This is a genomic window from Cognaticolwellia beringensis (assembly GCF_002076895.1).
Classification (GTDB): Bacteria; Pseudomonadota; Gammaproteobacteria; order Enterobacterales; family Alteromonadaceae; genus Cognaticolwellia; species Cognaticolwellia beringensis.
Window position 1 is genome coordinate 4,383,035 of record NZ_CP020465.1, and the last position, 57,671, is coordinate 4,440,705.

Annotated in this window: 49 protein-coding genes and 8 tRNA genes (2 of these 57 running past the window's edge); 9 read left to right on the forward strand and 48 right to left on the reverse strand. The window is 38.2% G+C overall.

Annotated elements, in window-relative coordinates; genetic code table 11:
• The 7 genes from nhaC to B5D82_RS18445 form a co-directional block, all read right to left on the reverse strand.
• On the reverse strand, nt 1-83 hold the beginning of the coding sequence (nhaC, locus tag B5D82_RS18415) for a Na+/H+ antiporter NhaC (RefSeq protein ID WP_081153766.1). 1,375 nt of this gene lie to the left of the window's left edge; only the first 83 of its 1,458 coding nucleotides appear in the window; the start codon lies at nt 81-83; its stop codon lies off the left edge, out of view.
• Nucleotides 84-319: 236 nt separating this feature from the next.
• The gene (gene prc / locus B5D82_RS18420) at nt 320-2,356 is read right to left on the reverse strand and encodes a carboxy terminal-processing peptidase (protein ID WP_081153768.1); all 2,037 of its coding nucleotides are present in this window, start codon (nt 2,354-2,356) and stop codon (nt 320-322) included.
• Between the two features lie 15 nt (nt 2,357-2,371).
• Nucleotides 2,372-3,100 (reverse strand): RNA chaperone ProQ, encoded by a 729-nt coding sequence (gene proQ, locus B5D82_RS18425; RefSeq protein ID WP_081153770.1) that lies wholly within the window; start codon nt 3,098-3,100, stop codon nt 2,372-2,374.
• Between the two features lie 20 nt (nt 3,101-3,120).
• Nucleotides 3,121-3,408: a hypothetical protein gene (locus B5D82_RS18430; protein ID WP_081153772.1), complete on the reverse strand. Its 288-nt coding sequence runs from the start codon at nt 3,406-3,408 to the stop codon at nt 3,121-3,123.
• Entirely contained in the window at nt 3,408-3,884 is a 477-nt protein-coding gene (locus B5D82_RS18435; protein WP_081153774.1) for a GAF domain-containing protein, read from the reverse strand. The genes B5D82_RS18430 and B5D82_RS18435 overlap by 1 nt, the downstream gene beginning before the upstream one ends.
• A 610-nt stretch (nt 3,885-4,494) precedes the next feature.
• Nucleotides 4,495-4,911 carry a GFA family protein gene (locus B5D82_RS18440; protein WP_081154611.1) on the reverse strand — a complete coding sequence of 139 codons (417 nt, stop codon included), beginning with the start codon at nt 4,909-4,911 and terminating at the stop codon, nt 4,495-4,497.
• Nucleotides 4,912-5,135: 224 nt separating this feature from the next.
• Nucleotides 5,136-6,392: an NRAMP family divalent metal transporter gene (locus tag B5D82_RS18445; RefSeq protein ID WP_081153776.1), complete on the reverse strand. Its 1,257-nt coding sequence runs from the start codon at nt 6,390-6,392 to the stop codon at nt 5,136-5,138.
• Nucleotides 6,393-6,777: 385 nt separating this feature from the next.
• On the opposite strand from B5D82_RS18445, the gene B5D82_RS18450 reads away from it, so the two are divergent.
• Nucleotides 6,778-8,097: a M28 family peptidase gene (locus B5D82_RS18450; protein ID WP_425429895.1), complete on the forward strand. Its 1,320-nt coding sequence runs from the start codon at nt 6,778-6,780 to the stop codon at nt 8,095-8,097.
• 139 nt (nt 8,098-8,236) lie between these two features.
• Here the strand turns inward: B5D82_RS18450 and prpF are convergent, their stop codons facing one another.
• From prpF to tmk, 10 genes are all read right to left on the reverse strand, one after another.
• A complete protein-coding gene (gene prpF / locus B5D82_RS18455) occupies nt 8,237-9,445 on the reverse strand; it encodes a 2-methylaconitate cis-trans isomerase PrpF (RefSeq protein WP_081153778.1) in 1,209 nt (402 codons plus the stop codon).
• A 171-nt stretch (nt 9,446-9,616) separates the two neighbouring features.
• Nucleotides 9,617-12,235 carry a Fe/S-dependent 2-methylisocitrate dehydratase AcnD gene (gene acnD / locus B5D82_RS18460; protein ID WP_081153780.1) on the reverse strand — a complete coding sequence of 873 codons (2,619 nt, stop codon included), beginning with the start codon at nt 12,233-12,235 and terminating at the stop codon, nt 9,617-9,619.
• A gap of 113 nt (nt 12,236-12,348) precedes the next feature.
• Nucleotides 12,349-13,473 (reverse strand): bifunctional 2-methylcitrate synthase/citrate synthase, encoded by a 1,125-nt coding sequence (gene prpC / locus B5D82_RS18465; RefSeq protein WP_081153782.1) that lies wholly within the window; start codon nt 13,471-13,473, stop codon nt 12,349-12,351.
• A gap of 83 nt (nt 13,474-13,556) precedes the next feature.
• Complete coding sequence (gene prpB / locus B5D82_RS18470; protein WP_081153784.1) at nt 13,557-14,447, reverse strand: methylisocitrate lyase; 891 nt, start codon at nt 14,445-14,447, stop codon at nt 13,557-13,559.
• Nucleotides 14,448-14,506: 59 nt separating this feature from the next.
• Nucleotides 14,507-15,187, reverse strand: coding sequence for a GntR family transcriptional regulator (locus B5D82_RS18475; RefSeq protein WP_081153786.1), 681 nt, complete (start codon nt 15,185-15,187; stop codon nt 14,507-14,509).
• A gap of 263 nt (nt 15,188-15,450) precedes the next feature.
• Complete coding sequence (locus tag B5D82_RS18480) at nt 15,451-16,680, reverse strand: nucleoside recognition domain-containing protein (protein WP_081153788.1); 1,230 nt, start codon at nt 16,678-16,680, stop codon at nt 15,451-15,453.
• A gap of 438 nt (nt 16,681-17,118) precedes the next feature.
• The gene (locus tag B5D82_RS18485; RefSeq protein WP_081153790.1) at nt 17,119-17,892 is read right to left on the reverse strand and encodes a TatD family hydrolase; all 774 of its coding nucleotides are present in this window, start codon (nt 17,890-17,892) and stop codon (nt 17,119-17,121) included.
• A 145-nt stretch (nt 17,893-18,037) separates the two neighbouring features.
• The gene (locus tag B5D82_RS18490) at nt 18,038-18,364 is read right to left on the reverse strand and encodes a PilZ domain-containing protein (protein ID WP_245807516.1); all 327 of its coding nucleotides are present in this window, start codon (nt 18,362-18,364) and stop codon (nt 18,038-18,040) included.
• A gap of 2 nt (nt 18,365-18,366) precedes the next feature.
• Complete coding sequence (locus tag B5D82_RS18495) at nt 18,367-19,359, reverse strand: hypothetical protein (protein WP_081153794.1); 993 nt, start codon at nt 19,357-19,359, stop codon at nt 18,367-18,369.
• 268 nt (nt 19,360-19,627) lie between these two features.
• Nucleotides 19,628-20,263, reverse strand: a complete 636-nt coding sequence (gene tmk, locus B5D82_RS18500) for a dTMP kinase (protein ID WP_081153796.1) — start codon at nt 20,261-20,263, stop codon at nt 19,628-19,630.
• 506 nt (nt 20,264-20,769) lie between these two features.
• Between tmk and B5D82_RS18505 the strand changes: the two genes are divergently transcribed.
• Nucleotides 20,770-23,664, forward strand: a complete 2,895-nt coding sequence (locus tag B5D82_RS18505) for a bifunctional diguanylate cyclase/phosphodiesterase (protein ID WP_081153798.1) — start codon at nt 20,770-20,772, stop codon at nt 23,662-23,664.
• Nucleotides 23,645-24,262 (forward strand): biliverdin-producing heme oxygenase, encoded by a 618-nt coding sequence (locus tag B5D82_RS18510; RefSeq protein ID WP_081153800.1) that lies wholly within the window; start codon nt 23,645-23,647, stop codon nt 24,260-24,262. The genes B5D82_RS18505 and B5D82_RS18510 overlap by 20 nt, the downstream gene beginning before the upstream one ends.
• Nucleotides 24,263-24,449: 187 nt before the next feature.
• On the opposite strand, the gene mltG is transcribed toward B5D82_RS18510, so the two are convergent.
• The 9 genes from mltG to yceD all read right to left on the reverse strand — a co-directional run bounded on the left by mltG (nt 24,450) and on the right by yceD (nt 31,775).
• Entirely contained in the window at nt 24,450-25,481 is a 1,032-nt protein-coding gene (gene mltG, locus B5D82_RS18515; protein ID WP_081153802.1) for an endolytic transglycosylase MltG, read from the reverse strand.
• Between the two features lie 9 nt (nt 25,482-25,490).
• The gene (pabC, locus tag B5D82_RS18520) at nt 25,491-26,312 is read right to left on the reverse strand and encodes an aminodeoxychorismate lyase (protein ID WP_081153804.1); all 822 of its coding nucleotides are present in this window, start codon (nt 26,310-26,312) and stop codon (nt 25,491-25,493) included.
• A gap of 108 nt (nt 26,313-26,420) precedes the next feature.
• Complete coding sequence (fabF, locus tag B5D82_RS18525; RefSeq protein WP_081153806.1) at nt 26,421-27,653, reverse strand: beta-ketoacyl-ACP synthase II; 1,233 nt, start codon at nt 27,651-27,653, stop codon at nt 26,421-26,423.
• Nucleotides 27,654-27,815: 162 nt separating this feature from the next.
• Entirely contained in the window at nt 27,816-28,049 is a 234-nt protein-coding gene (gene acpP, locus B5D82_RS18530) for an acyl carrier protein (protein WP_077286054.1), read from the reverse strand.
• Nucleotides 28,050-28,213: 164 nt separating this feature from the next.
• Nucleotides 28,214-28,948 carry a 3-oxoacyl-ACP reductase FabG gene (fabG, locus tag B5D82_RS18535; RefSeq protein WP_081153808.1) on the reverse strand — a complete coding sequence of 245 codons (735 nt, stop codon included), beginning with the start codon at nt 28,946-28,948 and terminating at the stop codon, nt 28,214-28,216.
• A 6-nt stretch (nt 28,949-28,954) separates the two neighbouring features.
• A complete protein-coding gene (gene fabD / locus B5D82_RS18540; protein WP_081153810.1) occupies nt 28,955-29,890 on the reverse strand; it encodes an ACP S-malonyltransferase in 936 nt (311 codons plus the stop codon).
• A 124-nt stretch (nt 29,891-30,014) separates the two neighbouring features.
• The gene (gene plsX, locus B5D82_RS18545; RefSeq protein ID WP_425429870.1) at nt 30,015-31,040 is read right to left on the reverse strand and encodes a phosphate acyltransferase PlsX; all 1,026 of its coding nucleotides are present in this window, start codon (nt 31,038-31,040) and stop codon (nt 30,015-30,017) included.
• Nucleotides 31,041-31,055: 15 nt separating this feature from the next.
• Nucleotides 31,056-31,226 carry a 50S ribosomal protein L32 gene (rpmF, locus tag B5D82_RS18550; RefSeq protein WP_081153814.1) on the reverse strand — a complete coding sequence of 57 codons (171 nt, stop codon included), beginning with the start codon at nt 31,224-31,226 and terminating at the stop codon, nt 31,056-31,058.
• Between the two features lie 36 nt (nt 31,227-31,262).
• Complete coding sequence (yceD, locus tag B5D82_RS18555) at nt 31,263-31,775, reverse strand: 23S rRNA accumulation protein YceD (protein ID WP_081153816.1); 513 nt, start codon at nt 31,773-31,775, stop codon at nt 31,263-31,265.
• Nucleotides 31,776-31,894: 119 nt separating this feature from the next.
• Here yceD and B5D82_RS18560 point away from each other — a divergent pair, with 119 nt between their 5' ends.
• From B5D82_RS18560 to B5D82_RS18570, 3 genes are all read left to right on the forward strand, one after another.
• A complete protein-coding gene (locus B5D82_RS18560; RefSeq protein ID WP_081153818.1) occupies nt 31,895-32,503 on the forward strand; it encodes a Maf family protein in 609 nt (202 codons plus the stop codon).
• A 191-nt stretch (nt 32,504-32,694) separates the two neighbouring features.
• On the forward strand, nt 32,695-32,970 hold the full coding sequence (locus B5D82_RS18565; protein WP_081153820.1) for a hypothetical protein: 276 nt from the start codon (nt 32,695-32,697) through the stop codon (nt 32,968-32,970).
• 356 nt (nt 32,971-33,326) lie between these two features.
• Nucleotides 33,327-33,902, forward strand: coding sequence for a CBS domain-containing protein (locus B5D82_RS18570; protein WP_081153822.1), 576 nt, complete (start codon nt 33,327-33,329; stop codon nt 33,900-33,902).
• 144 nt (nt 33,903-34,046) lie between these two features.
• Here the strand turns inward: B5D82_RS18570 and rluC are convergent, their stop codons facing one another.
• Nucleotides 34,047-35,009 (reverse strand): 23S rRNA pseudouridine(955/2504/2580) synthase RluC, encoded by a 963-nt coding sequence (gene rluC, locus B5D82_RS18575; protein WP_081154613.1) that lies wholly within the window; start codon nt 35,007-35,009, stop codon nt 34,047-34,049.
• Nucleotides 35,010-35,649: 640 nt separating this feature from the next.
• Between rluC and rne the strand changes: the two genes are divergently transcribed.
• A complete protein-coding gene (gene rne / locus B5D82_RS18580) occupies nt 35,650-38,817 on the forward strand; it encodes a ribonuclease E (protein ID WP_172820658.1) in 3,168 nt (1,055 codons plus the stop codon).
• Nucleotides 38,818-39,394: 577 nt separating this feature from the next.
• Here rne and B5D82_RS18585 read toward each other — a convergent pair.
• Both B5D82_RS18585 and B5D82_RS18590 read right to left on the reverse strand, forming a co-directional pair.
• Nucleotides 39,395-39,874, reverse strand: coding sequence for a low molecular weight protein-tyrosine-phosphatase (locus tag B5D82_RS18585; RefSeq protein ID WP_281255934.1), 480 nt, complete (start codon nt 39,872-39,874; stop codon nt 39,395-39,397).
• A 96-nt stretch (nt 39,875-39,970) separates the two neighbouring features.
• Nucleotides 39,971-40,624 carry a cupin domain-containing protein gene (locus B5D82_RS18590; protein WP_081153824.1) on the reverse strand — a complete coding sequence of 218 codons (654 nt, stop codon included), beginning with the start codon at nt 40,622-40,624 and terminating at the stop codon, nt 39,971-39,973.
• Between the two features lie 433 nt (nt 40,625-41,057).
• Here B5D82_RS18590 and B5D82_RS18595 point away from each other — a divergent pair, with 433 nt between their 5' ends.
• Entirely contained in the window at nt 41,058-43,667 is a 2,610-nt protein-coding gene (locus B5D82_RS18595) for an EAL domain-containing protein (RefSeq protein ID WP_081153826.1), read from the forward strand.
• 15 nt (nt 43,668-43,682) lie between these two features.
• On the opposite strand, the gene B5D82_RS18600 is transcribed toward B5D82_RS18595, so the two are convergent.
• The 18 genes from B5D82_RS18600 to B5D82_RS18685 all read right to left on the reverse strand — a co-directional run bounded on the left by B5D82_RS18600 (nt 43,683) and on the right by B5D82_RS18685 (nt 56,037).
• Nucleotides 43,683-44,582: an ABC transporter ATP-binding protein gene (locus B5D82_RS18600; RefSeq protein ID WP_081153828.1), complete on the reverse strand. Its 900-nt coding sequence runs from the start codon at nt 44,580-44,582 to the stop codon at nt 43,683-43,685.
• Nucleotides 44,579-45,394, reverse strand: coding sequence for a hypothetical protein (locus tag B5D82_RS18605; RefSeq protein WP_081153830.1), 816 nt, complete (start codon nt 45,392-45,394; stop codon nt 44,579-44,581). Before B5D82_RS18605 ends, B5D82_RS18600 begins: the two co-directional genes overlap by 4 nt.
• A 184-nt stretch (nt 45,395-45,578) precedes the next feature.
• Nucleotides 45,579-48,206, reverse strand: a complete 2,628-nt coding sequence (locus B5D82_RS18610; protein WP_081153832.1) for a DUF748 domain-containing protein — start codon at nt 48,204-48,206, stop codon at nt 45,579-45,581.
• 143 nt (nt 48,207-48,349) lie between these two features.
• Complete coding sequence (locus B5D82_RS18615; RefSeq protein ID WP_081153834.1) at nt 48,350-49,021, reverse strand: DUF2959 domain-containing protein; 672 nt, start codon at nt 49,019-49,021, stop codon at nt 48,350-48,352.
• Nucleotides 49,018-49,248, reverse strand: a complete 231-nt coding sequence (locus B5D82_RS18620; RefSeq protein WP_081153837.1) for a hypothetical protein — start codon at nt 49,246-49,248, stop codon at nt 49,018-49,020. The genes B5D82_RS18615 and B5D82_RS18620 overlap by 4 nt, the downstream gene beginning before the upstream one ends.
• A 459-nt stretch (nt 49,249-49,707) precedes the next feature.
• Entirely contained in the window at nt 49,708-51,024 is a 1,317-nt protein-coding gene (locus tag B5D82_RS18625) for an outer membrane protein transport protein (protein ID WP_081153839.1), read from the reverse strand.
• 299 nt (nt 51,025-51,323) lie between these two features.
• Nucleotides 51,324-51,410, reverse strand: a tRNA-Leu gene (locus B5D82_RS18630).
• A gap of 61 nt (nt 51,411-51,471) precedes the next feature.
• Nucleotides 51,472-51,547: transfer RNA gene (locus tag B5D82_RS18635), tRNA-Gly, on the reverse strand.
• 41 nt (nt 51,548-51,588) lie between these two features.
• Nucleotides 51,589-51,675, reverse strand: a tRNA-Leu gene (locus tag B5D82_RS18640).
• Nucleotides 51,676-51,737: 62 nt separating this feature from the next.
• Nucleotides 51,738-51,813, reverse strand: a tRNA-Gly gene (locus tag B5D82_RS18645).
• A 52-nt stretch (nt 51,814-51,865) separates the two neighbouring features.
• Nucleotides 51,866-51,941, reverse strand: a tRNA-Gly gene (locus B5D82_RS18650).
• A 66-nt stretch (nt 51,942-52,007) separates the two neighbouring features.
• A tRNA-Leu gene (locus B5D82_RS18655) sits at nt 52,008-52,094 on the reverse strand.
• A gap of 4 nt (nt 52,095-52,098) precedes the next feature.
• A tRNA-Cys gene (locus tag B5D82_RS18660) sits at nt 52,099-52,172 on the reverse strand.
• Nucleotides 52,173-52,230: 58 nt separating this feature from the next.
• Nucleotides 52,231-52,306: transfer RNA gene (locus B5D82_RS18665), tRNA-Gly, on the reverse strand.
• Nucleotides 52,307-52,453: 147 nt separating this feature from the next.
• On the reverse strand, nt 52,454-53,032 hold the full coding sequence (gene pgsA, locus B5D82_RS18670; RefSeq protein ID WP_094122833.1) for a CDP-diacylglycerol--glycerol-3-phosphate 3-phosphatidyltransferase: 579 nt from the start codon (nt 53,030-53,032) through the stop codon (nt 52,454-52,456).
• A gap of 110 nt (nt 53,033-53,142) precedes the next feature.
• Complete coding sequence (uvrC, locus tag B5D82_RS18675; protein WP_281255935.1) at nt 53,143-54,996, reverse strand: excinuclease ABC subunit UvrC; 1,854 nt, start codon at nt 54,994-54,996, stop codon at nt 53,143-53,145.
• A gap of 2 nt (nt 54,997-54,998) precedes the next feature.
• Nucleotides 54,999-55,643: a UvrY/SirA/GacA family response regulator transcription factor gene (gene uvrY, locus B5D82_RS18680; protein ID WP_081153843.1), complete on the reverse strand. Its 645-nt coding sequence runs from the start codon at nt 55,641-55,643 to the stop codon at nt 54,999-55,001.
• Nucleotides 55,644-55,782: 139 nt separating this feature from the next.
• A complete protein-coding gene (locus B5D82_RS18685; RefSeq protein ID WP_172820659.1) occupies nt 55,783-56,037 on the reverse strand; it encodes an anticodon-binding domain-containing protein in 255 nt (84 codons plus the stop codon).
• Nucleotides 56,038-56,213: 176 nt separating this feature from the next.
• Between B5D82_RS18685 and fabA the strand changes: the two genes are divergently transcribed.
• Nucleotides 56,214-56,729, forward strand: a complete 516-nt coding sequence (gene fabA, locus B5D82_RS18690; RefSeq protein WP_081153845.1) for a bifunctional 3-hydroxydecanoyl-ACP dehydratase/trans-2-decenoyl-ACP isomerase — start codon at nt 56,214-56,216, stop codon at nt 56,727-56,729.
• 697 nt (nt 56,730-57,426) lie between these two features.
• On the opposite strand, the gene gltX is transcribed toward fabA, so the two are convergent.
• Nucleotides 57,427-57,671, reverse strand: partial view of a glutamate--tRNA ligase gene (gene gltX / locus B5D82_RS18695; protein ID WP_081153847.1) — the 3' portion only. The gene runs 1,168 nt beyond the window's last position; 245 of the gene's 1,413 nt are visible here — the last part of the coding sequence; its start codon lies beyond the right edge, outside the window; the stop codon is at nt 57,427-57,429.

Genomic DNA, 57,671 nt, shown 5'->3' on the forward strand with positions numbered 1-57,671 from the left:
GCGATTAATAAACAAATAAGGACAACGATTGGAATTAAAGAATCCAACATAGAAGGTTGTCGCATTGATTGAGGATCAGACATAGATAAATTTACACCTTATTATCTTAGTTATTATAGTGGTTAAATTATTTGTGTTAGTAAGATGCCGACTGTTCACAGAGAGTGCAAGTTTTTTCTGACAATTAGTTGTTAACTAGCCCTTTGTTTATAAGGATTTAAAGAATAATTATGCAGTTATTTCAGGTAAAAATTAACCATAGACTCTACTACTAAAAAGCCACCTAGTAGGTGGCTTTATTGTCGGGGCAGAAAAACAGTTATTTTTTCGCGACTTTACCCAATGACACTAAATCAAAAGTAATTTTTGCTGTTTCATCTAGAAATGGGTCTAGTGTTTCTAGATCTTCTGGTAAGTCATCTAAATCAGTAACTTTTTCTTTACCCATGCTGGTAAGTCGTTCGTTAGCACGCTTTAATTGCTTAGCTTTACGGCTTTCTCTTTTTTCTTTGCGTTTAGCTAAGTTTAGCGAAATAGTTTTATCATCTTTTTCTGCTTTATATTCTGCAATATCAGAAAGTAAGTAATTAAACTCTTGGTTTTGCGCTATGCGTGAACTATGCAATGAACTTAAGTAAGTTACATCTTGGCTGATGTCATTAAGTTGGTTATATCGTGCTTTCGGGATTTGGTCCCAAGGCAAAGCATTTTCTTCTTTACTTTCGCCCCAGTCAGCCGGGTCTATCGCCGACGGAAATTCAATATCAGGTAATACACCACGGTGTTGTGTACTACCACCATTAATACGATAAAACTTGGCAATGGTGAATTGAATGCTACCAAATGGATTCTCGTACAAATCATACACTCGGCCTAAGCCTCTATGCTGTTGCACAGTGCCTTTTCCGAACGTGTGTTCTCCAACAACAACGCCTCGTCCATAATCCTGAATAGCTGCTGAAAATATTTCTGACGCTGAAGCACTGTAACGATCAACCATGACGGTTAACGGACCGTCATAAAAACTAATGCCGTCTTTATCACTGTTAACTTGTACACGATTCGCACCATCACGCACTTGTACTACCGGCCCTTTATCGATAAATAGCCCGGTCAGTAAAGTTGCTTCTGTTAACGAACCACCGCCATTGCCACGAAGGTCAACAATGATCCCAGAAACATTTTCGTCTTTAAGCTTAGCTATTTCGAGCTTAACATCACGTGATAAATGATTGTAAAAGCTAGGGATAGTGATGACACCAAGTTTTTTAGCGTTTTCATCACCCTCTTTTTCAAAATAAACTTCTGATTTTGCCGCACGATCTTCAAGTTTAATCGTGTCTCTGACAATAGAAACGACTTTAATGCTACTATCATCTTCCGATTCTGCACCTAAAACTTGTAGTCTTACCTTTGTGCCCTTTGGACCTTTGATAAGTTCAACAACATCATCTAAACGCCAGCCAATAACATCAACAAATTCTTTATCATCTTGCGAAACACCAACAATACGATCTTTAGGTTTTAATTCTTTTGACTTATCTGCCGGACCGCCTACCACAACACTTTGAATAACGGTGTAATCTTCTTCTGCACGTAAAACCGCACCAATGCCTTCCAACGATAAATTCATTTCCATTTGAAAGCGTTCAGCATTTCGCGGTGATAAATATGATGTATGTGGTTCAACAACGCGTGCAAAGCTGTTCATAACAACTTGGAATACATCTTCGCTTTCACTTTGTTTTAAACGTTTAATGGCATAACGATAGCGTTTACCTAGAACTTCTTGGATTTTTTCCCACTCTTTGCCCGCTAACGTTAAGTTAAGCGCATCATATTTAACTTTTTTACGCCATAACTCGTTTAGCTCTTCAACAGAGTTGGCCCATGAAGCATCTTCACGATCAAAATTGTAGGTTTCATCAAGGTCAAAATTAAAAGGCTTTTCGCTAGTGAGTAAGCTTAATGCATATTCATAACGCTCTAATCTACGCTGTAAATTAAGGTTATATATTTGATAAGCGATATCGAGCTTGCCGCGCGAAATAACGGTATCAAACTCATCACGGTATTGCTCAAATTGCTCAACATCGGAGGCTAAAAAGACGTTACGTGCGTAATCTAATTGCTTAATGTAACGGGCAAAAATTTGCTCTGATAATATGTCGTCTATTTTTATTTGCTTGTAGTGTGCTCGCGTAAATTGTGCCGTAATGCGCTTTGTTGATGTAGCATGTTGGCTTTCAGGTACTAATATCGGTAAGCTTTCATTGTCTTTAATACTTTCAGCCAGGACTGAGATACTGGCAAGTGACAATGATACCGCAACAGCTATACGACAAAATTTATGCATTCACATACTCCAAATTTATTCTGTAAAAATATTTTTAACTTGAGTTTTAACAACCATACCTGAGTTTAATTGAACACTAACATCTTTACCGGAAACTTCTGTAATAACAGCATCCATCGACGATTGTCCTAACTGCACTTTGATATTTTTGCCAACAACAACATTACTCGTTTCAACAGGTTTAAGTTTAACGGCTGTTTTTTCAACAACACGTTTAGTTGACTTAACCGAATTAAACTTTTCTTTGCGGCTATTATCTGTAGAGTCTTTACTTACAGACTTAGTTCCCTTCGCGGCACTACCTTTATAAGGTTTTTTCGCTACTTTGTCTTTCGGCTTTTTGTTACCAAATTTTTCTTGGCTTTCTTTCAATGTTTTGCTGGCATAATCGGCTTGTTCTTGATCGATTTCAGCAGCATCATTTCCATCGATATCAACACGAAAAACACCCATTTTAATGGCTTTCAAGTAGCGCCAGCTACTTGTGTAATGTCTAAGGGCTTGACGTAATCGAGTTTTGCTTACAGTTTCATCGCCAGTTAGCTTTTCAGCTAAATCTTGAAAAATACCAATTTTTAATGGTTTTGCAGCGCCTTCAATTGAGAAACATGCTGGAAATTTTTCCGCCAAGTAGGCGATAATTTCTTTTGTGCTAATACGCTTAACTTCAGCATCAACACTTGGTGTTGCTTCAACTGCCGGCTCTGCTACCACTTTTACTTCACTTTCTGTTTTAGTTTCCATAAATACAACTTTTCAAAATTTTAGTTCTGCTCTGCTAGATATTGTTCACGATTTTCCAACAGATGTCGGCACCAATCATAAATATCTTCACTTTCGATTTCAGCTAAGGCTTCTTGCCCTATCCACGTATCCCACACCAAAGACAACAACTGCTCTAAAATCTCTGGTGCAATATCTTCTTCTGCTAAGTCATAAACGGTATGATAAATTTCGTTAATACGCTCAGCAACTTCTTCTTCATCACCATCCCAATCGCCTACAACAGCTTCTGAAACTAGATAGTCATGAATATCAATAAATTCTTTCATTAGTTTATCACGCCATGCTTGATCATAACATTTTCAAATAAACAAATTAACTTTTCTAAGCCTATTTGATCATCAGCATCGAAACGATTAAATGCCATACTGTCGATATCAAGCACTGCAATTACCTTATCGTTTAACATTAAAGGTAATACAATTTCCGAGTTAGTGCTAGCATCACAGGCAATGTGACCGTCAAATTCATGGACATCTGCGATACGTTGTACTTTGTTTTCGATAGCGGCTGTGCCACAAACACCACGCCCAAGAGGAATGCGAATGCAAGCTACTTTACCTTGAAATGGACCAAGTACAAGTTCGTCATTAACCATACGATAAAATCCAACCCAATTAACTTCAGTTAATTGTTCAAATAACAAAGCACTGACATTAGCCATATTAGCAATGACATCTGATTCATCAGTGATCAAGGCTTCAACTTGTGTATATAAGTCTCGATAAAAGGTATTTTTAGTCATTAATTATGATGCCCACAATAAAAACGCATAACATACCCTGATAGCGTCTTAAATTAAAGCGCTATCAGCATCAATTAGCAATTATCTATCAATTTATTGTGCTTTTAATGATAATTATCAACCTTACTAGCAGATTTAGCTCTTTTTCTGTAGCAAATGTTACGGTCTTTTAAATAAAGACAAATATATCATCGACAAAAAATTGACCATCGTATTGAGGTTTAAACTTGCGCTTAATGTTAAAGGAACACCTCAAATACCATCAATAAATCCACTAAAAAATACGGCTATTTTGTACTAACGCAGTTGGCATAACTGACACTTTGATACGAAAAAATTATCTAGATTTTTATTATCATGTAGTGACTATTTCAACTAGTTAGCCATGATAATAACAATTGCATCGTTTAATTTCGTTTTCGACTAAGGTTACTAATGGTAAAGGATACATTAGTAACCTTGATATATCACTGCTCAAATTAAGCCAATCACAATTCGTATTTCACTGAGCATATAATACAGTATCTCTTTTGCATCGACACAATTACTTATTGTCACTCTCAACTCGAGGCACTAATAGAATGGCTTTATTTAGCTAGGTTTATCCACATTATTTATGTAAAGGGACCGTGTCAAACGCAGGTATATTAGATAGTTCTTTGAGCCATGGAACTGCAGAACGACACCAAATTTGGCTTTTTGGCACCAGTTGGTTACGTTGTTCGATACAACCGGCTCTAATACCATACACTCTATTTGAGGGATCAACCGAGGTGGCATAAATTGCGCTCCCACAATTTTGACAAAATCCTTGTGCTCGTTGATTACCACTTTCAGCGACTTTAACGTATTCTTTAGGTTGCCCTTTAGTAAAAGTTAAGCCATTAGGCTCGGAAATAACTACGCTTCTAAAAGCTGTGCCTGATAACTTTTGACAATCACTGCAGTGGCATAACATGACTTTTTTTTCATCTACTTCAGCTTCAAATTTTATTTCGCCACAATGGCAACTACCGTTAATATGCATCATTATCTTTACTCTATTTTCATTTAGGGGCCAGCTCAACCAGGTCGGTAAATGACTTTTAGCTTAAAATGGCCAATTATTTATTTTATCAAGATTAAGTAAATCAATTAAATTTTTGTTCATCATTACAGCACTTTCACCATATAATGCTTCAATATCAACAAAAAATAATATCTCAATCCCCTATTTTATCTACTGATATTGCCGTTATCTTTTCTCAATGTTTAAGCTAAAAATTTCCACCACAAAAAGAACACACTAAACAGGGTCAAAACCGTTAAACAAAAAAGCGTGTAGACCTTAAACCAACCTTGCGGCTTTTGATCGTCGTCGACATCAGCGCCCATCATAACTTTATAGTTTAACCAAGCGTATATTGGTGCACTGACAAAAGAAACGGTAGTTACAAAATCAAGTAAAGCCTTTATATCTGCACTAAAGTCACTAATGATCCACCAACTGCCGACCACCAATAATGCTAACGATACAATGTAGGCTTTATTGGCTCGGTTTTGTGTTTGCTCACTTTGCTCATCACTTGCGAGCAAAAATGCACGTTTCCAAACTTGGGGAAAACCATCAGCTACCGCAAAGGTTGTTGAAAATAAAGCGATAAATGTCACTAGTGCCATAAGAAGCCAACTCCACTCTCCTAGCGCTTGGCTATATATACCGACTAATTGTCCGGCAAATGCTGCAGCTGAATCGGCAAAACCTTCGCCTTGACCAAACATTAATAAGGCGCCTAACCATAAGAAAATAACGGCGAGTAAAAAACTGGTAAAATAACCAATATTAAAATCTATTGTGGCGTTTTTTGCTGATGTTTTACCCGGTTTATCCACGCGTGAGGTAGTCCAAATAGAATGCCATACAGAAACTTCAATAGCCGTGGGCATCCAACCAATAAGGGCAACAATAAAAGCGATACTCGCCGCTGACGTTAATGAAATTACAGGGGCTTGACCAGACGGACTAAAACCTAAGCGATTAACTGCGGCAAACCAAGCTATTATGCTAGATATCACTAGAATTAGCATCATCCACTTGAGCAAGTTACTTAATAATTTGTAATGCCCAATAATTAATACCGCACAGACGATAACCAGTATCAATGCCGCCCACTGCGATAAAGAAAAAACATCACCAAATAAATTCATGGCTAATGCAGCCGTGACAATAGTAACGCCTGATTGCACAAAAAACATCGTGGTAAAAGTTAACAATAAAAACAAATAGAATGCCCAGTTCCCTACCCGTTTATAACCATCAAGTAAGCTTTTACCTGTCAGGCCGGCATATTTAGGGCCAAATAAAAAGAAGGGATATTTGATCACATGAGCAAGAATAATAAAGCCTAATAATGCAAAGCCAAAATCGGCACCGGCACGTGTGGCCTGCACTATATGAGAAACACCAATACTGGTTGCGGCCCAAACAATACCGGGTCCTAATAGAGCGAATATCTTAGTAAATTTCATAAAAATATATAAGTAAATGTAAATTCACAATAATTTAATGTCTATAGCGGTATTGTGCAAACTATTTTGCGGGTTAAATTACAATAATTCGATTTAGGATAGCTCAGAACAAAATTATCTTTTACATAGCAATACCAAATACCTGCATTATTATAATGTAAGTTGAACTGGAATATTAATAGGATGAATGCACTCGTTAATCTAATCAATTGTGATAGTCTTTTAGTCTAATTATAATAACAACTGACAGCAGGCTATCATTTTGTTTATTCATTTTAAGAAACCCAAGAATATTGCGTTTACTTCTTCATTTAAATCTTCCCCGGTAAAGCATTTTTTGGTGTGCTGTGCATTAAGCACATTGATACCGGCTTGTGCTTCAACCATTGTGGTTCCACCGAATGAACAATTAGTATTGCGTGAGATACAGCAACAAGTTAGCGCCGACAGACTGAGAAAAGATGTCACAACATTAGTCGGCTTTGGTACACGGCATACCTTGTCAGAAACAAAATCAGAAACTCAAGGCATTGGCGCTGCGCGTCGTTGGATTAAAGCAGAGTTTGAAAAAATCTCCGCACAATGTGGTGGTTGTTTAGAAGTTATCTATCAAAAAGAAATATTTTCAGGGGAAAAACGTATTCCACAGCCTACAGAAGTGGTTAATGTTATCGCTATTCAGCGTGGTCAACTCGATCCAAATCGTTACATTATAATGTCTGGAGATATAGATTCTCGGGTTTCAGACCCACTTGATTATACCAGCGCTTCTCCAGGTGCCAATGATAATGCTTCAGGGGTTGCCGGTGTTATCGAAACGGCTCGCGTCCTCTCACAACATAAATTTGCTGGTACGGTTGTATATGCGGCCTTATCAGGTGAAGAACAGGGCTTATTCGGAGGCAAAATTATGGCTGGTATTGCTAAACAAGAAGGTTGGCGTGTAGAAGCTGTAATTAACAATGACATGATCGGGAATATTTCAGGTATTAATGGCGTTATTAACAATACAACCGCCAGGGTGTTTTCTGAAGGTATTCGCTTTGTTGAAACCCCTGAAGAAGCTCGAAAAAGACGATTTACCGGTGGTGAAGTCGACTCTCCTTCACGAAATATTGCTCGTTATATTGATAAAACTGCCGACCAATACATACCTAACTTAGACGTAATGATGGTCTACAGATTAGATAGATTTGGCAGAGGCGGACATCACCGTCCCTTTAATGCGGTCGGTTATCCTGCCGTACGCATTATGGAAACGAATGAGCATTACGACCGTCAACATCAAGACTTACGCACTGAAAATGGCCGAGCGTTTGGCGACGTGTTATCTGGGGTAGATTTTGATTTTAATGCTAAATTAACTTCACTAAATGCTGTCACTATGGCTGCTATGGCTTGGGCGCCACCACCACCAGCAAACACTGAGATTTCTGGTGCAGTAAAAGCGTCAACTACCTTAACGTGGCAACGACCAAAAGGTAAAATGGCGGAAAATTTAGCCGGTTATCGTGTCCATTGGCGATTAACGACGGAGCCAACATGGACACATAGTCAATACGTTGGTGATGTTAGTGAATTTGAATTAAAGAATATTGTTATCGACAACTACTTCTTTGGCGTCAGTAGTGTTGCTAAAGACGGTTTTGAAAGCCCGGTAGTTTTTCCTGGCCCTGCGGGATCTTTTGGTGGTTATAGCCATTGAATTAATTAAATCTTCAAGTAGGCTGATGCATTAACTAAAGTTTAGCTTTCTCACATACAAAAGCGCTGTTAGCAACATTGTTTCTAACAGCGCTTTATTAATTTCAGCTTAGTACCTTGATATAAAATCTATACCTTAGTTAAAACGAATCACCTGGGATACGCACCCAGCCTTCCATTAGAACGCGAGCACTTCGGCTCATAATCGCTTTATTTACCGTCCACAGATCATTAATTTTCGTTGCTTGAGCGCCCACTTTAAGTGTACCTGATGGATGACCGAAAACTACTGCTTCACGATCACCACCGCCAGCAGCTAAATTAACTAATGTGCCTGGGATTGCCGCCGCAGCGCCAATGGCAACCGCTGCGGTGCCCATCATTGCATGGTGTAGCTTACCCATTGATAAAGCACGAACATGTAAATCTATAGCTGATGCAGACACGGCTTTACCACTTGATGTTACATAATCTTTAGCACCACTGACAAAAGCCACTTTAGGCGTATGTTGACGTGCAGCTGCTTCAGAAACATCGTTAATTAAGCCCATTTTAATTGCGCCCGCCGCACGAATAGTTTCAAAACGCGCTAATGCTGCATCGTCATTATTGATTGCGTCTTGTAATTCTGTACCGGTATAACCAAGATCTTCAGCATTTAAGAAAATAGTTGGTATGCCCGCGCTGATCATGGTCACTTTATATTTCGCGGCTTTGAAAGTGCCAATAGCGGGCACGTCAAGCTCATCAAGGACATTACCGGTTGGAAACATAGCTTCTGATGGGTCAACAGGTGCGATAAACTCTACCGGCACTTCTGCAGCAGGAAACGTAACGCCATCGAGTTCGAAATCACCCGTTTCTTGTACTTCGCCGTTGGTTATAGGCACCCGTGCAATAATAGTTTTGGCAATATTTTTTTGCCAAATACGTACGATACAAACACCATTATCAGGAATACGTGAAGGGTCAACTAAGCCAGCATTTATCGCAAAAGAGCCAACCGCTGCCGTTAAGTTACCGCAATTACCCGACCAATCAACAAAGGCTTTATCTATAGCAACTTGACCAAACAAATAATCAACATCGTGATCAGCAACGTCACTTTTAGCCAAAATAACTGTTTTACTGGTACTTGATGTTGCGCCACCCATACCATCAGTTTGTTTGCCATAAAGATCGGGACTACCAATCACGCGCAGTAGCATATTGTCGCGCGCTTCTCCAGGCACTTGGCATCGCGGTGGTAAATCAGTTAGATTAAAAAACACACCTTTTGATGTGCCGCCACGCATATAGGTAGCAGGAATTTTTACTTGAGGTAAGTGCACTTGAGGAACCTGAGACATAACAATCTCCTTTATTATTTATTTTTTATAAAAAAAGCAGTAAATTATCTCTATTTACTGCTAATAAATCATCCCCTTTTAAAGCAGGAGTCTGACCCGCGTTCACAGCGGTAACCTTGGTCATGTCTATACTTGTAAATGACCAAGGCCGCTATTATCAAAAATAAAGCTTTAGGTAGTAGACTCCAAGAAGTCGTTAGCAAATTTTTGTAATACGCCGCCAGCGGCGTAAACAGACACTTCTTCACCAGTATCTAATCGACACTTAACCGGAATAGTGACTACTTCACCGTTACGACGTGTCATCACGACAGACATCGCTGCGCCCGGTGATGTTGTGCCTTCAACGTCAAAGGTTTCAGTGCCATCAATTTTATAAGTATGACGTGTTTCACCTTTAATAAATTCAAGCGGTAAAACCCCCATGCCCACTAAGTTTGTCCGGTGAATACGTTCAAAACCTTCAGAAACAATGACTTCGACACCCGCTAAACGAACACCTTTTGCAGCCCAATCTCTTGATGAGCCCTGCCCGTAATCAGCACCGGCAATAATAATCAGTGGTTGTTTACGTTCCATGTAGGTTTCAATCGCTTCCCACATGCGTGATTCAGTGCCTTCAGGCTCTATACGCGCTAATGAACCTTGCTTAACTTCACCTTTGTCATCACGACACATTTCGTTAAACAATTTAGGGTTAGCAAAGGTCGCGCGTTGCGCGGTTAAGTGATCACCACGATGCGTTGCGTATGAGTTAAAATCGGCTTCTGGCAAGCCCATTTTATGCAAATATGCGCCGGCTGCACTATCCAATTGAATCGCATTTGAAGGTGATAAATGATCGGTGGTAATGTTATCGCCTAACACCGCTAATGGACGCATACCTTTCATGGTGCGCTCACCTGCTAATGCACCTTCCCAATATGGCGGGCGACGAATATAAGTACTGGTTTCGTCCCAAGCATATAATGGACTTTCGGCCGGCTCAAAAGCACCTAAATCGAACATCGGTGTGTAGATTTTTTTGAACTGCTCTGGTTTAACACATGAAGCAACGATAGCATCAATTTCTTCATCACTTGGCCAGATATCTTTCAGTGTAATGTCATTGCCGTTTTGGTCTTGACCTAAAATGTCCTTTTCAATATCAAAACGAATAGTACCGGCAATAGCATAAGCAACAACTAACGGTGGTGACGCTAAAAACGCTTGTTTTGCATAAGGATGAATTCGACCATCGAAGTTACGGTTACCTGACAATACCGCTGTTGCATATAAATCGCGGTCTATAACTTCTTGTTGAATTTTAGGATCTAACGCACCAGACATACCATTACACGTTGTACAGGCATAACCGACGATACCAAAACCTAATTTTTCCATTTCAGAAAGCAAACCGGCTTCTTCTAAATAAAGCTTAGCGACTTTTGAGCCTGGTGCAAACGATGATTTAACCCAAGGTTTGCGCACTAGACCAAGCTCATTGGCTCTTTTGGCTATCAAACCTGCTGCAACAACATTGCGCGGGTTAGAGGTATTGGTACAAGACGTAATCGCGGCAATAATAACCGCGCCATCGGGCATTTCACCATTGGCTTCTTGTACTTTACAAGCAGCTAAGTCTTTCGCGATGTCTTTCGACGCTAAATCAGCTGTCGCTAAACGACGATGTGGATTTGAAGGACCTGCTAAGTTACGGCCTACCGATGATAAGTCAAATTCAATCACACGTGGATATTGCGCTTCAACTAAGTCGTCAGCCCATAAACCTGTATGTTTCGCGTAAGTTTCAACTAACGCCACTTGCTCTGGCTCACGACCGGTAATTTTCAAATAATCAATGGTTTGTTCATCAATGTAAAACATACCTGCAGACGCACCATATTCAGGTGTCATGTTTGAGATAGTGGCACGATCACCAATGGTTAAACTTTTAGTGCCTTCACCAAAAAATTCTAAATAAGCAGAAACAACTTTCTGATTACGCAAAAATTCAGTTATCGCTAAAACAATATCGGTTGCGGTAATACCAGGTTGGCGTTTACCCGTAAGCTTTACACCAATAATATCAGGCAAGCGCATCATAGATGGACGACCTAGCATAACTGTTTCAGCTTCTAGACCACCGACACCAATCGCGATAACCCCTAAAGCATCAATGTGCGGCGTATGAGAGTCAGTACCGACACAAGTATCAGGGAAAGCGACACCGTCACGAGCTTGTATAACAGGAGACATTTTTTCTAAATTTATTTGATGCATAATACCGTTACCGGCAGGGATAACATCAACGTTTTTAAACGCTGTTTTAGTCCATTCAATAAAATGAAAACGCTGTTCATTACGACGATCTTCAATGGCTCTATTTTTCTCGAACGCTTCAGGATCAAAACCCGGTGCTTCCACCGCTAATGAATGGTCAACGATTAACTGTGTAGGTACCACCGGATTTACTTTTGAAGGATCACCGCCTTGTTCAGCAATGGCATCTCGCAGGCCGGCTAAATCAACTAACGCGGTTTGACCTAAAATATCGTGACAAACAACACGTGCTGGATACCAAGGAAAATCAAGGTCTTGTTTACCTTCGATAATCTGTTTTAAAGCATCATTTAGCGTTGCCGGGTCACAGCGTCGGACTAATTGCTCAGCGAGTACACGCGACGTGTAAGGTAATGTTTTATAAGCGCCAGGCTTAATGGCATCAATGGCTTCTCGCGTATCAAAAAAGTCTATAGTTAGGCCATTATTTTTATAGCCTGGTAAGGGTTTGCGGTAATCATAATTCATAATATAATCCACATATTTGCAAAAGAGTACAACAGACTCTTTTTGAGTGATTTAATGAGTGATAAAGCCTTATCTGGCTAGATAAGGCTTTATGGGCTAGTTGCTAGAGCAGCTTACCTTTGTGCTATGGGTTGCACTTTACGTGGTTCTGCACCGATATAATCTGCAGAAGGACGAATAATACGATTATTTGAACGTTGCTCCATTACATGAGCAGCCCAACCCGTTAAACGCGAGCAGACAAAAATCGGCGTAAATAATTTCGTTGGAATACCCATATAGTTATACGTTGAGGCATGGAAAAAATCAGCATTACAAAATAACTTTTTGCTGTCCCACATAAACTCTTCACAGGCCACTGAAATATCATAAAGCGATGTATCTCCGTTTTCTGCCGCTAACTTTTCAGACCATGCCTTGATAATTACGTTACGTGGATCTGACGTACTATAAACCGCATGACCAAAGCCCATGATTTTTTCTTTACGCTCAAGCATGCCGGCCATTTGTTCTTTAGCGTCGGCTGGAGACTTGAACTTTTCAATCATGTCCATTGCCGCTTCATTCGCGCCGCCATGTAGAGGTCCACGTAAGGTACCAATAGCACCCGTGACACATGAGTACATATCAGATAACGTTGAAGCACAAACGCGCGCCGTAAACGTAGAAGCGTTAAATTCATGCTCAGCATATAGAATTAATGACACATCCATAACACGTTCATGCTGTGCAGACGGACTTTTACCGCTTAATAAGCGTAAAAAGTGCCCACCAAGTGAAGCTTCATCTGACGTACAGTCAATTTCTAAACCTTCGTGTGAAAACTTATACCAATAGCACATAATGGCAGGAAAGGCGGCGAGCAAGCGATTAGCAGCGTTATTTTGCTCACTAAAGTCATTTTCTGGCTCTAAATTACCTAAAAATGAACAACCGGTGCGCATAACATCCATAGGATGAGCTTCTTTTGGAATAAGCTTTAGCACTTCTTTTAATGCTTGCGGTAAATCACGCATAGCAAATAAGTCAGCTTTATATGTCGCTAACGCTTTTGCATTAGGTAGCTCGCCATTGAAAAGTAAGTAAGCGACTTCTTCAAAAGTAGCATTTTCAGCTAAATCGGCAACATCGTAACCACAGTAAGTTAAGCCCGAGCCTGATTTGCCTACCGTACATAAAGCTGTTTCGCCTGCACTTTGACCACGTAAGCCAGCACCTGATAATTTTTTCTCTGTCATCATTCTTTCCTCTTGTCCTTTAACCGTAATGAATTTACCGTTAATGGTTAAAAATTAGTTTCTTATTAAGCTATCGATTTTATTTACTTGTTTTTACCTTCAGTAAACAAGGCATCAAGTTTTTGTTCGTAATCGTGGTAACCCAAATAGTCATACAAATCCATACGTGTTTGCATGTTGTCGATTTCTGCTTTTTGGTCGCCATCAGCTAGTAAGGTTTTATAAACTGACTCTGCTGCCTTATTCATCGCTCTAAAGGCTGATAATGGGTAAAGTACCATGGCACATCCCCATTCACCCAACTGGGCTTTATTCCAAAGCTCCGTTTGACCAAACTCGGTAATATTAGCCAATACCGGTACATCAAGTGCTTCAGTAAAAGCGCGGTAATGTTCTTCAGTTTTAACTGCCTCAGCAAAAATACCGTCAGCGCCAGCTGCCGCATAAGCTTTTGCACGCTCTAATGCCGCTTCTAAGCCTTCTTGAGCAAATGCATCTGTACGCGCCATAATAAAAAAGTCTTTATCGGTACGAGCATCAACCGCAGCTTTAATTCGATCAACCATTTCTTCGGTCGAAACAATTTCTTTATTTGGACGATGACCACAACGCTTTTGCGCCACTTGATCTTCTATATGTACAGCGGCTGCGCCGGCTTTTTCCATATCTCGAATAGTTTTTGCAATATTAAATGCCCCGCCCCAGCCGGTATCAATATCTACTAGCAAAGGTAAAGAAGATGCGTTAGTAATGCGTTGAACATCAGCAATAACATCATTCAACGATGTCATGCCTAAATCGGGTAAACCATAAGAAGCATTAGCAACACCGCCACCTGACAAGTATATAGCTTGATGACCTAATTCTTCAGCCATCATTGCACAATAGGCATTGATAGTACCGACAACTTGCAGTGGTTTATTATTCACTATAGCTTGGCGAAACTTCGCACCGGGAGTTAGTTTTGTAGACATTGCTTTATCCTTTTTAGTCAAGTGTGTGTTTTATAAGGTAGCTTAAAATAAGCTTACCGCTATTGTTGTTGGGCAATTTTGTTTTCAATATTTTTACGCGAAGCAGCAATATGGCGCCTCATTAGCATTTCGGCTAATTCGCCATCACGATCGGCAATCGCTTCAATTATGCGAGAATGTTCATCAAAAGCTTTAGTTGCTCGGGGGCTGTTCATGCCAAATTGGCAACGATACATGCGAACAAGATGATATAGCTGACCACACAATATGTTGATCAGTTGTTGATTATGGCTACCTAATATAACTTTATAGTGAAAGTCTAAGTCACCTTCTTCTTGATAATAAGCAATACCATCACGCAAGGCTTTTGCACTTGCATGCTGCTTGAGCATAGCTCTCATTTCGGTAATTTCGACTTCTGTCATATTTTGTGCTGCTTGTCGACATGCCATGCCTTCTAAAGCTTCACGTACAACATAAATTTCTAACAAACCAGAAATTGAACATTGCACCACGCGAGAACCTACATTGGCTTTACGCTCAATTAAGTGACATTTTTCTAAACGGTTTAGGGCCTCACGAAGAGTTGAGCGACTTATTTGAAATTTTTTGGCTAACTCTGGCTCACTAATTTTACTACCCGCTTCAATGTTGCCCTCAACAATATCATGCAACATTTGTTCGAAAACTTTATCAGCAGTGGTAACAGCAGCTTGCATAGTAGGATTATCTAACGCCATTATTGTCGACACATTTAAAAAACATTGTGCTAATAATAGCTATATATTTGAATTAGTCAATGAGAAACTAAAATATTGTCGACAATATTGATTTTTATTTTGGGCGTATCAATTAATATTTAGTTGTTAAAATTGCAGTAACATCCCTCTAAAAAGCGCCTACATGAGCGACTAATAAAGGTGATTAATAAAAAGAAAGGAAGTGAATTGCAAGCTACACCTTGGCAGAAAAGAAGTTAAATAACTGTCGACAATTTAGGTGATCAGCCAAAAAACCAATAACATACACCGATAGCGGCTGTAATACCGGCAACATCTGCAATCAAACCACAGGCTAAAGCATGACGACTGTAGCGAATGCCCACTGAGCCAAAATAGACAGCTAAAACATAAAATGTTGTTTCTGTTGAACCTTGAACAATTGAAGCTAAACGGCCGGCAAAAGAATCAGCACCATGTGTATTCATGGTTTCTATCATCATTGCGCGTGCACCAGAGCCACTTAAAGGCTTCATAAAAGCGGTGGGTAAAGCATCAACAAAGCGGGTATCACCATTAAAAAATAAAACAAACTGTCGAATACCGTCAACTAAAATATCTAACGCGCCACTCGCCCTAAATACACCAATGGCACACAACATAGCTAACAGATACGGAATAAGCTTAATACTAGTTTCAAAGCCCTGTTTCGCCCCTTCAATAAAGCTGTCATAGACATTTACCTGACGTTTTAAAGCGAAGAATATGAAACTGATCAATGTAGTAAATATTAACAAATTCCCCATTAATGATGATTGTTGCGCTAATAACTGGGCGCTTAAAGTACTAAAATAAACCGCAACACCTCCGATAAGAGCTATCCCAGCGGCTAAATAAATAAAAATAACCTGCTGATAAAGTTTTATTTTTTGCACAAACGCGACGACAAATAACCCGACTAAAGTTGAGGCAAATGTTGCTAATAAAATAGGGATAAATACATCGGTAGGGTTTATCGCCCCTTGTTGGGCACGATAGACAAATACCGTCACTGGAAATAAAGTGACCGAAGAAGTATTTAAAACTAAAAAAAGGATTTGTGCGTTAGAGGCGGTTTCTTTTTTTGGATTCAGTAATTGTAAGTCTTGCATGGCTTTTAAGCCTAGCGGAGTAGCCGCGTTGTCTAAACCTAGAAAATTAGCCGACAAGTTCATGGTCATGGAGCCAATGGCTGGATGCCCTTTTGGTACCTCTGGCATAAGACGAGTAAAAAGCGGTGAAATAAGTTGTGCAAGTTTATCGATAATCCCAGCATGCTCGGCAATTTTCATCATACCTAACCAAAAACTTAAAATGCCGATCAGGCCAATAGCAATTTCTACCGTTACTCTCGACATATCAAAAATAGCGTTTACAATTTCTTCAAAAATTAAAATTTGATCGAACACTAGCCATTGAACCATGGCCGAAATAAATGCCACGAAAAAGAATCCGCTCCAAATACGATTTAACAAATCTAGCTCTTTTTATTTTTGTAATTAGAAGAAAATATCATGACACAAAAAGCGTCTATTACCTAGTAGATGAACAAGTAATCAGCAGTGTACATGTATTGTATAAACAGGGGTCCGTTCACTTAGCATAACGAAATAGATAAATTATAACCATAAAAATCAAGTGATTAATTGTTTTTAATATAATTTGCATTTATAACATCTTACACTACACTTAACGTTATCAACCAGTTGTTCGCTACCTACTTAGATAGTTTATTCATATTTATAACTTTTGATTACAATGTTTATTAATCGCTGAATTTATAGATAAATTTAAAGGTGAACAAGTAGGTTAATTAGATAGTTTATTAGCGTAGGTTCAACGAGATTGAACCACCCCCCTGAGCCCAAAACTAGCAGTAGTTTTGGGCATTTTTTTATTAACTAGAGCTAACTTTATGCTGTTTGAGGGAATAAGCGGTGAAAGTTTTCACTCGATTGCTTGGCAATTTCAGCAACAGAAGTACCACGAATACTCGCAAGGTGCTTTGCAACTTCTACTACATAAGCTGGCTGATTTTGTTTACCACGGTGCGGTACTGGTGCTAAATATGGTGCATCAGTTTCAATTAAAAATCTATCTGAAGGGACCTTTTTTGCTACTTCTCTAAGCGCGGCAGCATTTTTAAAAGTGACAATGCCGGAAAATGAAATATAAAAACCCATGGCTATTGCTTGTTCAGCCATCTCCCAACTTTCAGTAAAGCAATGTAATATTCCCCCAACATTTTCTGCCTGTTCAGCTCTTAAAATAGCTAAGGTGTCTTCTTGCGCATCACGCGTATGAATGATCAAAGGTTTATTCAACTGATTGGCCACTCGAACATGTTTACGAAAAGAGTCTAACTGTACAGGCTTTGTTTCTGGCGCATAAAAATAATCAAGGCCGGTTTCACCAATAGCAATAACCCGTGAGTGTGTTGCTAAATTAGTGAGTTGCTCAGGATCTATTTCATCATCTTGATTGAGCGGATGAGCACCACAGGTTAACCAAACATTGTCATATTTAGCCGTTTGCTCTGCCATGGCTGGAAAGTCTTGTAAAGTAACGCTAACACACAATAAGGTATTTACTTTTTCAGCAAGTGCTGCATCAATTACATTATCTAAATTATTGTCAAATTCTTCGAGTTTAAGTCGGTCTAAATGGCAATGTGAATCTATAAACACTGGGTTACTCCGTGCGAATGTGCTTTAAATTAATATGGGAAGGACGAATTAGGTGTCTACTTTTCATCAGAAAAAATCAGCAGTTCACTAGCCAATTTACTACCACACTACATAGTGCTGGTTCAGTTTAGAGACACCGTTGTATTTACATTGATAAAGTGGGCTCAGAAGAGTTTAATAGCCGCCCTATTGATTTATCGATTTGATTACGAATATTATCAGGGTCTTCTACAAAGCTGACACCAATACCGGCAGGCGTGCCATTTTGCGCGCCAATCGGTGTGATCCAAGAAACTTTGCCCTTGACTTGAGAAGGCTCTAATGAATCAGGCAAACTCACGTTTAATATCACGTCTGTGGCCAATTCGAAATGCTCAGTGGTGCGAACAAATAAGCCCCCATTTTTCATAAATGGCATATATGACTGATATAAATCGCGATCAGAAATAAATTCAAGTGTTATGTGTTCCAAAATCATCCCTCTACTGTTTGCGCGTTGCTTTGTAAAACAACGCTAATATCTGCGAGTAGTTTTTCACTTAAAAACTGTCGATTAATTTGCACTAAAGTCTTTAACTGACCATTGGCAACTTGTACTAAATTATAAACACGCCATAACTGCTGTTTATTGATGACATTAACTTGCTCATCAGTACTTTCAGCAGTAGGCCAGCCCCACTGTTGACGCATCAAGTTGACAAGGATCTTCTCTAGCCATCGAAAGCCATCATGATGCTCAACCAATATGGCAAGTATATCTGCGCGATGTTGATGAGCAAATAAATAATCTTTGACCTTATCACGAAACGTCACAAATGCAATGGCGGTAGAGTCATCTGATAATTCATTCAAGTGACTCAGATTTACAAAAGCATCATCACCTTGCTGACCATATTCAGCCAAAAGTGCTTTACCAACAGGGGGACGTATTTCAAATTCATGGCAACGACTAATAATAGTGGGTAGTAATAAATCACTGCTATGCGTTGTTAAAATAATAAAACTATCCGAGGTTGGCTCTTCTAAGGTTTTTAATAAGGCGTTAGCCGCTGATATTGTCATGGTATCGGCATGATTAACCAATGCTGTTTTTACTAGCCCAATATGCGCTGTCTTCTCAAAAAAATGACTTAGACTGCGAATCAACTCTACACCTATGGTCTTTTTATCCGAAACCACAGTGAGGTGATCTGGGTAACTATCTTTCGCATACAACTTACAGGTTTTGCAAAAACCACAAGGCTGAAGAATCAACGGCGCTTCAGAGCTTTCATTTTTGCTCAGCTGACTTATATTATCATTTAAGTCTTGCTTTACAGAGTCGCATAACAACACTTTAATGAGCCACTGTGCAATATCTTGCTGCCCTGCACCATCAACACCCGAAATAAGTAAGGCATGAGGGAGTTTTTTTTCGCGTATTTGCCGCGATAATTGTTGTTGAAGAGCAAGTAACCAAGTTTTCATCTAATAGCCTTTGTTGGCATAAATAACAGCTTCATGTGCTTTATTATTTTCATTTTATTGCACCGGTAATATTGAATAACATTTATTATATCGTGTCTTTCTGACGCTTTCACTAAACCAGTGAAATACCTATTTTTAACGGCGGAAATGCAATCAATATAAAAATAAACATACAGCCATCTAGAAAAATGTATTGTCAGCGTAATCAATAAGATAAGCATTTAACAGAGCGTCAGCTTTCGACATTAAAGCTAAGCTTAGTAACTCATTAACCTTGCTTAACAATTAAAGCGTCAATAACCTTAATTACATCGCTCAAAACTGCCGTTTTAGATTGTGATGCATCAATAATTACAAAACGCTCAGGCTGAGCTTTTGCCTGTGTTAAATAGCCATTTCTAGCCTTAATAAGAAAATCTAATTTTTCATCTTCTAAGCGGTCTAGCCCTTCACCACGACTCTTTACTCTTTTTAAACCTTCAACAGGGTCTAAATCTAAAATAATATTCATATCGGGTTGAAAGCCAGCTAATGCTAAGTCATTTATTTTCATAATGCTGGCTAGGTCAATGCCTCTGGCGTAATGCTGAAAACTAAATGTTGCCGCGTCAAACCTATCTGAAATCACTATTTTACCCGCTTGTAATGCGGGCTTAATTTTTTCTTGAATATGTTGTGAACGTCCTGCGCCAAATAACATTAATTCTGTCATATCACACATTTCTGGTGTTGAGGGATCAAGAATAATATGCCTGATTTTTTCACCAATTTTTGTACCACCAGGCTCTCTTGTTAAAACAACGTCTAAACCTTTTGATGAGATATATTTTTCTACTTCATTAATAACCGTTGTTTTCCCAGCACCATTACTGCCATCAAAAACAACCATAAAACCTTTGTTCATACAATTTCTCAATTTCTCATGACTAAAGTAAAGCTTACAGTAGTTACAAATTTATTAGAATATATTGAAGAATTATCCGCAGATTACTCTAAAAATAAACATATTGTGTAACGTTTTCTTAAATCACTCATACATATAAGTAACAAACTATTATATTTGGATTATTAAATTTTATCAGATAATTTAGTGACTATAACTAAATGAATTCCCGAACTGGTGTCGATATCTCCCCAGCAAAGCTAGAAAAGACAGAAAGATGACTTGAATCAATAACCTTGAAAGTACCCTTTAATTTACCTTCATGGAAATATCGGACAAGCGACCAAAAAACATGCAGACTTATTTTTACAATATTTTTTTGAATCAAGCACTAACTTATGTCACTCCAATTACTTTCATTAACAAAGTTGCTATTTTTAAATTATTAAAATGCCAACTTTAGCTGTTTACTAATTAACTGAAATCAATATAATAAAATTATGGTTATTAAGAATAAGTAACTTTAAATGTCGAAAGTGAGTAGAGAAACAAGGAAGATTACCACTGCAGAAGCTGAAGCTTGCGCCGCGGAACCCATTCATTTAATTGGTAATATACAACCACACGGATTCCAACTGGTACTCGACCCCAAAACCTTACATGTTGTCCAATACTCAGAAAACATTGTTAATCTGCTCAATCAATACACGATTGATTCGCTGACCTTAAGCACTAAAATACTAGATACTCCTATCTCTGATTGGCTAACATTCTCTCAGCCCAATCTGCTTAATAAGCTCAAACCTGACCGCACGATTAAGTTAGAATTAGACACTCACCCTGTTATTGCTAGTGATATTTGGGAATGTGTTGCCTACATGGCTGGCGGTTGGATTTCTTTAGAGTTCATACCCTGTTCTCCTGATGCTTACAGCTCTTCTATTCTTATTTCGCAAATGAATTATATGCTTGAGACATTGCGCAAGGCACAAAATACCAAAGAAATATTTGACACTATTACTAGCCAATTTCAAGAACATACTAATTTTGATCGCGTAATGCTTTATCGATTTTTACCTGATTGGTCAGGTGAAATAGTTTCTGAAGCTGTTTCAGCGCGAGAAAATCAAAAATATATACATATGCGCTTTCCAGCTGAAGATATTCCAAAACAAGCTAGAGCTTTATATACACTTAACAAAGTTCGAGTGTTTGCTAATATCGATGCCGACCCTTCACCGCTAATACCGGCCAAGTTGCCAAACGAACAATACTTAGATCAAAGTTACTCTTTACTGCGTAACATCTCTGACATGCACAGAATCTATCTAAAGAATATGGGCGTTAAAGCTACTATTTCATTATCTATTTTAGTGGAAAATAAATTATGGGGCTTAGTATCTTTTCATCATAATGAGCCTAAAACGCCACCAAATCACATCGTTGCTCAACTTAAAATCACCTGTGAATTGTTTAGCGAGATTATCTCTACGTATTTAATGCCCTCTATAAAAATGAATCAAATTACTCATTTAATGACGGTGAAGGCATGTATAGAAAACACTTTCCACCATGCTAAAATGGTCCCTGTCTCACAGAGTTTATTTGAAAATTCATTAAGAACCATAAATCAACTCGCTGATTATGACTATCTCGGTATTGTCTACGGGGATAATTGCTATACCTTGCAACACGAAGAATTTATAACTTTAGAAGGCGGAAGCATTGATGCCATAGCCGCATTATTTGATGGACAAAGTGGTACTGAATATCAATCTTTTGAGCTTCACAGCGAGCACAAGCCAATACCAGGACTTGAAAACATGGTCGGTATTTATGTTATGCGTTCAAAAATTCCGGCTGATTTTTATGTGTTTATTGGTCGTAAAGAAGTCGTCAAAACTATTATATGGGGCGGTGCTCCCAAAACGGTTGATATAGTAGTTAAAAACAACCAGCGTCATTTAGAGCCACGTAGTTCATTTGCCTTTTGGCGAGAAAAAGTAAAAGGCCAATGTGATTATTGGACCGAAAAAGACACAAAGATATTAGAGTACTTTTTTACAAATTGTAAAGATTACACCAGTGTAAAAAGTAATGAATTACTGAAAAATAAATTAGAGAAAAACGCCCACTATGACTGCCTAACTGATCTGGCGAATCGTACTTACTTTAAATGTTTTATTGAAAACCTTAACCCAATAAATTCATTCAAATACATATCACTGCTGTTTATTAATTTAGATAACTTTAAAGATGTTAACGATTTTATGGGCCATGAAACTGGCGATCGTATTCTGATAAACGTGGCTAAACGCTTAAAAGGTTGCTCTCGACCTGACGATTTAGTGGTCAGACTCGGTGGCGATGAATTTGTTATCGTGTTCACTCATGACAAAGAACAAGAGTTAACGTATTTAGCCGAGAAAGTAGTTAAGCGCCTTGGCGAACCCATTTTCGATCATGAACACACTTACGTTATCACTCCCAGTGTCGGAGTGATAACCAGCGATGTGCATGATATTGATTTTAACGAAATGCTCAAACGAGCTGATATTGCGATGTTTTCTGCCAAGAACAAAGGAAAAAATTGTTACCATATTTTTGATAGTAGCGATCAAGATGCTTTTAATAAAAAGGCCATACTGACCATAGACTTGCGCAAACATATCACAAATGGAGATATGGAAGTACATTTTCAAGCGCAATGTGATTACAATAAAAATATCACTGGAGCGGAGGTATTAGCACGGTGGAATCACCCAAAATTTGGTTATATCAGTCCCGAAGTCTTTATTCAGATTGCGGAAGTTAATAATTTAATCAAACCGCTGAGTTTAAAAATTATTAAAAAAGCCTGCCAAGACTTTTCGAAATGGCAGCAGTTTGATTTAATGCCCTATTTTGAAACACTGTCGATTAATATCAGCCCAAGCCTATTATTAGACCCCGAGTTTCAAAAAGAATTGCTCTATGTCTTTGCCGCTTTCCCAAGCATAAAGCCAAATAATATTAGACTAGAAATCACTGAGTCTATTTTTATGAAAAACCACGATTTAGCGATAGAGAACCTACAATTCCTTCGAGATAAAGGTTTTTCTATTTCGTTAGATGACTTTGGCACGGGCTACTCTTCACTTAATTACTTGTGGAAGCTACCGATTGATGAAATAAAAATTGATAAATCTTTTATCTCTAATATGACTCAAGACAATAGCCTGTTTACTATGGTCGAAAGCATTATTGAATTGTGTAAAAAACTTGAGCTTGAAGTAGTCGCAGAGGGGGTAGAAACCAACATAGAATTTAATATATTAAAAGGGCTGGAATGTGATACTTGCCAAGGTTACTTTTTCTCTAGGCCTATGCCTAGTGAGCAATTTATAGAGAATTATATCAGTCATGCTAATACCACTAAGTGAACAATTAAAACAAGCTACAAGCCCATATCATCGTGAGCTTGATAAATTGCCTGTACTAAAAAACATGATATCTGCTTCGCTCAGTGCTAGGCAATATGAAGCCGCTATGCTGTATTTCTCCCAATGCTTTAATGCTTGGCAGCCCACTTTAGATGCTGCAGTACAGCTTTTAAACCCCCCAGCCTTTGCAATTATAGACAACCAAGGGTCTGCCTTAAGTACCGAAACGGATAGTTTTAGCTATCAACTTAAACCAACCATTGCAGTGCCAAAACCGATCATTACCTCTATTGATCAATATTTAGGCTATAGTTATGTATTAACCGGCGCCCAACTTGGCGCACGTTTTATTCTTAGAAAGTTACAAAAGTCACCGCTGGCTGAATATTATGGTTTTAATTATTATGCTAGTGTCAGTGAAAATACCATTGATATTAATCACTGGAAGATCAATCTAGACAAGCTGGTCAAGCAAGGTAACTGCGAACCTCAAGCTGTAATTGATGCAGCTATCACCTGTTTCACACAGCTCATAACATGGTTTGATCAAGAAGCAAAAATTAGCAGTAAGAAGCGTTTATCCTTGGTACAGAATTAACATTCTTGTGCTTGTGGTTCAAGCTAACGCCATATTTAAATTTGTTATGGTGGTGTAAAGTTATTGGTATAAAAATAATGGTGGAATAAATCGCTTTTCAATAGCAGATTAGTCTATATATTCCCCGTTCAAAACATATAACTTGCGAAAAGCGTTGAATTAAAGACTTAGAGATTAAACATGAGTGCTACTTACGCTGATATTTTGTTACTGCACGGTTATGATCGGCTAAATTCGTAGAAAATATATGCTCTCCTCTGCCGTTACTCACAAAATACAGGTAATTACTCGACTCTGGATGTAAGGCCGCATGCAATGCTTGGGCACCAGGTAAAGCGATAGGCGTTGGCGGTAAGCCATTTATTTTGTAGGTATTATAAGCAGTTTTTTCACGTAAATGTGCGTAGGTTATATCCCCTTTGTAACGTTCACCCAAGCCATAAATTACCGTAGGATCTGTTTGTAAACGCATACTTTTATTTAACCGATTAACAAACACAGATGAGATGCGAGGATGTTCAGCGTGTCTACCACTTTCTTTTTCAATAATTGACGCCATGATCAGTGCTTGATACGGCGATTTATAGGGTAAACCGACTGCTCTATTATTCCACTGAAGGTTTAGTGCACTTTGCATTTTTTCAAATGCACGCTTAATAATACTAATATCGGCAGTACCTTGAGTGAATGCATATGTCTCTGGGAACAGCCAACCTTCGGGATTATCTTGCTCAATTGATAATAGTTTGGCTATATCTATGGGTGTTTGATCAGCAAGTTTATGCGTAATATGCTGGTGTGCGGCTAATTGAGCCAATACCTGTTTAAATGTACTACCTTCAATAAAAGTAATAGAAAATTGATGCTCTTTACCTGATACGACCAAGTTAAGCAGTTCCAAAGTGGGCGTATTAGCCTGTACTTGATAGGTGCCTGACTTTATTTTACTCTGTTCAACATTAAATTTAACATAACTACGTAACCAAAAATTGTTTTCCAACCAACCTTTATTCACTAACTGTTTTGTAAAGGCATTGAATGAAGTCCCTGGTTTAATGGTTATAAACTCGGCTTGCTTAATGACTAATGGCTGTTGAACTTTCATTGCAGACATTAACATCACAATAATTACGACCAACAAACTGAGTAGCACTGAAGCCACTAAAGTAAATAATGTTCGTTTAACTAACAAGGGTAAGCTTTGCAATTTTTTTATCATCTTTGTATGTTAACTCTTAGGCTTTAAAAGCTGGTTTTGCATGCTTTTAACCAGCGAAACATCCAATTTTTTATCATTAAAAATCTTAACTGGCACTATACCCAAAATGGCGTTACTTATAAACATGGCATCAATATTACCTAATTGAGAAAGTTGATAATTTGCCGGTTCAATACGGGGATTATTTAACAATATTTTATCACGCATTAAGCCCGCTACACCGGCTGTAGTCAACAAAGGTGTATGCCATTGCCCTTCATCTAGCCAAAATACATTAGCGCTACAACACTCGATCACATTACCATTAACATCTGAAACAAGTAAATCATCTTCAGGACGTTTATCTAGTTCAGCCCTTAACATGACTTGCTCTAAACGGTTTAAATGCTTTAAGCCCGCAAGCATCGGATTAATTCCTAACTTTTGCTCACTAATACCAACAGATATACCGTGTTTTTGCCATTGAGGATAATGCGTTGGATAATCATGCACTGAGACAATAGCTTTTGCTTGTTCAGCGCCGAGGCGTGAATAACCACGTCCACCACTGCCACAAGTAATAATAACTTTTACAATACCAATATTAATAGTGCCACTGATATTCTTTATGGTTGCTTCTAATGCCGGTAAATTAAAAGCAGGTAAGCCAAGCTGCTGACTTTGCTTTACCAATCGATTAAGGTGCTGATCCAACATAGCCACTTCGCCATTAATAATTAATGCAGTGGTAAAACAACCGTCGCCATAGGCTAAGCCACGATCATCAATTGAAATCGAATCTGCTAATTGTCCATCTACAAAACTTAACGCCATACTGGTTATCATTGCCATAAAAAAAGCCTGAACACTAAGTATTCAGGCTTAAGCATTTGAATTCAAGCTGTATTAACATTTAAAGAACATTAAATTCAAAAAGGTTATCTAACTTTATCTAACGAATTAGACTTTTTTAAATATTAGTGAACCGTTAGTACCACCAAAGCCAAATGAATTACACAGAACGTAATCTAAATTTGCATCTCGTGCGGTATGGGCAACATAATCAAGATCACAGCCTTCATCCGGGTTATCTAGATTGATTGTTGGCGGTACTGCACTATTCACTAGGGCTTGAATGCTGAAAATAGCTTCAATAGCACCTGCAGCACCCAACAAATGACCAGTCATTGATTTCGTTGACCCAACCATCACGTCACAGGCTAAGTTGCCAAATACCGACTTAACAGCATTTGTTTCAGCAATATCACCCGCAGGAGTCGACGTACCATGGGCATTAATATAACCAATGTTACTAATATCAACTTTTGCATCGTTTATAGCATTTTGCATCGCTAACGCAGCACCTGCACCATCAGCTGGCGGTGAAGTCATATGATACGCGTCACCACTCATGCCAAATCCAGCGAGTTCTGCGTAAATTTTTGCGCCACGTGCCTTTGCATGCTCATATTCTTCAAGTACAAGGACACCCGCACCGTCACCTAGCACAAAACCATCACGGTCTTTATCCCACGGACGTGAGGCTTGTTGAGGTGCATCATTACGCGTTGACATAGCACGTGCAGCACCAAAGCCTCCCATTCCCATGGTAGTTGAAGCTTTCTCTGCTCCACCTGCTACCATAGCGTCAGCATCACCATAGGCGATCATACGCGCGGCATGACCGATATTATGAACACCACTAGTACAAGCAGTAACTATCGAAATATTAGGCCCTTTCATGCCGAACATTATAGATAGATGACCAGAAATCATATTTATAATGGTTGAAGGAACAAAAAACGGTGACAACTTACGAGGACCATTTTTTAATAATTTAGTATGATTTTCTTCAATAAGCCCTAAACCACCAATACCAGAACCCACAGCAACACCGATTCGCTGAGCATTCTCTTCATTGATCTCTATGCCAGAGTCCTTGATAGCTTGCACACCTGCTGCAACGCCATATTGAATAAATAAATCCATTTTTTTGGCTTCTTTACGAGCCATATAGTCTTGTGCATCAAAATCTTTAACTAAGCCAGCAAACCGCGTCGGATACTCTGTGGTATCGAAATGCGTAATGTTAGAAATACCACTTTTACCAAGTAGTAAATTTTGCCAAGTTGATTCAGGGCTGTTGCCTAATGGACTAAGCATGCCAAGACCGGTAACCACAACGCGTCTCATAAGATGTGCTGCCTCCGATAGAGTTGAATATTAGTAGGGTTTATATTTAACTGATTCAAAAACATTGTCTCAGATTTTGAAGTGGGTAGTCATATTTTTCAAACGATAAAAACAAATCAGGCGGTAATTAAACCGCCTGAAATTAATTGCATTCGTTTGTTATTACTGGTTAGCAGTAACGTAATCGATTGCTGCTTGAACTGTTGTAATTTTTTCAGCTTCTTCATCAGGAATTTCAGTATCAAATTCTTCTTCTAACGCCATTACTAATTCAACAGTGTCTAAAGAATCTGCACCTAAGTCATCAACAAATGAAGCTTCAACTTTTACTTCGTCTTCGCTTACACCAAGTTGCTCTATAGTAATTTTTTTAACGCGTTCTTCAATAGTACTCATTTTTCTTCCTTTACTAGAAAATACAATTTTTCAAAATTGTGTGTAGTTTATTCGTCAAAAGCCAACCATGCAAGCTTCTAATTTTACTTTCTTGCTGGTCTAACCTGTTGACTGTGTATAATTTATTCGAATTTAACATAAAGTAGCCAAAAAGCGAACTTTTGTTAAACCATGTACATGCCGCCATTAACGTGCAATGTTTCACCCGTAATATACGCTGCTGAATCTGATGCTAAGAATGCAACAGCGTTAGCAATTTCTTCAGGTTTACCTAAGCGATTTGCCGGAACTTGTGCAAAAATGCCTTCTTTTTGCTCATCAGTCAATGTTTGGGTCATATCAGTATCAATAAAACCTGGCGATACGGTATTAACCGTTATGCCACGAGAAGCCACTTCACGTGCTAATGACTTAGTAAAACCAATTAATCCAGCTTTAGCTGTTGCATAGTTTACCTGACCCGCATTACCCATTGTACCAACAACTGAACCAATATTGATAATACGACCATTACGTTTCTTCATCATCGCACGCAATACCGCTTTACTGATTTTAAAGACTGACGTTAGATTCGTATTAATGATATCATTCCATTCATCATCTTTCATACGCATCATCAAATTATCACGCGTAATACCGGCATTATTAACTAAAATATCAACTGCGCCATGTTTTTCTTTAATTAAATCAAACATAGCACTAATTGAGGCATCATCAGTAACATTTAATACTAAGCCTTGCCCTTCACCTAAATACTCGCTGATATTAGCGGCACCGTGCTCAGATGTTGCCGTACCAATAACATTACCGCCCATCGCTTTAAGTTGTGTTGCGATAGCCTTACCAATACCACGACTTGCGCCTGTCACTAAAATGACTTTACCTTCGAATGAAAACATATAATTTTACTCTACTGATTCTAATGCTTTAGTTAACGACGCACTGTCATTAACTGATTGACATACAATGGCTTTATCGATGCGTTTCAACAAGCCTTGTAATACTTTACCTGGGCCTGCTTCAATTGCAACTTCAATCCCTTGCTGCGCTAAATACTGAATAGTTTCCGTCCAACGAACTGGGCTATATAATTGTTTAATTAGTGCTAATTTAATGGCTTCAACCGAGTTTTCTGTTGCAACGTCAACATTATTAACCACTGGGATTGTTGGCTCATTAAAAGTAACATTGTTAAATTCTTCTGCTAACTTATCTGCTGCGTCTTTCATTAGTGCGCAATGTGATGGCACGCTAACGGGTAATGGAAGTACACGTTTAGCTCCGGCTTCCTTACATAAGACTCCAGCACGCTCAACTGCTGCTTTATGGCCAGCAATAACCACTTGGCCAGGCGAATTAAAATTAACTGCTGAAACAACCTCATTATTAGCTGCTTTTGCGCAAGCATCAATAATGATTTTATCATCTAGGCCAATAATGGCAGCCATAGCACCCACGCCCTCAGGCACAGACGCTTGCATAAACTCACCGCGTTTTTCAACTAACTTAACTGCATCAGCTAAAGATAATACCCCTGCGCAAACTAACGCAGAGTATTCACCTAAACTATGACCTGCTAAAAGTTTAGGTGTTGCTGATGAATTAGCATGCCATACACGCCAAATAGCAACACTTGCTGTTAGTAGCGCAGGTTGAGTAAAGTTTGTTTGGTTTAATTTCTCAACCGGTCCTTGTTGTACCAATTGCCATAAATTGTAACCTAGTGCTTCAGATGCTTCAGAAAAAGTACTTTGTACCACTTCATGTTCAGCAAAATCAGCTAACATAGCTAAAGATTGTGAACCTTGACCGGGAAAGACAAACGCTAAATTATTTTGCATTATTTGACCTAATTATATTTAATTTACCACTGTAACCGCGTAAATCATGTTCTGATCTACGCCGCTGTAATTTATTAAGCTTTAATCTACTTTTCGTTAGGTATTTACCACGGCACCATTAACATTACTTATGGCACAAAGTATGTTCAAGCTTATCTTTAATTTTTGTTGGTACTTGCCGTTCAATTTCAGTAATCGCTTCAATAATAGCAGTATAAAAAGCCGTTATATTGGCATTACCATGACTTTTCACCACAATACCGCGCAATCCTATCAAACTTGCGCCGTTATACTGGTCGGGGTTCATGGGTTTAAACAGTTTTTTTAAGGTCCGAGACAATAATTTACCCATTATTTTCGCTAAAAAGTGTTTTTTAATGATTTCTTGCAGTTGCGTGTAGACCATTCTTGCCACACCTTCACAAGTTTTCAAGGCAACATTACCGACAAAACCATCACAAACAATCACATCAGCTTTATTAGTAAAAATGTCATTACCTTCTATAAAACCAATATAATTAATATCATCATTTGCCTGTAAATAACTGGCCGCTTGTTTAATATGATCACTACCTTTGTTATCTTCCTCACCCATGTTCAATAAAGCGACTTTCGGATTTTCAATTCCGTCTACCTCTTTGGCCATCACAGAGCCCATAATCGCAAATTGGTATAAAACACTAGAATCACAAAAAACATTTGCGCCTAAATCCAACATAAACACATGTTGATCAGGTTTGTTACTCGGCAATGCAGAGATTAACGCGGGGCGCTCTACACCAGGCAATGTTTTTAAAACAAAATGCGCCATTGAAAAAAGCGCGCCAGTATTACCCGCACTCACACAAGCTTGTGCTTGGCCATCATGGACTAAATCTAAGGTTTTGCGCATTGAAGATTGTTTTTTATTACGCAGGGCAAAAATAGGCTTGTCATCCATTTCAACAACTTGAGTTGTAGGAAATAGAGTTATTCTTGGATGTGGATAAAATTTATTTTTTGAAAGTTCTTCGACAATGACAGATTCGTCACCGCACAGTAATAAGTGAAGATTGGGAAAGTTTTCTATTGCGAGCATTGCCGCAGGAAGTGTTACGTGGGGGCCTTGGTCGCCCCCCATAACATCTAACGCTATGGTTAGATTAATCAAGGTAATCGTTACAGATTACTTATTGATTACTTTAACACCTTTGTAAAAGCCATCAGCTGTTACATGGTGACGACGGTGAGTTTCACCAGATACTGGATCTGTTGATAAATGCGTTGTCGTTATTGCGTCATGTGAACGGCGCATGCCACGTCTTGAACGAGACTTTTTGCTCTTTTGAACTGCCATTGCCTACTCCTAAAATCGGTTATTAGCTAAATTTAACTATTTAATTTTCTTTAATATATCAAATGGATTTGGTTTTTCTAGCTCTTCAGGCAACTCTCCCCAAACACTATCAGACGGAGCCTGACAATCTTTAATAGGATGCCTTGGAATTAATGGAATCTCGAGTAAAAACTCATCTTCCACTAACTCTCGTAAGTTAACTTCACCATTTTCATCTAATTCAATTGCGTCATAATATGACGGCAACTCCGCTGCGGCTTCAGCGTCTTTCACCGGACTAAAAGTAAAATCTACTTCTAATACCGAGTCAAACTCTTCAGTACATCGCTGACAAGTTAATGTAACCGTTGCCGATGAGCTGCCTGATATTACTACCAAACCGACTTCATCCACACTAAAATTAGCATTTACTTGTACTTGCTCACCTTGTGCATCACACACAGCAAGCAATCTATTCATCCCAGATACTTCAAAGTATCCTTCACACACTAACTTTCGCTGTGCGCTTCTGGATGGGTCTATCGTTATCGGGAGTTTAAGATTCTTCATAAGGCGCGCATAATAAAGTGCCTATCGGCCTGTGTCAAAAGAAAAATAGCTTAATTTGTTTAAAAACTCAAGATAGGCCATATATTAACAATAATCTGTTTATATTTTGAGTGATATTAATGAAAGAACTTGTTTTAGGCTCCACCTCCCCTTTTCGTAAAGAAATTTTAGCTAAACTTAACATTCCCTTTGCTTGCGCTAAACCCAATATAGATGAAACCGCGTTTGAAAACGAATCGCCTGTTGCATTAGTGCAACGTTTAGCTATCGAAAAGGCGAAGGCCGTTGCTAACGAATTTCCTGATGCCTTAATCATAGGTTCAGATCAGGTGGCGATGTGCGACGGCGAAATCCTCGGCAAACCGCATAATTTTGAAAATGCGGTTAAGCAACTAGAAAAATTTAGTAATAAAACCGTCGCCTTTTATACCGGGCTATGTGTCTATGATAGCGGTTTAGACTTCACAACTTCTTTAATAGAACCTTTTTTAGTGCATTTTAATGAGCTTTCACTCAGCGATATTGAAAACTATCTGCACGCAGAACAACCTTATAATTGTGCTGGTAGCTTCAAAAGTGAAGGACTAGGTATTTGTTTGTTTAAAAAACTTGAAGGTGAAGACCCAAACACTTTAATTGGTTTACCGCTTATAAAACTGGTTGAGTTATTAAAGCAACACGGTGTTGACGTTTTAGCAGAACAAGCTAAACAGCGTAAAATTAGCTGATATTAAATTTATGTGCAGTATATAAGAAGTACACTGTCATTTTTTAGCGGAAAAATAAACTAACTAAACTTATCAAAGGAATAAATATAATTTCATCGTTTTATTTATTCCTTTTAACTTGAATTTAAATTATTCCACTCCATAACATTATGTATGATAAAAAATAATATTAATTTAAAGCGTAGCTGCTGATGTTTAAACTCTTTTTCATATTAACTATTTTACTCACAACTGTTTCAGCAAATAAAATAGAAGTAGTAACCTTAAGTGATTTAAGTTTTAATCAAGCCAACACAGTTGAACTTGATACTACAGAAGATGTAGATTCTGATAACCCTGCACTATTAACCCTCACAGCAAATTATCTTCGTTCTTATACCTACATTAGTATTCGTTACCGCAATCCTGACATTATAGAACCATACTTCCAAAACTTTCATTCTAGAGCCCCACCATTTATTTGTTAATAAACCACATCACATGAAAATAAGGTTTTTGTACATTTCAAACTTGTTTTAATTAAGTGCCACGTTATTAATGAATACAAAGCGGATTCAATTTCGCTAAATACTTTTTTTAAAACCGTACAAATTGCCTAAATTTTAATTCAGTAATGCAACTCAATTAATTTTACAACGTCTGTGAACACAGTGTTAGAAATGACCTGTTTAAAAATCGACAGTAATGACGACATTGAGCAATATAAATTTAACATGATAAATACCGAAATATCATTTAATAAAAAGCAGCTGAATTTGACGTAAGCATATATCAGTCGTTAAAAAATTAAACGACCTATGCTGAAATAAATTTTGAGGTAGATATGAAAAAATTACATTTAGTTAACTTAGAAGCAACAGACAACATTATAACACCTGAACAATTTGAAGAAATTAACTTAGCATCACCTGCAGTAGAAATATTCACTGACTTTAAAGTGCATAAAGCGTTGATGATCGATGGCGATACGATGGCTGTAACCGCATTACAATTAATGTTAAAAACGCACGTCAGAATGAATATAGTGGTTGCTGAAAACGATGACTTTGTTGGTATTATTAGTACAAATGAATTATCAGAACAGCACATTGTCGCAAAACTCTCTAAAGGAATTGCGCGCGAAGACATCTTAGTTAAAGATTTAATGATCCCAAAATCAGATTTTCATGCGTTTGATTATAGTGAATTGCTACGTGCGTCCGTTGGCGATGTTGTATCAACTTTAGAGAATTACCAGCTTCGTCACTGTTTAGTACTAGATAGAGCGAGTCATCATATACGAGGCGTTATCTCAACTAGTGATATAGCAAGAAAACTCCATATGGACTTGGATCTTAATGTTAAACAATCATTTGGATCGGTTTATGACGTAGTACATCAAAAAGCCAGTTCAATGTAAGTCTGCAGATATTTCATCATCACAATAGGATACTAGAAAAAATAAGGCACAGTAAATGGATAATACGATCATCCAACAACTGTGCCTTTTTAGTTTTTTACCTTTAATGTTTGACCTGGGTACAAAGCTAATACTGGTTTTCGTCTAATGTACATCCGCTTTAGTCAATTTCTTTAACAGTTTTTCCAACGAAGGCTCTAAAGGTGCTTCAATTTTAATTCGTTCATTACTTAACGGATGAATAAATTCAATACTAGCCGCATGTAAAAACAAACGTTTTAATCCCAGTGTTTTCATTTCTAGGTCAAAATCTTCATGACCATATTTTGCGTCACAGGCAATCGAATGCCCCTTGGTTTGACAATGCACACGAATTTGATGTGTACGACCGGTAACAGGGAAAGCTCTAACGAGTGTGGCGTTTTTATAGTGCTGAAGAACTTTAAAACGCGTTTCAGACTCTTTACCGTTGATATTGTCAACTACCACAACACGTTCACCCGACTTTAAGTCATTTTTCTTCAAACCTTCTGCAACACGCGTCAATTTAGTCGACCAACGACCTTTAACTAAAGCATGGTAAAATTTCTGTACGGTTTTATTTCTTAGCTGCTCGTGTAAATGACGCAAGGCAGAGCGTTTTTTCGCCACCACTAAACAACCAGAAGTATCACGATCTAGTCGATGTACAAGTTCCAGCATTCGCGCATCTGGTCGCAAAGCTCGCAATGCTTCAATCAAACCAAAACTTAAACCACTACCACCATGCACAGCCATGCCAGACGGTTTGTTAATAACAATTAAACGATCGTCTTCAAATAGTATTTGCTTCTCTAAATTGGCAACCACATTTAATTGTGTAGACACCGTATTCGTATTTTCAGAAACACGAATAGGTGCAACACGAATAATATCTTCATCAACCAACTTATACTCGGGTTTTGTACGCTTTTTATTGACCCGTATTTCGCCTTTACGCAAAAGACGATACAGCATACTTTTTGGTACACCTTTAAGTGTTTTCACTAAAAAGTTATCAATACGTTGACCCGCATCTTCACTGTCTACGGTAATAAATCTAACTTGAGGTCTTGGGCTATCTGTCATATCTGTTTTACTAGGAACCATAATTGTCCGCAGTTTAACATATTTTTTTCTAATTACAGGCAATTAAAACGAGGATTTTATTGCCTTATTGATAAATAAAGTGTGATAATAGAATGGTTACCGCTGCATTTCAGCCGTAACAAGTAAAAAGGATGCTTTAAGCGAGACGTAAGAGGCAAGTATGCGGCCACGTTAGTATTAGATAATTTTATCAAACATCATTATCGAGATACTAAAAGTAAGGCCTATTGTGAATTTGACGCGTGTAACTTGTCAAAAAAACCACATAAACATATTGTCCCGCGCAATAAAGCGATTATGTAATTAAACAGAAAGAATAAGTCACATTTCCAATCGTTAAAACATTAGAAAAACACGATAAAATTATCGAACTAACATTAACGATGAACTTTTTTTCTCTGTTGCGCACAGCACACAGGCTGGGCACATAAAGAATCAATTTTACTGTGGTGTTCAACACCTCAGTTATAAAGACAATCAGAATTTTTAACAGCTTGCTGCGTAATATGGCGTAGTAAGATTGACACCCGTGAGGCTGACAAGTTGCTGTTACCATAGCGATAGATTACTTTGTGTTCTAAGCAATGGTGTGTTGTGACTAAAATGAGTCACACAAACTATGAAACGTATGTTAATTAATGCTACACAATCAGAAGAATTGCGTGTAGCACTTGTAGATGGTCAACAACTTTATGATTTAGATATCGAAAGTCCTGGTCACGAACAAAAAAAATCGAATATATATAAAGCTAAAATCACCCGTATTGAACCGTCGTTAGAAGCGGCGTTTGTTGATTACGGTGCTGACCGTCACGGTTTCTTACCGATGAAAGAAATCGCTCGTGAATACTTCCCTAAAGGTTACAGCTTCCAAGGCCGTCCTAATATCAAAGAAGTATTGCGTGAAGGCCAAGAAGTTATCGTGCAAATTGATAAAGAAGAGCGTGGTCAAAAAGGCGCAGCGTTAACTACTTTTATCAGTCTTGCCGGCAGCTACTTAGTACTTATGCCAAACAACCCTCGTGCTGGCGGTATTTCACGTCGCATTGAAGGTGACGAACGTACTGACCTTAAAGCTTCATTAAGCAAACTTACCTTACCTAAAGGCATGGGCTTAATCGTTCGTACCGCTGGTGTTGGTAAAGAGTATGAAGAGCTTGAATGGGATTTAAATGTTTTAACACATCATTGGAATGCCATTTCAGAAGCCGCTGCAAGTCGCCCTGCTCCATTTTTAATACACCAAGAAACAAACGTTATTTTACGTGCTATTCGCGACTATTTACGTCGTGACATTGGCGAAGTGTTGATTGATCGTCCTAAAATATTTGAAAGTGTTAAAAAACACATTGAAATCGTTCGTCCTGACTTTTTAAGTAAAGTTAAACTATATAGCAACGACGTTCCTTTATTCACGCATTATCAAATTGAAACGCAAATAGAAACAGCTTTTCAACGTGAAGTACGTTTACCTTCTGGCGGTTCAATTGTTATTGATCCTACAGAAGCGCTAACATCTATCGATATTAACTCTGCCCGTGCAACTAAAGGTGGAGACATTGAAGAAACAGCATTCAACACCAACTTAGAAGCCGCTGAAGAAATTGCTCGTCAATTACGCTTACGCGATTTAGGTGGTTTAGTGGTTATCGATTTCATCGATATGACCCCTGTTCGCCATCAACGTGAAGTTGAAAACAGAATGCGCGATGCCGTTAAACAAGACAGAGCGCGTATTCAATTAGGTCGAATTTCTCGTTTTGGTCTACTTGAAATGTCACGTCAACGTTTACGTCCTTCGATTGGTGAAACTAGCCAAGGCGTTTGTCCTCGTTGTAGTGGTACAGGTCATGTTCGTGGCGTTGAGTCATTAGCATTATCGGTTTTACGTTTAATGGAAGAAGAAGCCATTAAAGACAATACACAACAAGTTCAGGCACAAGTGCCAGTGCCTGTTGCTACGTATTTATTAAACGAAAAACGTCGCTCTGTGTTTCATATTGAAAAGCACCATAACGTTAATATTCTCATCATTCCTAATCCGAATATGGTAACGCCGCAATATGAAGTTATCCGAGTAAGAAAAGACGAAGGTATCGAAGAAGCCAGTTACGATATGGCTATTAAGCAAGCAGTGCCTGAAGAAGCTGTGATGCCTAAATTTGATAAAGAAGTCAATAAGCGTGTTGAACCTTTACTACAAGGTATGTCTTCACCTAAACAAGCTCCGAAAAAGCAAGAGCCTGTGCCAGTTGTTGAAGCAAAACCTGAAGCAAAAAGCTTAATCACGGGTGTTGTATCTTGGGTTAAGTCGCTTTTTGCTGCAGAAGAAAAAGAAGTTGTTCAACCTGCACCTATTAAGCCTCAAGAAAGCAATACTAGAAATAGTGAACGTCGCCCTCAAAGAGGTCGCCAAGGTCAACGTCGCAATAATCGTAACGACACACGTAACGAAGGTCGTAATGACTCACGTAACGAGAACCGTAATGACAAGCGTAAGCCTCAAGCCGCTACTGTAGACGAAAATGCGAATAAGCAAAGTACGACGTCTCCTACCACTACTGCAGCTAAGCCTCAAAAAGAGCGAGTGCATAAACCTAAAGAAGAAAAGGTAGCTGAGCGTCGTCAACGTCGTAATAACCGTAAAAAAGTACGTGTTAACAGTGATGTTAAAAACAATACGCATGTTGAAACTAAAAAAGTTGACAGTACTGAAGCTCAAGCCGTTTTACCTGAGAATAATGTTGTAGAGACTAGCAAAGTTGAAACAATCAAGGTTGAAAACACAGCGCCAGTAGAGACAACGAGTCATGTTGATAACACGGCTATTGATAACGCTACGGTTGAACCAACAGCTAACACAGCAAAAGATGAGCAACGCCCAAGAAGCCGTCGCTCTCCTCGCCACATGCGTGCACACGGTCAACGCCGTAGACAAAATGCTGATGCAAGCGAAGTTAAAAGTGAAGTTACTGAAGATCCTGTAACAGCTCGTTACCCAGAGCAAACTGAGGCTTCAATTGATAACGCTTTAAATCAAGCTAATACAACCAATGAAATTACTGAGCCAACGCCGACTGTTGAAGACGTGCAAAAAGTTCAAGCTAACGCATTAACTGAAGTAATTAATAACCCTGAGAATGAAGTTCAACAAAACTTACCTTTTGATGAACCACAACCAGCCGTTAATACAGCTACTGAAGAAGTTAATAGCCAAGTAACTGAAACAGCAACAAGTGAAGAGGTATCATCAACAGTTGAAGCAGAAAAACCTTCAGTTGAAGAAGTTACACCACCGGTTGAAGTTAAGGTTGAAAATGCTGAAAATGTAGTTAGCCAACAAGTGGCAGCACCTGAAGCAGCAGAGAAAGTTGAAACTCAAGTAGAAGAACAAGTTTCAACCGAGCAACCAGCAGTTACAGCACCAGAACCTTCAGTAGAAAAGGCCATTGTAGTAGCGCCTGATAATGAAGAAACACCTGCTGAAGTAGCAGCTGTTTCAGAAACTATTGCAGAAAAGCCAGCAACAGTTGATGAAAAACCTAAAAAAGTACGTGCTAAAGTTAAAAACATTAAACGTAAAGTTAAAGCTGCAGCAAACAAAACATCAGGTAAAGCATCGGCACCAATGACCAAGCCGGAAACCATAGTTAGTAGTGGTACTATTCCTCGTGATTTCGTCGCGGCTGAGCATAGAGCATTACATACTACTTCTGGTAGAACAGCACTTGTTGCTAATGTAACTAGTCGAACTTCAGCAGGGCCAACTAAGCCAACGCTTGTCTAAGTTGTCTCGCTACGCTTCAATGTAAACATTTGAAGCTAAAAAACAAAAGCCAATTGCATAACGCAATTGGCTTTTTTATTTTCTATAGTATTTATATTTTTTATATTTTAAATAATCACATTTCATTAATTAGGTTAGCTATTCTATGTGTAGGTGGAAAACCAAAATTCAAACATTTATTATAATAGAAAATTTCAGGAGCTTGCGTTTATATAGGCATTAAACAATTCACCCACCAGGTGAATAATAGTATTTGAGTGTTGTTGTAATTAATTATTGTTATCACGGATGAAATTTTCTTGGCAATGGATATTTAGCATATTTCACTGATAGTCTGCTTAGCCTTTGACGGACTAAAATCCGATCTACAATAAATAGTCGCTAGGCTCTTTATGAATCGCTTTATAAGCGATATTGGCTAAAATACTGAACTTGATAAGCTAATATCTGGCAGAGAGTCACAGGTTAACGTTTAACGTACTATATAGCCTGAATTAACTAACACATAGCTAGTTAATTGATGAACTGTCGTGCTAATCCTTATTTAAATACCTAACCCCAGTTAAGTATTTGATTCTCAGTCAGAGAGCTGCTTAATTAAGCCATCGCTTGCATCTTCAACTAAATCTAAAACAAACTGAAATCCTTTAGCACCACCATAATAAGGGTCAGGAACTTCAGTATCATCAAAATTTTCGGCATAATCTAAAAATAGCTGTACCTTATATTGCAAAGCTTCTGGAGCCACCTTCATTAAGTCATTCACATTTCGTTCATCCATCGCTAAAATCAAATCAAATTTTTCGAAATCTTCTACTGTGACTTTACGTGCTTTTATTTTATCAAATGAATATCCACGTGCGATACCAGCCTTTTGTGCTCGATGATCAGGTTTTTCACGCGCATGTGAGCCAACAGTACCTGCTGAGTCTATTATTAATGACAGCGCTCGTGCTTTTTGACGGAAAACCGCTTCGGCACTTGGCGATCGACATATATTGCCCATACAGACGAACAGTATAGATTTTACCGTTGATAAATCAGTTTTGTTGTTCACAGAGACATCCCTATTTTTCTTTTAAAAATTCGATAAATAATAGACTACTTAAGCATTATTTAATGGCGCTTGACATAATTCAAGTAGAGAAATATTTTAGCTCGCCGTTAAATGGCCAGTTTTAACCCAAATCAAGGTGTCTTGTTCAACAAAGGGCTTATGTTGACTCATATGTGGGCTTCTAATCCAACTACCTGCTGGATAGCGACCGAGCTCATCAATAAGCTCACCACTAATAACATATATTTCTTCACCACTAAAATGTTTATGTAATATAAACTCTTCTCCTGCTGGCCAAAATACCAAAGCCACCGATTCAGTTTCAAAATTATGTAATGGCTTCACTTTTAAATTACCATATCCAGGTTGCCATTGCTGTTGATTGGTATCAATGCATATGCGTTGATTATCCAACGGCGACATTTGATGTAACTTAACCAGTAATTCACATCCGTTGTCACTAAATGGCGCGTGTACGAACCCTTTAGGATTACGGAAGTAGCTTCCGGCGGGGAAATCTCCAGTTTCATCAGAAAACACGCCAGAAAGGACCAGTATTTCTTCACCTAAAGGATGATTGTGTGAGCTAAAACTTGCACCAGCGTCATATTTCACCACACTGGTTGCATGGCCACTTTCACGATTTTCTCGCGCTAATGGTTTGCGCCACACGCCGGTTAAAGGACTTGCTTGCCAAGATTGCTGTGTAGTGTCGATAACGACACGTTTGGTAAAATCCATGTTGATCATATTGGTCTCTGCTAGAGCTTATTATTTGCTTAACTAAAGTTGTATTAATAAAAATCAGACGCTTAATCGTCTCTATTATATCGCGGTATGTTTAGCCTTAAACTCTGAATTTCAATATAAAATATATTTTAACCACCACTAAAATTATGACTTGATGACGATATTTCTGCTACATTATTAATAGTGTAAATTTAAATTTGTTACAAACCTATAACCTAACAAGCATTTGACAGCTTTTTTTGGGCTATTAGTACAATATTGCCTTAGTCTTCAAGAAATCAAGGCAAAATATAATCAGTATCGGCTGAGGATTAAATTATACTTTGTGCGACGAAACAATTTTTGCCGAAACAAAAATACGTTAGGCTTAAATTATTAGCGTACAAGGGTAATATCCCCGACCATTATTATTCACTTATATGAGTATTTATTTTTGATATTTTTCCAATTAAGCAAAAGGTTTTTTACGGCGTTAATTACCGTTATCTTGCTTGCCATCTTAGTCAGTTTTGCTAGCCTAATCTATGATATTGACCAAAAAAATATCAGTGAAACAAATAGCGCTTTTACGATTAACAGTAGTTATTACATAGATAAAACTAATACTACTGACCTGAATCATATATTGAATGATACTAAATTCATCGACAGCACTTTAAATAATATCCCCTTTGCATTAGCTCAGCAAAGTTATTGGATAAAACTATCCCTGCATTACCCAATTGGCAAAAATTCTAGTACGGCTAGCGCACATAATAGTTTTATTCAAACCAATGCCAATGAGCAACTAATATTGATGGCCGAGCATAGTATGCTTGATACCTTTATCGTTTATGAACTTAGTGCGATAAGTGCACCAAAAAAAATTCACCATAAGCTCCCTAGCCCAAATGAAACAAGCCAAAATGTTTACCCTTTTACGAAATTACAACTTAACCAGTTCGGTCATAGTGAATACCTAATAAAAGTTAAAAGCTCTGGGCCCCCTAACATCCCTTTACAGCTTTTTAGCCCAACAGACTTCGAACAACGATTACTGTTATCACAGATGATATATGGCGCTTTTATCGGCATATTGATCATTATTGCCATCTATAACCTAGTACTCTATTTTGCTGGCAGCGATAAAGTATACTTATTATATATTGGCTACCTAATATCTGCATTTACAGTACTTTCTTCATTGACAGGTTATGGCTACTTTCTTTTTTCTGACCAGATAATGCAATGGTTAAATCACTATCTCATTTTTATTGATTTCTTACTGATTATATTCCTGCTGTTATTTACCATTTATTTTTTACGCTATGATCTTTTAAAGCATTGGGCTTACAAAGTTTCAATGGTATTTGCGGTCATTGTTAGTTTACTCGCGCTGTATTCTCTTTCGCTCGATGAATTATCGCAAACCAAGCTATTTTTTTCGTTACAGCCATTATTTTATATCGTCGCGCTTTTCCTTATTTTTAACCGCTTAAAACGTGACTTTTCCTGGGCACGTTTTTACTTCTTATCTTGGATCCCCTTATTAACTGGTGCAGTGATACAACCAATGGTGCTACTTAATCAGCTTGAATATAGCTTTTTAACGGGTAATGCATTCCTATTTGCCATCATGATTGAAGTAACCTTTATGGCATTTGCGTTGGCTGAGCGTATTCGTCGCAATGAGCAAGAAAAGCTTACAATGATTGCTTATCATCAAAGTAATCACTTGCCAAGACAAACCAATTTAGAGCACAAAATCAGCCAGATGTTAATAGAAGATAGCCAAGACTTTACGGTTATTGTGATAAAACCCGAACAGTTTCAACGTATCGAACTTTACATCGATGAACAAACGCGTATCAGCTTTATTCAAGACTTAAACCATGAGCTCTCCTCTTTATTTAGGTTTAATGATGCGGTGCTTGATATCACTGACCAATATGAAAAAATTTGTTACTTAGAAAACTGTAGCTTAGCTTTAGTGATCGATAATGCTAAAAATGAACAAGATATAGAGCTTTTTATTAGCTCTATTCAACAAGCTGCTAGTGATGCTTTTTATATTAAAAACCTTAAATTACCCTTATCCGCCTATGTTGGTTTAGCCCTTTTTCCTGATCATGGTAGCTCAAGTTCAACATTAATCAGCAATGCCTCAATCGCAGCAAATAATGCCGAGACGAGCCAAAGTAAGTGGTCTTATTTTGCGCAGAAAGACAGCGACAATAGTCCCTCTTCTATACAATTAGCCATTGATCTAGAACAAGCTATAAAAAACCAAGGCTTTGAGTTATTCCATCAACCACAAATAGATTTAAAAACTAATAAAGTCTGCAGTAGTGAATGCTTAATTCGCTGGAATCACCCTGTGCTTGGCGCAATATCACCCGATATATTTATTTCAGTCGCAGAAGATTTTGGTCTAATGCCATCGTTAACATTATGGGTAATAAAAACGGCACTAAGCCAGCAAGCTGAGCTAACTGAGCATACGGGCCTTAGCCATATGGTTTCTATCAACATCAGCGGTAAAGACCTTATTCAAGCAAACTTTATTAATGACGTAGCCAATCTAATTGACCACGGTGACATTAAAGCAGAAAAAATTATCTTTGAATTAACGGAATCCATATCGTTTGCACAAAACAACATTGCCATACAAACGATAGAGAGCCTTATTGAACTGGGTATTACCATAAGTATTGACGATTTTGGTACCGGTTACTCATCGCTTTCGCAAATTAATCAGCTGCCCTTTCAAGAACTGAAGATAGACCGGGAGTTTGTTGAAAATGTTTGTAGCGACAATAAGCGTAAAGTTATTGCTGAAACAGCCGTAAAAATGGCCAAAGGCTTAGGCTTAGAAGTGGTTGCCGAAGGTATAAATAGCGCCTTAGATGAAGAAACTCTACGCGGTTTTGGCTGTGATATTGGCCAAGGTTATTACTATGCTAAACCTATGTCTGTTGAACATTATCTCGCTTGGCTTAAAGATTTATCTAATGGCCAAATACCACCGAGTTTAGAAGGTGAATATCTTCCTGTTGAAAAGTAGCCTTAAGGTTAATTTTTAAAACAGTTGGTTCTCTAGTGTTTTACCATTAATAAGCTGGTTATAAGTCCAATTGTTTTTGGCTAAAAGTGTTAATAAATCTACTTCAATATTTATCTGGCCATGCTGATTATCAATGACCAGTAAATATTCTCTATCTTGTGTCATATCAACTTGGCTAACCCCTGGTATTTGCTTGAGTGCAGACAGAACATCGCTCTGGTGGTGTTTCATTCTAAGCGTGATAAATCGCACACCCTCTTTATTACCATGTGTTTGATGCTGCTTTAAAATACCGTTTTCAAGATAAAGTACCTGATCACATAAACGTTCAAGTTCACTAAGATCATGAGAGCTTAAAATAAAGTTAACTTCACTTGCATGTTCAGCAACAATGGCGCGTATCTCCCTCGCATTCGCAGGATCAAGCCCTGCTGTGGCTTCATCGAGCATAACAATTTCAGGGTTTCCTAATAAGGCTTGCGCTATAGTTGCACGTTTACGCATACCGTGCGATAACTCACTGGGCAGACTATTAAGCGCATCCGATAAGCCGACCATCTCAAGCACTCTAACCGTATCGCTCTTGGCCAATTTATGACTCATACCTTGTAATCGCGAATAAAAACTTAATTGCGTCGCAATGGTGAACCTAGGATCTAATTGCGCGTCTTGAGGTAGGGCTGACAAACGTCCGAAAAGCGCAGCATGTCCAGGTTTATGGCCTAAAATACTAATCTTGCCTGACGACGGCTGAATATAGCCACATAGCAAACTAAATAAAGTCGTTTTACCTGCACCATTAGGTCCAACCAAAGCTACTGGTGCGCCTTTTTCTAATGCAAATTCGACTTTGTTCAATGCCTTGTTATGACCATAATTTTTCGTTACTTGTTGAACATCGATAATTAAACTCATAATGATGCTCGCTTCATAATTAAATGGCTTGTGATAAGCAATACAACAGTCTGTATTAAAGGTAATAGGTATTGGCTAACACCAACACTACTTTGAGACAAAACACGGCTTATTTGCTCACCTGGGAATAATAAATTGAGATAAAATGTTTGGCCAAATTGATATTCAATAAAAGTAACAATTAAAGGCCCTAACGCAAAGAATAAGGTTGCGGCTACTATCGCCAGTCTTGCTGACGTTACAAAAGTATTTAGCAGCGACATTAGCGCAATAAATGGCATAACCACGATCAATATCTCTAAAGATAACTTACTGCCAAGCCATATACTATCAGATAACAGGCTGATATCTCGCACACTGGCTAATATTGTAGTCGCAATCGAAGTCAACAATATTAGTATCGCCATAATCAGCAATTGGCCTAAATAACGGCCCAGCACTAACTCAGCTCTGGTTGTGCGTAACGTGATAAATCTTAATGTGCCACGTTGCTTATCTGAGCAAAATTGATCGCTACATACCAACAAGGCAAAACTTGGAAAAAAATATATCGCCACCAACCAATAAATAGCGTATTCAGCTACCGGCCAATCTAGCAAGGCTGAAAGTCCTAACGCACCAAATAATTTTTCCGCCATACTTTCAAATGAATGCGAAGTAACAGTCGCTGACGCTGAGCTAACAAAGTAGTACAGAATAATAAACCAGATAGTGGCAAAGGCTAATAACGCCAATAATCCACGTTTAGTTTTAAACAAACGTACTATTTCAAACGTAATAATAGTAGAGATTCTAGCTAGGTTAATATTCATCTGCACCGATAATTTTATAGGTTAAATACATTAAAATGAAAGCTGATAAATCGTGAGTTTTACTCAATTAATCAATTCGGTATTATCACAATTTAAGTGAGCTCTATGGTTAGTGCTAACGACTAAGGTTTATTCGTTAGCACTAACCATGTTGATTTAACAAATCACAACGCTGTAATTTATTTTAAATAACGAATTTTATTCGTGATTTAGCCCCTTTTGAGGTATCTATTTGCGGTTTACAAAATAATAGCCGCGCTGAAGGCACTTTTAATTGCTCTACTAAATGCGCTTTAAATAAATCGACACGTTGTTGCGATATTTTGCTTAAACGAGCAATATTTTCTGGTAGGTGTGCTTGTTCGGCATCCTCTAATTCAATATCACTCGCCGTGGCCACAGCACAAAGTTTAACATTTATGTTGCCTCTATCTGCTAGCATCACCGACATTTGGCGACTAAATTCTAGTTGTTCAGCATTTAACTCGGTGGCAGTAGCCGGATAAACTAAGTCGTTAATTCTCAATTTAAGTGCAAACTCACCTGCCGCCATAGCCACTTTCATTACACTGGCATAAGGTACAAACGTTGTGATTAAGTAATCTTTCGCTGCTGACATCGTCGCTTGTTTCACCAGCAAGGTTAGTAAACCCGATAATCCAAAAGAAGGTGAATTCGTATCACCTTTTAATGGCAATGACAGTTCAACGTTACCATCGGAATCTTTTAACATTCCTAAAGCTACATTAAACGGCACACTAAACCCGTCTGATATTGCCCCTCGTTCATTATCATCAGCGGCGGTAAACTCTACACCTCGCAGTAATATATCAACATCGCCATTAATTTTATTACCGGTCAAGCCCGCTGCAATAGTCAGATCAAGCTGCCCGCTTTCAATCTCATATTTTAAAGCCTGCTTAATATAGCTAGAAACGCCAGGTAAACTTAGCTCTTTAATGACAGCATTTAATTTAAATTTTTGTTGTTCTGCAAACGGTACACCACGCCCTTTTATATCAAAATTAGCGTAGGTATCGCTTTTACCTTGAATATCAAGTATCACTTCTTGCTCAGGTTTGCCAGTATCGATATCAGACAAAAGCAAATGAGTAATATTAACATTACGCTCATAATGCGGATTAACACTGCTGTCTTTAAAATCTATTTGAGCGTCATCAAGCAAAGTAAATTTGCCTATTCTAAATACTTGCTTAGCCGGTTTACTCGCTTCTTCTGTTACAACCGCAGGTACTGTCAGCTCTTTATCAAGCACCGTGCTATCTTGCTCAGTGTTATTACTATCTTGCTCAGTGGCATTACTTTTTATATCATCAGGACTAGCTAAGGCAACTAGCGTAGACAATTGTTTATCTTTATCTAATAAAACATTAGCCACAAGGCCAGACAAGCTAATGTCATTAATGGCAATAAGCTCAGGTGTATATTCGATGTTATTTACCGATAAACCATTAAATGCGGCTAAAGCAGGCATATTTTGCTGAATATTTTTTGAAAACTGACTCTTGGCAACGTCTACACTTTCAATATTGACCTTCGCAATATCTTGCTGATATTGCAGTACAATATGATTAACTGATAATGTCGCAATTTCAGCTAATATTGCTTCAGTTTCTATCGACTTTGCCGCAATGCCGTCAACAGTAACGTCTAATATTGCATCGACGCTAATCGGATTATTTGCCGGTAATAAAACAGCTAAATTGTTAGCTTGAACCTTTTGACTGTTAATATCGATAGCAATATTATTTTGCTCTACATGCAAGCCCTCAACGCTCACTAACAAGTCATTAATATTAACTGATGTTTGCTCTTTACTGAGTGTAATATTATTTTTGTCAGCTTTTTTTACCTTATCGTCAGCATTCAAAGCTGATGTTACAGGCAATAACGACTTGGTATTTTGGATCTCAATGTTTTGTTTTTTAACCGAAAGCGCTAATCCTTCCTGGTTAACCAAAAGATCTTCAACCGTCAATATTAGTTTATTAATATTGATTAACGTCTCTGCTTCGTTGATGGCAATATTAAATTTGCTAGCATAACTAACTTTGCCTTCAAGCGATAATATGGTTGGCGGTAAAAATGCCTTTGCCGCAATTAATTCAATATTTTTAGCATTAAGCTCAACACTAATTTCACCTTGTTGTTTCAGTAAACTACCATCTATGGCTATTTCTATTGGTGCGCCGTTTAAATGGCTAACTAAATTTAATTTAATATCTTGAACATTTTGTGACAGTAAAATGTTCTGCAAAAAAAATGAATCTAATTGAATATTATGTTTTTGTGAAAAATACAGCAATTCAATATGGGCATCGGTCAAAGAGAATTCGGGCACGATAACTTGATAAGGAAAATTGGTGCCTTCTGGCTCCACTTCAGGCTCTGCTTCCACTGGCACAGGGTTTTCAGACATTAGCTCAAAACCCGCTATATTGAGTGACGACTCGTTCACCGTTACAGGGATAAATATGCCATTAAGAGTAAACTCTGCGACATAAATTTTATCAAAAAATAATTGGTACAAATGAACTTCAGCGTTAAGGCTTTGCAGTTTAAGTGCACTAGCTTGCTCATGAGTTTTTACTTCTAAATCGCTTATCGTTAAATGTGCTGTAAATGGGTTATAGCGAATACTAGATGTATCAGTAAGTAGCAAAGGTTTTGGTAAGCCATAAGTATTTATAACGTAGCGAATTATCGTTGGTGAAAGTAGCCAAACAAGCAGATAAATAACAATAAAACTGATCACTAAAATTTGAAGAAGGCGTTTAAAATAACGGCCCATACTAGATTCCTATACATTGACGAGATAACAAGGCCGATAACAACCTATTGGTTATTGCACCTGTACTAATTTACGTAATTTAAAGGTAAAACGGACTATCGCAACGTAAGCACGATAGTCCGTATAATAAAAAGCTTAACAAGCTACTCGGTTTTTAACAAGTCGATAAATTGCTGAGACTGCTCTATAGCTTTACTCATGTCTGCCACTAAAGACTCAACATCACGTTTAATGGTTATATACTCAACTTGTAATGCGCCAATAGCTTGGGCATTTAAGTTATGCTTAAGATATAAACTATTATCTTTTAAAGCTGATAATACTGGTGCCATTCTATCTTTAGCTCTGTACATAGACTTAATTAAGGTTTGGTAAGTCCGTTCAGTTTTTCTCAATTTTTGCTGACTTTGTTGTTTTAAACTGTTACTAGAATATTGTTGAATTTCTTCGTTCCATTCATCGAACAATGCATCAGCAACGCTTTCAATAGCATCAATACGAGAAGAGACTTCATCAGCTGACGCTTTACTGGCGAGATATTGCTCATTAACCAGTTCATATTGTGCAGCCAAATCTCCACCATCGTAACTTATCAATTGAGACAGTTGTTCCAATGCAGATTTGAACTGCACCTGGGCATCTTCTTGAGACGTCTGTGCATCTTCAACTCTATCAAGCATAATATCGCGCTTATGCACACCTACTTTTTCCATGGCAGAATAATAAGCAGACTGACACCCTACAAGCAACACAAGCGTAATTACAACGAAGGTTAATTTTGAAACCGCACTATTTATAATTTTTAAAGCTTTCATAAGTTATTACCACTGGAAAATTTTGCAGCATCAATAATTGCCCACAAATGTGTAATCCCCGCAAACACAATAGGGAACACTAACCATGAAAGACCCCAAAAAATACTCGCAAAAACAAAAAACAAAATAGCAGGAATTATACGACCTTGTACTAATTGGCCTAAACCCGGAATAAAAAGACTGCAAATCGCTGCTAATACATTACCGCCAGAACCTTGCTGTGCCATAAAAACTCTCCTAAATGTAAATACTTGGTATTAATATATCGTTTAATGTCAAAAGTATAGCATTAGATTAATTTGTAAGCTGCTGTTATTAGGTCAATATAATGTAAAAAAATAAGACACAACTTTAAGCTTATAAATAGAAAATATTGTAGGATGGTTTTGTAAAAATTATAGTGACATCTCTAGATAATAACTGGTGCACTCAATAATAAAAAAATAAATTATTTATAATCAATAGCATGAAGATTTAAAGTGAATAATAAAACACTGTAAAAGTAGAGGGACATACCCGTTAGTCATCATGGTAAATTCTTTTAAAGCAATTGAAAAGCCAACCGTTTTCACGATTGGCTTAAATCTAAAAAGCACCATACCGGCTAAATAAATTAAAATGAAAATATAGTATTCAAAAACAACTTAAATAATACCAATTTCATATAATAGCTTGTAGCAATTTATTTAAAAGCTTTTGTTATACTGCACCGCTAAAAGCCATGCGTTCCCTTCTGAGCTAAAACTCCAGTCTTTATTGCCCACAAAAGGGCTTAATGCATCAGGTAAAGCAGCTAATAAAGCGTCTTCTTCTGTAACCACAACATTGTCACCATTAACATACGAAATACCAAAATCGACACTGTCCGTGTCATTTAACTGGTATGTCGCACCGGCACTATACCAAAGGCGGTCACTATCCGGTATTGAAATTGAACGATGTTCTACTGCCGCAGACTGATCGAATGCCACACCCATTCTCAATGTTACTTCTTGATTAAGATTATATGTTGCGCCTAATGCGAAGCGATAAGTATCTTCAAAACTTTCTTGCTTTTCAAAGGCTAACTCATTGCCCGCATAAGCTTCAAGTTTTTCAAAGCTAGACCACTGAGTGAACATTACGCTGTAATGTGCTACCCATTGAGTCGTCAATTGATGAAAACCTGAGAACTCAGCTATCGATGGCATATCAATAGTTAAACTACCATCTTCTGTCGGTGTCCCCAAACCAGTATAGTCGCCCTCAAACGCAAGTTCTACTTTGCTTCGATAAGCGAAAGCAATCCTGTGATCACTATTAATTTCATAAACAACACCAACATTCCAACCATAGCCAAAATCGTCACCCGACATATTTACAACTTCAGTGCTCGTTGGTACCGGTGGAAACACTAAACCAACGCCAGGAATTGTAATACCACTTTCTAGCACCTTACCTGCATGCCTAATAAGCTCGGCTTCACCATAGACAACATTCAAGCCTAAGCCTAGACTAAGCTGTTCATTAACGCGGTAAGAGCCACTGATGTTAGCATTGATCGTTTTTAAATCTGTTTTGCCACCAATAGAGCCTGCAGCATAATCTTTTTCGTATTCACTTTTTAAACCATAGTTTGAATTAATAGCTAAACCATAGGCGAAAGTATCATTTACTGGGTTAATAAAATACGCGGCAGGAATAATAGCACTGGGTACAACTCCATCTTGATCAAGCTCATTTACGTTGTAACCTGCACCCAGTATATCGGGTGCATTAATACCTTCAACTTTAACACCTGGATCAATATACGTTGCCGATAGTGATAAAGATTTTTTGTCGAATAACGCCATTGCTGCTGGGTTACGTGCTAACACAGCGGCATCGTCAGCAATCACCGCATCACCGGCAAAAGCACGACCCAAGCCAGAGGCACTTGTTTCGTTTAACTGAAAAGAGGCAGAATGAGTATTAAAAGCGGCCAACGCGATAGCAGTGGCGATAATTGATTTTTGTAATGTCATACTAAGTTCTCGAAATTAGGGTATAAGGTTTTTATCGTATTGAAAATTAAAGTAATACTATGCGAAAAGCCACTTGCACTATGTTAATAAGTGTAACTACAACAACATTAAAATAATATTGAAGTAATGGGCTATTCTCACCAATAAAATGGATCAGATAAAGAGTGAAAGTGCTATAAATGTTTAAAACGGGAAGTAGTAAAAAAACTTTAAAAGCGGAGATAGTAAGAATATTAACCAGAATTTTCTTAAGGAGTATTGAGATATTTAAAAATACAATTTACTGAATTAATCAGTGATGGTACCCGAGGCCGGACTTGAACCGGCACACTCTTACAAGCGAGGGATTTTAAATCCCTTGTGTCTACCAATTCCACCACTCGGGCAACGAGAGTATTTTTTATAGTAGAGATTGGGACCCTACTTTGATAGTAAAACTATCGAATTTGGAGCGGCTAACGAGACTCGAACTCGTGACATTCACGTTGGCAACGTGATGCTCTACCAGCTGAGCTACAGCCGCTTCGTAGATTTTAAAAAAACATCTAACTGATAAATCAGTAATGGTACCCGAGGCCGGACTTGAACCGGCACACTCTTACAAGCGAGGGATTTTAAATCCCTTGTGTCTACCAATTCCACCACTCGGGCAACGAGAGTTTTTTTTATAGTAGAGATTGGGACCCTACTGTGATAACAAAAGTTATCAAATTTGGAGCGGCTAACGAGACTCGAACTCGTGACATTCACGTTGGCAACGTGATGCTCTACCAGCTGAGCTACAGCCGCTTCATGGTCTTAATTCATCACAAAAAATTAAGATTTTTACCTATTTAAAATTTGGAGCGGCTAACGAGACTCGAACTCGTGACATTCACGTTGGCAACGTGATGCTCTACCAGCTGAGCTACAGCCGCTTCATATTTTAAATTCACTCTATACATACGCCAATATGTATTAACACCCCTACTGTACTAATGAAATGGTACCCGAGGCCGGACTTGAACCGGCACACTCTTACAAGCGAGGGATTTTAAATCCCTTGTGTCTACCAATTCCACCACTCGGGCAATGTGGAGGCGGGTCCCGGAGTCGAACCGAGGTAATCGGATTTGCAATCCGGTGCATGGCCACTCTGCCAACCCGCCATTTTCATCAACTACGAGTAAGGTAGTATTCCTTAGATTATTTCTCTTAAAGAGAAATTGGAGCGGCTAACGAGACTCGAACTCGTGACATTCACGTTGGCAACGTGATGCTCTACCAGCTGAGCTACAGCCGCTTCATCTGCTGACTCCCTGTCAACTGGAAACGCATTCTACATTGAAAAACTTATGAGTCAACCCTTTAATATCAATTTTATTTCGACTGCTCAAAAAGCGACTAATCTGGTGTTTTTTTAACTAAAAATGCCCTATTTAACGACTAATTACTTACTTAACTCTGGCCAAGCCGCTTTAAAATAAATTACCATTGACCAAAAAGTAAGCACTGTAGCAATCGCATAAAAACTAAAAGCAGCAAAAAGTAATATTTCATGCGGAAATTCAAATAAAATTAACGGTATATCATAAGTTGGATACCAAATTAATCCCATAATACCTAACATTTGTGCCGCCGTTTTATATTTTCCCATTTGTGAAACAGCAATTATGTCTCTTTTACCACGTGAAGACATAAACTCACGTAAGGCACTAATAAATATTTCACGCGCTATCATTAATATCGCTGAAATCGAAATCCACCAAACTTGCAAGTCTTGGATAAGAATAACTAATGCAGCAACTACCATTAATTTATCTGCAACGGGGTCGATGAATGCCCCAAATGCCGACGACTGATTAAGTTTTCGAGCTAAGTAACCATCAAGTGCATCACTAACAGCAGCGAACCAAAAGACAACAAATGCGCCAAAATGATTCCACGATACCGGTAAATAAAATACCACGATAAAAACCGGGATTAACACAATTCTAAATAATGTAATTTGGTTGGGGATTGTCCACATAATATGTCTTATATTCTTATCGTTAGCTGATCAAGATTGAATTGAGCTTAACCTCATTGAAATAATAAATACCTCAATGGGTATTACAGACATTTTACACAGATCGAGGACTAATTGTCATGCAAGGCGTCATAAATATTTTCCGCCAACACTTTACTCACACCTGGCACTTTTTCCAACGTTGCTCTATCTGCCTTTAAAACTTCTTGTAAGCCACCCAAATACTGTAAAAGGGCTTGTCTTTTCTTAGCCCCTATTCCTGGAATGGTTTCTAATGTTGACTTTTTACTGGCCTTTTGTCGTTTGGCTCGGTGTCCAGTAATTGCGAAGCGGTGAGACTCATCACGTATATGCTGCACTAAATGTAAAGCCGGAGATGTGGCAGGCAACGATATTAATTGATGGCTACCTGCTAAAATTAATGTTTCAAGCCCCGGTTTTCTCGACTCACCTTTAGCAACACCAACCAATAACGGTGTTTTTACTTGATCAATGCCAGCAAAAAAATCTTCAGCCTTAGCTAACTGCCCTTTACCACCATCAATAAAAATAATGTCAGGCATTTTTTCTTCACTGGTCACTTTGCTGTAACGTTTATCTAAAGCAAACGCCATGGCCGCATAATCATCGCCTGGGGTAATACCGTGCACGTTATAACGCCGATAATCGCTTTTTAATGGCCCTTCTTGGTCAAACACTACATTTGACGCCACGGTTTGTTGTCCCATAGTGTGGCTAATATCAAAACATTCAATGCGCGATATACCATTGGTTAATTCAAACACTTCATTTAACGCTGAAAATCTTGCTTGCATCGACTCTTTATGAGAGTTTCTAGTCATTAAAGCGGTCGCAGCATTCGTACAAGCTAATTTAAGGTACTGTGCACGCTCAGTGCGAACATTATGCGACATCTTTACATCATGCTCGGCTTGGTCGCTAATAACCTTAATTATCTCTTGCTGACTTTCAATTGCCTCAGGAATAATGATTTCTTTTGGGATAGCGCCTAAGTTCAAATCATTGCCAATATAGTGTTGACTGATAAAAGCCGCAATTATTTCCGCATCGCTAGTATCTACCGGCACCGTTGGGAAATAACTTTTACTGCCTAATATTTTATGCTCTCGAACAAATAATAAATGGATACAAGCTTGAGATTTATGACGATGTAACCCTATCACATCCATTTCTGCAGCCGAGCCACTGACAAATTGCTGTTGCTGAACTTTTCGTAAGGTAGCTATTTGGTCTCTATACTTTGCCGCATGCTCAAAGTTTAACGTTTTACTGGCGTTCTCCATGTTCTCGACCAAATGTTCAATTACTTTGTTGCTTTTGCCCTTGAGAAACAACTTAGCTAACTGAACTTGCTTTTGATAATCACTTGGCGATATTTTATCAACACAAGGGGCAGAACAACGCCCCAGTTGATGTTGCAAACATGGGCGACTTCTCGCCCGATAATAACTGTCCTCACACTGCCTCAACGGAAAAAGCTTTTGCATAAGGCGCAAGCTCTCCCAGACTGCACCTACGGTCGGGTATGGGCCAAAATAATCGCCTTTAACTTTCTTACCACCACGGTGTAAGCCTAATTTCGGATGTTTATGATCGGTAATCAATAAGTACGGGTAAGATTTATCATCACGCAGTAAAATATTATATTTCGGTTGGTACTTCTTAATATAATTATTTTCAAGGATCAGCGCTTCACCTTCCGTATGGGTAACGGTAACGTCTATAGCGGATATTTGTTTAACTAGGGCGCGAGTTTTATTACTACCAACATCTTTGCGAAAATAACTCGCCAGACGTTTTTTTAATTGTTTAGCCTTACCAACATAAATCACCGTTTGGGTTATATCGTACATACGATAAACCCCGGCTTGTTCGGAAACGGCGGCTAAAAAGGCTTTATGATCAAATAAGGTTTCATCATTTGATAAGATTTTCTCAGACAAGGCTAAAAAACTTCAGTTTTCAACATACCATGACGAATCGCTAAATGTGTTAACTCAACATCATTACCAACATTAAGCTTTTCAAACATACGGTAACGGTAGCTGTTAATCGTTTTTGTGCTCAGTACTAATTGCTCAGAAATATTAGGTACTTTTTCGCCCCGAGTGATCATTAACATAATTTGTAATTCGCGTTCAGATAAACTACTGAAAGGGTTTTCATCGGGAGATTTAAATTGGCTTAACGCCATTTGTTGGGCAATTTCTGGTGTTATATAGCGTTGACCACTGTTAACAGCTCGAATCGCATTAATCATCTCATCAGGGCCAGCTCCTTTAGTCAGGTAACCTGCTGCGCCAATCTGCATGACTTTTGTTGGAATGGGGTCCTCACTATATACGGTTAACACAATAACTTTTACATCGGGTGCATAACGAATGATTTTTTTCGTCGCTTGTAAGCCGCCAATACCGGGCATGTTCATATCCATCAGAACAACATTCGGCTCAATTTTACGACAAAACTGCACGGCTTCCTCGCCTGTTTTGGCTTCACCAATCACCTTAAGTCCTTTTACTTCGTCCAGTATTTTTCGTATTCCAGTACGAACCAACTCATGGTCATCAACTAACAAAACATTTATCAACGTAGGATTACCTTATGAATACTTTATAAAAAGTAGCGGAGTTAAGACAAAATAATATAGCGAATAGGGCTTTAACACAATCTAAATTCAGCTTTTTGAAAAATTTAGTTATCTCAATCAAGCCAATTGAACGGACTAATTATAGGTCATTTTTATTCAGCCAGTTATTTAATAAGCCAATTTGACCATTTTTATAGGCCGCATAAGTCAATCGAACCGCATTACTTAAAATAATACTGTCATTCCACTTTGTTTGATCGGCAATCAATTCGTAGCATTTTTGTGCTTCAGGTGAGAGGTAACCGCGCATTTCTTTCTTACCACGGTCTTTTTGTCGTTCACGATAACGTTTTTGTTTCTCAGCATTAGTTAACGCTTTCTTTTTAATATTCATCAATAAGTTACCTAATTTAAGTTTAAAACACCATCGGTTACGCATAACCAATTCTGGCAAATTTATCAGCAATTGTTAAGTAAAATATTGATTTATTTAACTGTTCGGAGTTGTTTAGCGTACAAGTGTTCGCTAAAGTAACGTCTTTGAAATTATTAATAAATCTAAGTGATCACATGGAACAACAAAATTCGTTCTCAAAAGAAGACCTAGTAAAAGCTGGTACTGGTGAAATGTTTGGCCCCGGTAATAGTCAATTACCCTCTGACAATATGTTAATGATGGATAGAATTGTTAGCATTACAGATGATGGCGGTGAACATGGTAAAGGCGAAATTATTGCTGAATTAGACATAACCCCTGACCTTTGGTTTTTCGATTGTCATTTCAAAGGTGACCCGGTAATGCCTGGTTGTTTAGGTTTAGACGCCATGTGGCAATTAACCGGTTTCTTCTTAGCATGGTCAGGCGGCCCAGGTCACGGACGTGCATTAGGTGTAGGTGAAGTTAAATTCACTGGTCAAATTTTACCAACAGCTAAAAAAGTAACTTACAAAATCACCTTAAAACGCGTGATTAAACGTAAACTATTTATGGGTATTGCTGACGGTACCGTTTCTGTTGACGGTAGAGTTATCTATACAGCAAAAGATTTAAAAGTTGGTTTATTTACTGATACAACTAAGTTTTAATTATTATTGTTTCAAGTGTGTATCTATTCATGTTGGATAGGCTTAAGCTTTATAAATGACGGCATAAATGCCGACCTACAAAGATAACTACATCATGAAAGTAAAAAGCCAGCAGTTACGCTGGCTTTTGTGTATCTAATATCCAATGTTATTAATGTATTTTGTAGGTCGGGCTTCAGCCCGTCAAAATGACGGCATAAATGCCGACCTACAATGATAACTACACCATAAAAATAAAAAGCCAGCATTCAAGCTGGCTTTTGTGTATCTAATATCCAATGTTATTAATGTACTTTGTAGGTCGGGTTTCAGCACGTAAAAATGACGGCATAAATGCCGACCTACAAAGATAACTCCACCTTAAAAATAAAAAGCCAGCATTGACACTGGCTTTTGTGTATCTAATATCCAATGTTATTAATGTACTTTGTAGGTCGGGCTTCAGCCCGTAAAAATGACGGCATAAATGCCGACCTACAAAGATAACTCCACCTTAAAAATAAAAAGCCAGCATTGACACTGGCTTTTGTGTATCTAATATCCAATGTTATTAATGTACTTTGTAGGTCGGGCTTCAGCCCGTCAAAATGACGGCATAAATGCCGACCTACAAAGATAACTACATCATGAAAATAAAAAGCCAGCAGTTACGCTGGCTTTGGGTTATTATTTTTTCGTAACACGTTAAGTGTATAAATTAACTATTGGCGATACGAGCATCAACCACAGCAATTGCTTGATCAATTCTCGCCAAAACTTTTTGTTGGTCTAATAATGCTAAGGTAATGTCCAACGACGGTGAATTCCCCCCCCCCGTTGCCGCAACACGCAATGGCATGCCTACTTTACCCATACCGACTTCAAGCTCTGTCGCAGTATCATTAATCGCGGCATGAATCGGTGCCGCTGACCAATCAGTTAACGCTGCTAACTTCTCTTTTA

What these genes read in the sequence shown, in the direction of transcription:
- prc (WP_081153768.1), bottom strand. Translation starts at nt 2,356, where the DNA reads ATGCATAAATTTTGTCGTATAGCTGTTGCGGTATCATTGTCACTTGCC.
- proQ (WP_081153770.1), bottom strand. Translation starts at nt 3,100, where the DNA reads ATGGAAACTAAAACAGAAAGTGAAGTAAAAGTGGTAGCAGAGCCGGCA.
- B5D82_RS18430 (WP_081153772.1), bottom strand. Translation starts at nt 3,408, where the DNA reads ATGAAAGAATTTATTGATATTCATGACTATCTAGTTTCAGAAGCTGTT.
- B5D82_RS18435 (WP_081153774.1), bottom strand. Translation starts at nt 3,884, where the DNA reads ATGACTAAAAATACCTTTTATCGAGACTTATATACACAAGTTGAAGCC.
- B5D82_RS18440 (WP_081154611.1), bottom strand. Translation starts at nt 4,911, where the DNA reads ATGCATATTAACGGTAGTTGCCATTGTGGCGAAATAAAATTTGAAGCT.
- B5D82_RS18445 (WP_081153776.1), bottom strand. Translation starts at nt 6,392, where the DNA reads ATGAAATTTACTAAGATATTCGCTCTATTAGGACCCGGTATTGTTTGG.
- prpF (WP_081153778.1), bottom strand. Translation starts at nt 9,445, where the DNA reads ATGTCTCAGGTTCCTCAAGTGCACTTACCTCAAGTAAAAATTCCTGCT.
- acnD (WP_081153780.1), bottom strand. Translation starts at nt 12,235, where the DNA reads ATGAATTATGATTACCGCAAACCCTTACCAGGCTATAAAAATAATGGC.
- prpC (WP_081153782.1), bottom strand. Translation starts at nt 13,473, where the DNA reads ATGACAGAGAAAAAATTATCAGGTGCTGGCTTACGTGGTCAAAGTGCA.
- prpB (WP_081153784.1), bottom strand. Translation starts at nt 14,447, where the DNA reads ATGTCTACAAAACTAACTCCCGGTGCGAAGTTTCGCCAAGCTATAGTG.
- B5D82_RS18475 (WP_081153786.1), bottom strand. Translation starts at nt 15,187, where the DNA reads ATGGCGTTAGATAATCCTACTATGCAAGCTGCTGTTACCACTGCTGAT.
- B5D82_RS18495 (WP_081153794.1), bottom strand. Translation starts at nt 19,359, where the DNA reads ATGAAAACTTGGTTACTTGCTCTTCAACAACAATTATCGCGGCAAATA.
- tmk (WP_081153796.1), bottom strand. Translation starts at nt 20,263, where the DNA reads ATGAACAAAGGTTTTATGGTTGTTTTTGATGGCAGTAATGGTGCTGGG.
- B5D82_RS18505 (WP_081153798.1), top strand. Translation starts at nt 20,770, where the DNA reads ATGTCGAAAGTGAGTAGAGAAACAAGGAAGATTACCACTGCAGAAGCT.
- B5D82_RS18510 (WP_081153800.1), top strand. Translation starts at nt 23,645, where the DNA reads ATGCTAATACCACTAAGTGAACAATTAAAACAAGCTACAAGCCCATAT.
- mltG (WP_081153802.1), bottom strand. Translation starts at nt 25,481, where the DNA reads ATGATAAAAAAATTGCAAAGCTTACCCTTGTTAGTTAAACGAACATTA.
- pabC (WP_081153804.1), bottom strand. Translation starts at nt 26,312, where the DNA reads ATGGCAATGATAACCAGTATGGCGTTAAGTTTTGTAGATGGACAATTA.
- fabF (WP_081153806.1), bottom strand. Translation starts at nt 27,653, where the DNA reads ATGAGACGCGTTGTGGTTACCGGTCTTGGCATGCTTAGTCCATTAGGC.
- acpP (WP_077286054.1), bottom strand. Translation starts at nt 28,049, where the DNA reads ATGAGTACTATTGAAGAACGCGTTAAAAAAATTACTATAGAGCAACTT.
- fabG (WP_081153808.1), bottom strand. Translation starts at nt 28,948, where the DNA reads ATGTTTTCATTCGAAGGTAAAGTCATTTTAGTGACAGGCGCAAGTCGT.
- fabD (WP_081153810.1), bottom strand. Translation starts at nt 29,890, where the DNA reads ATGCAAAATAATTTAGCGTTTGTCTTTCCCGGTCAAGGTTCACAATCT.
- rpmF (WP_081153814.1), bottom strand. Translation starts at nt 31,226, where the DNA reads ATGGCAGTTCAAAAGAGCAAAAAGTCTCGTTCAAGACGTGGCATGCGC.
- yceD (WP_081153816.1), bottom strand. Translation starts at nt 31,775, where the DNA reads ATGAAGAATCTTAAACTCCCGATAACGATAGACCCATCCAGAAGCGCA.
- B5D82_RS18560 (WP_081153818.1), top strand. Translation starts at nt 31,895, where the DNA reads ATGAAAGAACTTGTTTTAGGCTCCACCTCCCCTTTTCGTAAAGAAATT.
- B5D82_RS18565 (WP_081153820.1), top strand. Translation starts at nt 32,695, where the DNA reads ATGTTTAAACTCTTTTTCATATTAACTATTTTACTCACAACTGTTTCA.
- B5D82_RS18570 (WP_081153822.1), top strand. Translation starts at nt 33,327, where the DNA reads ATGAAAAAATTACATTTAGTTAACTTAGAAGCAACAGACAACATTATA.
- rluC (WP_081154613.1), bottom strand. Translation starts at nt 35,009, where the DNA reads ATGACAGATAGCCCAAGACCTCAAGTTAGATTTATTACCGTAGACAGT.
- rne (WP_172820658.1), top strand. Translation starts at nt 35,650, where the DNA reads ATGAAACGTATGTTAATTAATGCTACACAATCAGAAGAATTGCGTGTA.
- B5D82_RS18590 (WP_081153824.1), bottom strand. Translation starts at nt 40,624, where the DNA reads ATGATCAACATGGATTTTACCAAACGTGTCGTTATCGACACTACACAG.
- B5D82_RS18600 (WP_081153828.1), bottom strand. Translation starts at nt 44,582, where the DNA reads ATGAGTTTAATTATCGATGTTCAACAAGTAACGAAAAATTATGGTCAT.
- B5D82_RS18605 (WP_081153830.1), bottom strand. Translation starts at nt 45,394, where the DNA reads ATGAATATTAACCTAGCTAGAATCTCTACTATTATTACGTTTGAAATA.
- B5D82_RS18610 (WP_081153832.1), bottom strand. Translation starts at nt 48,206, where the DNA reads ATGGGCCGTTATTTTAAACGCCTTCTTCAAATTTTAGTGATCAGTTTT.
- B5D82_RS18615 (WP_081153834.1), bottom strand. Translation starts at nt 49,021, where the DNA reads ATGAAAGCTTTAAAAATTATAAATAGTGCGGTTTCAAAATTAACCTTC.
- B5D82_RS18620 (WP_081153837.1), bottom strand. Translation starts at nt 49,248, where the DNA reads ATGGCACAGCAAGGTTCTGGCGGTAATGTATTAGCAGCGATTTGCAGT.
- B5D82_RS18625 (WP_081153839.1), bottom strand. Translation starts at nt 51,024, where the DNA reads ATGACATTACAAAAATCAATTATCGCCACTGCTATCGCGTTGGCCGCT.
- pgsA (WP_094122833.1), bottom strand. Translation starts at nt 53,032, where the DNA reads ATGTGGACAATCCCCAACCAAATTACATTATTTAGAATTGTGTTAATC.
- B5D82_RS18685 (WP_172820659.1), bottom strand. Translation starts at nt 56,037, where the DNA reads ATGAATATTAAAAAGAAAGCGTTAACTAATGCTGAGAAACAAAAACGT.
- fabA (WP_081153845.1), top strand. Translation starts at nt 56,214, where the DNA reads ATGGAACAACAAAATTCGTTCTCAAAAGAAGACCTAGTAAAAGCTGGT.